The 40,547-nt window shown below is 71.4% G+C and carries 31 protein-coding genes; 17 read left to right on the top strand and 14 right to left on the bottom strand.

Annotated elements, in window-relative coordinates:
* Positions 1–263: 263 nt before the first annotated feature.
* Positions 264–1,607, bottom strand: a complete 1,344-nt coding sequence (locus ACFULQ_RS34720; protein ID WP_383551672.1) for a UDP-glucose dehydrogenase family protein — start codon at positions 1,605–1,607, stop codon at positions 264–266.
* 189 nt (positions 1,608–1,796) lie between these two features.
* On the opposite strand from ACFULQ_RS34720, the gene ACFULQ_RS34715 reads away from it, so the two are divergent.
* The 3 genes from ACFULQ_RS34715 (at position 1,797) to ACFULQ_RS34705 (ending at position 4,398) form a co-directional block, all read left to right on the top strand.
* Entirely contained in the window at positions 1,797–2,954 is a 1,158-nt protein-coding gene (locus tag ACFULQ_RS34715) for an acyl-CoA dehydrogenase (RefSeq protein WP_383551670.1), read from the top strand.
* A 183-nt stretch (positions 2,955–3,137) separates the two neighbouring features.
* Positions 3,138–3,500, top strand: coding sequence for a four-helix bundle copper-binding protein (locus tag ACFULQ_RS34710; protein ID WP_383551668.1), 363 nt, complete (start codon positions 3,138–3,140; stop codon positions 3,498–3,500).
* An 82-nt stretch (positions 3,501–3,582) separates the two neighbouring features.
* Positions 3,583–4,398 (top strand): class I SAM-dependent methyltransferase, encoded by an 816-nt coding sequence (locus ACFULQ_RS34705; RefSeq protein ID WP_383551666.1) that lies wholly within the window; start codon positions 3,583–3,585, stop codon positions 4,396–4,398.
* Between the two features lie 3 nt (positions 4,399–4,401).
* On the opposite strand, the gene ACFULQ_RS34700 is transcribed toward ACFULQ_RS34705, so the two are convergent.
* Positions 4,402–5,676, bottom strand: coding sequence for an LCP family protein (locus ACFULQ_RS34700; RefSeq protein WP_383551664.1), 1,275 nt, complete (start codon positions 5,674–5,676; stop codon positions 4,402–4,404).
* Between the two features lie 117 nt (positions 5,677–5,793).
* On the opposite strand from ACFULQ_RS34700, the gene ACFULQ_RS34695 reads away from it, so the two are divergent.
* Positions 5,794–6,354 (top strand): acyl-CoA thioesterase, encoded by a 561-nt coding sequence (locus ACFULQ_RS34695; RefSeq protein ID WP_383551662.1) that lies wholly within the window; start codon positions 5,794–5,796, stop codon positions 6,352–6,354.
* A 74-nt stretch (positions 6,355–6,428) separates the two neighbouring features.
* Here ACFULQ_RS34695 and ACFULQ_RS34690 read toward each other — a convergent pair whose 3' ends face one another.
* Complete coding sequence (locus tag ACFULQ_RS34690; protein ID WP_383551660.1) at positions 6,429–7,889, bottom strand: LCP family protein; 1,461 nt, start codon at positions 7,887–7,889, stop codon at positions 6,429–6,431.
* A 131-nt stretch (positions 7,890–8,020) separates the two neighbouring features.
* Between ACFULQ_RS34690 and ACFULQ_RS34685 the strand changes: the two genes are divergently transcribed.
* Positions 8,021–9,049 carry a glycosyltransferase family 2 protein gene (locus tag ACFULQ_RS34685; protein ID WP_383551658.1) on the top strand — a complete coding sequence of 343 codons (1,029 nt, stop codon included), beginning with the start codon at positions 8,021–8,023 and terminating at the stop codon, positions 9,047–9,049.
* Positions 9,050–9,055: 6 nt separating this feature from the next.
* On the opposite strand, the gene ACFULQ_RS34680 is transcribed toward ACFULQ_RS34685, so the two are convergent.
* The 6 genes from ACFULQ_RS34680 to ACFULQ_RS34655 all read right to left on the bottom strand — a co-directional run bounded on the left by ACFULQ_RS34680 (position 9,056) and on the right by ACFULQ_RS34655 (position 18,577).
* Positions 9,056–10,597, bottom strand: coding sequence for an LCP family protein (locus ACFULQ_RS34680; RefSeq protein ID WP_383551676.1), 1,542 nt, complete (start codon positions 10,595–10,597; stop codon positions 9,056–9,058).
* A gap of 143 nt (positions 10,598–10,740) precedes the next feature.
* Positions 10,741–12,471 carry an LCP family protein gene (locus ACFULQ_RS34675; protein ID WP_383551656.1) on the bottom strand — a complete coding sequence of 577 codons (1,731 nt, stop codon included), beginning with the start codon at positions 12,469–12,471 and terminating at the stop codon, positions 10,741–10,743.
* A 276-nt stretch (positions 12,472–12,747) separates the two neighbouring features.
* The gene (locus ACFULQ_RS34670) at positions 12,748–14,349 is read right to left on the bottom strand and encodes an LCP family protein (RefSeq protein WP_383551654.1); all 1,602 of its coding nucleotides are present in this window, start codon (positions 14,347–14,349) and stop codon (positions 12,748–12,750) included.
* A 132-nt stretch (positions 14,350–14,481) separates the two neighbouring features.
* Positions 14,482–16,245, bottom strand: coding sequence for an LCP family protein (locus tag ACFULQ_RS34665; protein WP_383551652.1), 1,764 nt, complete (start codon positions 16,243–16,245; stop codon positions 14,482–14,484).
* A gap of 153 nt (positions 16,246–16,398) precedes the next feature.
* Positions 16,399–17,583: an LCP family protein gene (locus tag ACFULQ_RS34660; protein ID WP_383551650.1), complete on the bottom strand. Its 1,185-nt coding sequence runs from the start codon at positions 17,581–17,583 to the stop codon at positions 16,399–16,401.
* 259 nt (positions 17,584–17,842) lie between these two features.
* Positions 17,843–18,577, bottom strand: coding sequence for a TIGR03089 family protein (locus ACFULQ_RS34655; protein ID WP_383551648.1), 735 nt, complete (start codon positions 18,575–18,577; stop codon positions 17,843–17,845).
* 129 nt (positions 18,578–18,706) lie between these two features.
* On the opposite strand from ACFULQ_RS34655, the gene ACFULQ_RS34650 reads away from it, so the two are divergent.
* Together ACFULQ_RS34650 and ACFULQ_RS34645 are read left to right on the top strand one after the other, a co-directional pair.
* The gene (locus tag ACFULQ_RS34650) at positions 18,707–20,218 is read left to right on the top strand and encodes a peptidoglycan recognition protein (protein ID WP_383551646.1); all 1,512 of its coding nucleotides are present in this window, start codon (positions 18,707–18,709) and stop codon (positions 20,216–20,218) included.
* A gap of 140 nt (positions 20,219–20,358) precedes the next feature.
* Positions 20,359–21,441 carry a sugar phosphate nucleotidyltransferase gene (locus ACFULQ_RS34645; protein WP_383551644.1) on the top strand — a complete coding sequence of 361 codons (1,083 nt, stop codon included), beginning with the start codon at positions 20,359–20,361 and terminating at the stop codon, positions 21,439–21,441.
* A 215-nt stretch (positions 21,442–21,656) separates the two neighbouring features.
* Here the strand turns inward: ACFULQ_RS34645 and ACFULQ_RS34640 are convergent, their stop codons facing one another.
* From ACFULQ_RS34640 to ACFULQ_RS34625, 4 genes are all read right to left on the bottom strand, one after another.
* Positions 21,657–22,664 carry a DNA-3-methyladenine glycosylase family protein gene (locus tag ACFULQ_RS34640; protein WP_383551642.1) on the bottom strand — a complete coding sequence of 336 codons (1,008 nt, stop codon included), beginning with the start codon at positions 22,662–22,664 and terminating at the stop codon, positions 21,657–21,659.
* Between the two features lie 61 nt (positions 22,665–22,725).
* Positions 22,726–24,042 carry a coenzyme F420-0:L-glutamate ligase gene (locus ACFULQ_RS34635; RefSeq protein WP_383551640.1) on the bottom strand — a complete coding sequence of 439 codons (1,317 nt, stop codon included), beginning with the start codon at positions 24,040–24,042 and terminating at the stop codon, positions 22,726–22,728.
* Entirely contained in the window at positions 24,039–24,998 is a 960-nt protein-coding gene (cofD, locus tag ACFULQ_RS34630; RefSeq protein ID WP_383551638.1) for a 2-phospho-L-lactate transferase, read from the bottom strand. Before cofD ends, ACFULQ_RS34635 begins: the two co-directional genes overlap by 4 nt.
* A gap of 34 nt (positions 24,999–25,032) precedes the next feature.
* Complete coding sequence (locus ACFULQ_RS34625) at positions 25,033–25,542, bottom strand: cysteine dioxygenase (RefSeq protein ID WP_383551636.1); 510 nt, start codon at positions 25,540–25,542, stop codon at positions 25,033–25,035.
* A 705-nt stretch (positions 25,543–26,247) separates the two neighbouring features.
* Between ACFULQ_RS34625 and ACFULQ_RS34620 the strand changes: the two genes are divergently transcribed.
* From ACFULQ_RS34620 to ACFULQ_RS34610, 3 genes are all read left to right on the top strand, one after another.
* On the top strand, positions 26,248–26,511 hold the full coding sequence (locus tag ACFULQ_RS34620) for a WhiB family transcriptional regulator (protein WP_020137941.1): 264 nt from the start codon (positions 26,248–26,250) through the stop codon (positions 26,509–26,511).
* A gap of 183 nt (positions 26,512–26,694) precedes the next feature.
* Positions 26,695–30,366 carry a glycosyltransferase family 2 protein gene (locus ACFULQ_RS34615; RefSeq protein ID WP_383551634.1) on the top strand — a complete coding sequence of 1,224 codons (3,672 nt, stop codon included), beginning with the start codon at positions 26,695–26,697 and terminating at the stop codon, positions 30,364–30,366.
* A complete protein-coding gene (locus tag ACFULQ_RS34610) occupies positions 30,363–31,850 on the top strand; it encodes a DUF5719 family protein (protein WP_383551632.1) in 1,488 nt (495 codons plus the stop codon). The genes ACFULQ_RS34615 and ACFULQ_RS34610 overlap by 4 nt, the downstream gene beginning before the upstream one ends.
* Positions 31,851–31,868: 18 nt before the next feature.
* Here the strand turns inward: ACFULQ_RS34610 and ACFULQ_RS34605 are convergent, their stop codons facing one another.
* A complete protein-coding gene (locus tag ACFULQ_RS34605; protein WP_383551674.1) occupies positions 31,869–32,318 on the bottom strand; it encodes a metallopeptidase family protein in 450 nt (149 codons plus the stop codon).
* Between the two features lie 355 nt (positions 32,319–32,673).
* On the opposite strand from ACFULQ_RS34605, the gene ACFULQ_RS34600 reads away from it, so the two are divergent.
* From ACFULQ_RS34600 to ACFULQ_RS34570, 7 genes are all read left to right on the top strand, one after another.
* Positions 32,674–33,048, top strand: a complete 375-nt coding sequence (locus ACFULQ_RS34600; protein WP_020137945.1) for a DUF3499 domain-containing protein — start codon at positions 32,674–32,676, stop codon at positions 33,046–33,048.
* A 167-nt stretch (positions 33,049–33,215) separates the two neighbouring features.
* Entirely contained in the window at positions 33,216–34,838 is a 1,623-nt protein-coding gene (locus ACFULQ_RS34595; RefSeq protein WP_383551630.1) for an L-lactate permease, read from the top strand.
* Positions 34,839–34,965: 127 nt separating this feature from the next.
* Positions 34,966–36,333, top strand: a complete 1,368-nt coding sequence (locus ACFULQ_RS34590; protein WP_383551628.1) for a phosphomannomutase/phosphoglucomutase — start codon at positions 34,966–34,968, stop codon at positions 36,331–36,333.
* Positions 36,334–36,581: 248 nt separating this feature from the next.
* Positions 36,582–36,752 carry a Trm112 family protein gene (locus ACFULQ_RS34585; protein WP_123761150.1) on the top strand — a complete coding sequence of 57 codons (171 nt, stop codon included), beginning with the start codon at positions 36,582–36,584 and terminating at the stop codon, positions 36,750–36,752.
* Positions 36,753–37,000: 248 nt separating this feature from the next.
* Entirely contained in the window at positions 37,001–38,128 is a 1,128-nt protein-coding gene (locus ACFULQ_RS34580) for an SIS domain-containing protein (RefSeq protein ID WP_383551625.1), read from the top strand.
* Between the two features lie 127 nt (positions 38,129–38,255).
* Entirely contained in the window at positions 38,256–39,407 is a 1,152-nt protein-coding gene (manA, locus tag ACFULQ_RS34575; protein ID WP_383551623.1) for a mannose-6-phosphate isomerase, class I, read from the top strand.
* Between the two features lie 131 nt (positions 39,408–39,538).
* Entirely contained in the window at positions 39,539–40,522 is a 984-nt protein-coding gene (locus ACFULQ_RS34570; protein ID WP_383551621.1) for a cation diffusion facilitator family transporter, read from the top strand.
* Positions 40,523–40,547 lie beyond the last annotated feature (25 nt).

The following is a 40,547-nucleotide window of genomic DNA, read 5'->3' as shown; positions in this document are numbered from 1 at the left end:
GCGTTCACCCATGGGTCAACAGCTCGCGGTGAGGAAGTCCGCGGTGGGCATGAGCATGTGCCAAACCCGTGAACGGCCGGGTGCGGGCCCACCGGGAGACGGCGGGCCACGAGAACCTCACGGAACCTCACCGGAGGACCTCCCGGCCCCCGTCGGGGCCGCGCACGGGCCAATTCCCGGCGCACCCAGGGCCGTTGATTCCGGCCGCGCCGTGTGCACCTGTACGGAAGTCCCGTCGTGGGCGGAGCCGCCCCCAGCCCCGCTCAGGCCGTAGGTCGCCCCATCGCCCGGTACGTCCACCCCGCCTTGCGCCACAGCGTCGGGTCCAGGGCGTTGCGGCCGTCCAGGATGGTCTTCGAGGCCGCCACCTCGCCGAGGGCCGCCGGGTCCAGGTCGCGGAACTCCCGCCACTCCGTGAGGTGCAGCACGACGTCGGCGCCGCGGACCGCGTCCACGGCCGTGTCGGCGTAGCCGAGGGTCGGGAAGAGGCGGCGGGCGTTGGCCATGCCCTTCGGGTCGTACACCGTGACCTGGCCGCCCTGGAGGTGGATCTGACCGGCCACGTTCAGCGCGGGGGAGTCGCGCACGTCGTCCGAGTCGGGCTTGAAGGTGGCGCCGAGCACCGCGACCCGCTTGCCGAGGAACGGCCCGCCACCCAGTATCTGCCGGGCCAGCTCCACCATCTGCCCGCGCTGGCGCATGTTGATCGAGTCGATCTCGCGCAGGAAGGTCAGCGCCTGGTCGGCACCGAGCTCACCCGCACGGGCCATGAAGGCCCGGATGTCCTTCGGCAGACAGCCGCCGCCGAAGCCGATCCCGGCCCGCAGGAACTTCCGGCCGATCCGGTCGTCGTACCCGATCGCCTCCGCGAGCCGTGCGACATCGCCGCCGGAGGCCTCGCACATCTCCGCCATCGCGTTGATGAAGGAGATCTTCGTGGCGAGGAAGGAGTTCGCGGAGGTCTTCACCAGCTCGGCGGTCGGGAAGTCGGTCACCACGAACGGCGTGCTCTCCGCCAGCGGCGTGGCATACACCTCGCGCAGCAGCTTCTCCGCGCGCTCGCTGCGCACGCCGACCACGATCCGGTCCGGGTGCAGCGTGTCGTTCACCGCGAAGCCCTCGCGCAGGAACTCCGGGTTCCAGGCCAGCTCCGCGTCCGCGCCCGCGGGGGAGTGGTCGGCCAGGTAGCGGGCGAGGCGGTCGGCGGAACCGACCGGCACCGTCGACTTGCCGACCACGAGGGCCGGCCGGGTCAGGTGCGGGGCGAGGGAGGCGATCGCGGAGTCGACGTACGACATGTCGCAGGCGTACTCGCCGTGCCGCTGAGGCGTGTTCACACAGACGAAGTGCACGTCACCGAAGGCGCCGACCTCCTCCCAGGACATGGTGAAGCGGAGCCGGCCCGTGGAGCCCTCGATCCCGGCGGCATGCTTGCGCAGCAGGTCCTCCAGACCGGGCTCGAACATCGGGACCTCGCCCCGCTGGAGCATCTCGATCTTCTCGGGCACCACGTCGAGCCCCAGCACCTCGAACCCGAGTTCGGCCATGGCCGCGGCGTGCGTCGCGCCGAGGTAGCCGGTGCCGATCACGGTGATCTTGAGGCTCATGGGGTCTCCAGAGGGGGTCTGCGGTCGTGCGGTGCCCGAGCATAGTCGGGGCGGGTGCCGGGCAGTTTCCCCCGGTCCTTCCCCCTGTCGCCAAGCTCACGTATCACTCCCGCGGGCAGGCCCCTAAAATTTGAGTTACTTAACGGTAATTAGCACAGGCATCGCAGCGTCCTTGGAGCGTGAGAGACCTTGGCCGGATCGGCTGACTTCGACCTGTACCGCCCGTCCGAGGAGCACGACATGCTCCGGGACGCCATCCGCTCGCTGGCGGAGGCGAAGATCGCGCCCCACGCCGCCGCGGTCGACGAGGAGGCCCGCTTCCCGCGCGAGGCCCTGGAAGCCCTGGTCGCCAATGACCTCCACGCCGTGCACGTCCCCGAGGAGTACGGCGGCGCCGGCGCCGACGCGCTGGCCACCGTCATCGTGATCGAGGAGGTCGCCCGCGTCTGCGTGAGCTCCTCCCTGATCCCCGCGGTGAACAAGCTGGGCTCGCTCCCGGTGATCCTCTCCGGCTCGGACGAGCTGAAGAAGAAGTACATGACCCCGCTCGCCAAGGGCGAGGCGATGTTCTCCTACGCCCTCTCCGAGCCCGACGCCGGCTCCGACGCGGCCGGCATGAAGACCAAGGCCGTCCGCGACGGCGACCACTGGATCCTCAACGGCGTCAAGCGCTGGATCACCAACGCGGGCGAGTCCGAGTACTACACCGTGATGGCCGTGACCGACCCCACCAAGCGCTCCAAGGGAATCTCGGCGTTCGTCGTCGAGAAGGCCGACGAGGGCGTCTCCTTCGGCGCCCCGGAGAAGAAGCTCGGCATCAAGGGCTCGCCCACCCGCGAGGTCTATCTGGACAACGTCCGCATCCCTGCCGACCGCATGATCGGCGAGGAGGGCACCGGCTTCTCGACCGCGATGAAGACCCTGGACCACACCCGCATCACCATCGCCGCCCAGGCCCTCGGCGTCGCCCAGGGCGCCCTCGACTACGCCAAGGGCTACGTCCAGGAGCGCAAGCAGTTCGGCAAGGCCATCGCCGACTTCCAGGGCATCCAGTTCATGCTCGCCGACATGGCCATGAAGATCGAGGCCGCCCGCGCCCTGACCTACCAGGCCGCGGCCGCCTCCGAGCGCGGCGACAAGAACCTCACTTTCCAGGGCGCCGCGGCGAAGTGCTTCGCCTCCGACGTGGCCATGGAGGTCACCACGGACGCGGTCCAGCTGCTGGGCGGGTACGGCTACACGCGGGACTACCCGGTGGAGCGAATGATGCGCGACGCCAAAATCACACAGATCTACGAGGGCACGAACCAGGTCCAGCGGATCGTGATGGCGCGCAACCTGCCGTAGCCGACCGCCCGTTGCGGCGACGACTGAGCCCCCGGGAGGTGTTCCGGGGGCTTTTGTCATGTCGCGGGTGGGGCGTTTCGGGGCGGATTGGTGGTGTCCGCCCGATGGCGCCCGGACTGAGAGGGGCGTAGGACGGAAGGACATGGAGCCCGACCCGGGCTTCCACGTCCCCCAGGAGGAGCCATGACCCAGGCCGAGAGCATGTCCGCGATGAGCAAGGAGATGCAGGACTGCGTGGCGGCGTGCATGGAGTGCCACAGCGTGTGCGAGGAGACCATGAGCTCCTGCATGCAGATGGGCGGCCAGGCGCAGATGCAGATCATGCGTGCGCTCATGGACTGCGCCGACATGACCCGCATGTGCGCGGACATGATGATGCGCCGCTCGCCCATGTCGGCCGAGATGTGCGCGATGTGTGCCAAGGCGTGCGAGATGTGCGCCGAGGCGTGTATGTCCATGCCGGACGATCCCCAGCTGATGCGGTGCGCCGAGGCGTGTCGCCGCTGCGTGGAGACCTGTCGGGCGATGGCGGGCATGGCGATGTGACACCCGCGGGCCGACACCCGTCGGCCGCCGTCGAGGGCGCCCTGCCGGGTGCCCTCGACCGTGTCTGCGGCAGGCTGGCGCCATGACGAGTGCGACCGAGGCCTTCGACGAGGCCGAGCGGACGATGTGGGCGGGGCGCAGCGAGGCGTACGCGGGCAGCTTCGCGCGGCTGTGCGCGCATCCGGTGCGGGCGCTGCTGGACGCGGCCGGGATCGAGCAGGGCACGCGCGTCCTGGACGTCGGCACCGGCACCGGTACGGCGGCCCTGGCCGCGGCGGCCCGCGGGGCACGGGTGAGCGCGGTGGACGCCGATCCCGGGATGGTCGCGGCGGCACGGGCGGCCGGGCTCGACGCCCGCATCGGCGTGCTGCCCGAACTCCCTTACCCGGACGCCGAGTTCGATGCCGTGGTCGGCAACTTCGTCCTCAACCACGTGGGCCGCCCCCGCACCGCGCTGGCGGAGCTGCGCAGGGTGCTGCGGCCGGGCGGCACGGCGGCCCTGACCGTGTGGGCCGCCGGCCGCCAGAGCGGGATGGAACTGCTGGGCCGGGCCTGCGAGGCCGCGGGAGCGGTACCGCCGGACCACCTGCCCCGCCTCGACCCCGACGAGGACTTCGGCCGTACGACGGAGGGGTTCGCGGCGCTGCTCGCACAGGCCGGCCTCGTGGACGTCCGGTGCGCGGAGGTGGCCTGGGAGCACCGCCCCACCGCCGAGGAGTGGTGGAGCGGGGCCGCCGCCGGCATCGGCACCATCGGCCTGGTCGTCACCTCGCAGAGCCCCGGGACGGTCGTACGGATCAGGCGGGAGTACGACCGTCTCGCGGGCGAATTCGCCGACGGGGCAGGGCGGTTGGTGCTGCCGTGCACCGCCCTGCTCGCCTCGGCCCGGCGGGCGTAGGGCTCAGTTGCCGGTGACCGTGACCTTCTCGTCGTTGTTCAGCTCCTGCACCAGCTGCTTCACCTTCGCCTTGTCCCAGACGAGGTTGCCTCCGGTGGACCCGGAGATCGGCATGTTCAGCGAGGTGCCGTCGCCGCCGTTGACGCCCTTCATCGCGAAGAACATGGAGCCCAGGTCGTACAGGCCCATGTCCTTGTCGACGATGAGCGAGTCCAGGCCCGCGCCGAGCGTCGGGTAGAGCTTGAAGGGGTTCAGGACCGTGCCCGGGGTGGCCACCTGGTGGGCGAGGGCCGCTAGGAACTTCTGCTGGTTCTTGGTGCGCTGGAGGTCGGACGCGGCGAAGGCGTGCCGGGTGCGGACGAAGGCGAGCGCCTGGTCGCCGTTCAGCGTCTGCTTGCCCGCCTTGAAGTCGGCGCCGGAGTACTTGTCCTTGAAGCCCTTGTCGATGTCGATCTCGACGCCGCCGACCGCGTCCACGATGCTCGCGAAGCCGGCGAAGCCGATCTCGACGTAGTGGTCGATGCGCAGCCCGGTGTTGAACTCGACCGTGCGCACCAGCAGCTCGGGCCCGTCCTCGGCGTACGCGGCGTTCAGCTTCACGTGCCGCCCGGTGCCCTTGTACGTCTTGCCGGACTCGGAGCCCACGAAGGTCGGGATCTCCACGTCCGAGTCACGCGGCAGCGAGATCAGGGTGTCGCCGTTGCTGCCGGTGTGCAGGATCATCATCGAGTCGGTGCGCTTGCCCTCGGCGGAGCCGGTGTGCAGCTGCTTCTTCTGCTCGGAGGAGAGCCCGGCGCGGCTGTCGGAGCCGACGATCAGGTAGTTGGTGCCGTCGCCCTGTTCCGGCCGGTCGATGACCTTGGACAGGTCGACCTCGCGGTTGAGCTTGGAGTCGGCCCAGAAGTAGGTGCCGACGGTCGTCACGACCAGCCCGGTGATCACCACGATCGCGGTCCACTTGATCCGCTTGCGCCAGTTCGGCGCGGGCCGCGGACCCCGGCCGCCGCCCGTGTCGCCGGGGCCGTCGTAGCCACCGCCGCCGGGGCTGCCGTAGACCTGGCCGGTGTTGTAGCCGCTGTCGTACCCGTCGTAGTCACCGCCATGGCCCTGGCCGTTGACGTACCCCTGCTGCGGGGGCACGCCGGCGCTGTACGGCGGCGCCTGACCGCGGCGGACCTGCCGCATCACGCGGGCGCTCTCGGGCTGTGCGCTCGCGCTGCCGCGTCCGTACCGGTCGCCGCGGTTGTCGCCGGACCATCCCTCGGGCCAATCGTTCATGGGCCCCAGTGTGCAGGTACCCGCTGTGCCCTTCACAAGGGTCGTCGGAAAATCAGGGCAGCGCTGTTGCCAAGCTGACACAAATTCCCGGATTGTCACACAGCATAGGGTGGGGCCATGACTGACCAGGCCACCGCCGCCGCCGAACCGGGTACTCCGGAGATCCCGGGAAAGCCCACCTCGGCGTCCCGCACCACGCTGAGCCACATCATGACCCAGGCCGACACCAACCTCCTCGGTACGGTGCACGGCGGCGTGATCATGAAACTGGTGGACGACGCGGCGGGAGCGGTGGCGGGCCGGCACAGCGGCGGGCCCGCGGTCACCGCCTCCATGGACGAGATGGCGTTCCTGGAGCCGGTCAGGGTCGGTGACCTCGTCCATGTGAAGGCTCAGGTCAACTGGACCGGCCGGACCTCGATGGAGGTCGGCGTACGGGTCCTGGCCGAACGCTGGAACGAGTCGACCCCGGCCACCCAGGTCGGCTCGGCCTACCTGGTCTTCGCGGCCGTGGACGCCGACGGCAGGCCCCGCCGCGTCCCCCCGGTGCTCCCGGAGACGGAACGCGACGAGCGCCGCTACCAGGAGGCCCAGATCCGCCGCACCCACCGCCTCGCGCGGCGCCGGGCGATCAAGGAACTGCGGGAGAAGCGGGCGGCGGAGGGCTTCGACGACTGAGACGACTGAGGGGGCGAGCGGAGACGCGTGATGTGACGTCGGCCACGAGGCGCGACCGTGTCACCCGCCTCCGCCTACACGCACCCCACCTCGTCCCCCGTGACCACCCCGAACTCCCCCTGCAACTCGTCCTCGGCCCGTACCTTCCGTACGTGCTCGAAGTCCGTGCCCGCGACGACCTTCAGGACGGCGCCCTGGCCCTTGACCGCTCGTAGTTCGCTGCCGGGGAGGGCCGCGGCCAGGGAGCGGGCCGAGCGGTCCCAGCGGGGGTCGTAGGTGATGACCGTGCGCTTGGTCGCGGGGGTGGGCGAGTTCGTGGGGGTGCCCGTCGTGCGGAAGCCCGTCGACGCCAGCTCCGCGTCGACGCGTTTGCCGAGTCCCGCCGTCGCCGTGCCGTTCTCGACCTGGACGCGGATCTGCTGCGGGGACACGGGCACGAGGAGCGCCTTGCTGCGCGGCTTGTGCGCGGCGAGGGGCTGGTCCTCGCGCAGGGCCCTGAAGAGCTGCGCCGACTTCGCGGGGTCCCACTTCAGGGTCGAGCCGACGCCCTGGACGACATATCCCATCTGCCCGATCGGCACGGTGGTGAACTCGGAGGAGGAGGGGGAGAAGTTCCGCATCGCCCGGCCCAGGTCGAGGAGTTCGTCGGTGCCGAAGCCCTTGTCGGCGCGCACCGAGCCGAGGACGGCCCGGGTGACGTCACGGAACCTCATCGGGTTCAGCAGGATCCCGGAGGACGTGGCCCGGTCGATCAGCGCGGCGAGGAAACGCTGCTGGCGCTTCATCCGGCCGAGGTCGGAGGAGCCGTCGGCGTGCCGGGAGCGGACGTACTGGAGCGCCTGTCCGCCCATCAGCCGGTGCCGGCCCGCCGCCAGGTCGAGGCCGGTGTACGCGTCCTTCAGCGGGTCGGCGTTGCAGATCTCGACGCCGCCGAGCACGTCGACCGTCTTCATGAAGCTGGTGAAGTCGACCTCCAGGTAGTGGTCGATCTTCACGTGGGTCATGGACTCCACGGTCCGGACCGTCAGTTGCGGACCGCCCTCCGCGTACGCCGCGTTGATCTTGAGGGGATGTCCCTGATGGCGTTCCCCGGTGGTCGCGTCGACGTGCGGGGGTGTCACCGCGTAGGAGTCGCGCGGCAGGCTCACCACGCTCGCGCGCTCCCGGTCCTCCGAGATGTGCACGATCATGATGGTGTCGGTGCAGTGACAGGGCGCGCCGCCCAGCCGGTACTTCTGCCGCTCCGCCTCGGTGATCTTGTCGCGGCCGTCGGTGCCGACGAGCAGCACGTTCATGCCGTGTCCGGCGCGCGGCCGGTTCTTCATGTCCTTGAAGGGGTCCACGCGCGCGATGTCCGCGTCGAGGCTGGTCATCACCGCGTGCCCGATCCCGGCGGAGGCGAGCACGACGACGGACAGCGTGGTCGCCGCCCGCAGGGCCCAGCGCGGCCGCCTGCGTCGTGCGGGGGGCCGGACGGGGCGGCGCTGCCGGGGGCGAGGGCGGGCGGCGGAGGGGCGGGGCGGCGTGGCGGGCATGGGGGAACACCTCCGCGAGGGCAGCCGAACGAGGGATCGTGAGCACCGTAGGCAGATACGATCTGCGACGACCGGCACCGCCCCGGGCGGGGCGCGTCCGTGTCCCCCGTTCGCGGTAACGTGAGCCCCCTATGAACGCCAAGCCCGACGTGCGGCTCCCCGCCGTTTCTGTGATCATGCCCGTCCTCGACGAGGAGCGGCATCTGCGCGGAGCCGTCCAAGCGATCCTCGCGCAGGAGTACGCCGGCGAGATGGAGGTCGTGCTCGCCCTCGGTCCGTCCACGGACCGCACGGACGAGATCGCCGCCGAGCTCGTCGCCGAAGACGCGCGCGTGCACACCGTCCCCAACCCCGCCGGCCGCACTCCCGCCGCCCTCAACGCCGCGATCAAGGCTTCCCGGCACCCGATCGTCGTCCGCGTCGACGGGCACGGCATGCTCTCGCCGAACTACATCGCGACCGCCGTACGGCTCCTGGAGGAGACCGGCGCGCAGAACGTCGGCGGCATCATGCACGCCGAGGGCGAGAACGACTGGGAGCACGCGGTCGCCGCCGCGATGACCTCGAAGATCGGTGTCGGCAACGCCGCCTTCCACACGGGCGGCGAGGCACAGGCCGCCGAGACCGTGTACCTCGGTGTCTTCCGGCGCGAGGCGCTGGAGCAACAGGGCGGCTACAACGAGGAGTTCATCCGCGCCCAGGACTGGGAGCTCAACTTCCGGATCCGTGAGGCGGGCGGGCTGATCTGGTTCTCGCCCGAGCTGAAGGTGTCGTACCGCCCGCGGCCGAGCGTCAAGGCCCTCGCCAAGCAGTACAAGGACTACGGCCGTTGGCGGCACGTCGTCGCCCGCTACCACGAGGGCTCCATCAACCTGCGCTACCTCGCCCCGCCGACCGCGGTGTGCGCGATCGCGGCCGGGATCGTGGTCGGCGCCGCGCTGACCCCGCTCGGCTTCCTGGTCCCCGGCGGCTACCTCGCGGCGATCGTCCTCGGCTCGCTGCCCGCGGGCAGGGGGCTGCCGCTGAAGGCCCGGCTCCAGATCCCCGTGGCCCTCGCCACCATGCACATGAGCTGGGGGTACGGCTTCCTGACCAGCCCGCGCTCGCTCGCCAGGCGGGTCATCGCCTCGCGACGACCCGCCGTGCTGAACGAGGTGTGAGTCACCTCACCAGGTGAACCCCGGGTTCACGTGCATGCAGGCCGACTCGTCCGCCCCGTTGAGGGCCTCGGCCGTCTTCGGGGTGGTGTTGTCCTGCTTGGCCGCCTTGTACGTCGTACCCTCGCGCCAGTCCGCGCCCACCACGAGCGTGACCCCGGAGACGTCGGTGGACTTCTTCACCGAACTCATGGGAATGCCGAGGGACTTGGCGACGGCCCGGGCGTCGCCCTCCAGCTCGGCGCTCGGGTAGCGCAGCAGCGTCTTCGCCTCGCTCAGTGACCCCGACCGGTCGGCGACCGCCTTGGTGTAGCCCTTCTCGGTCAGCAGCCCGGCCACCGTGCTCGCGCGGCCGCTCGCCGCGGCCAGGGTGTCGGTGCGGGTGCCGTTCTGGACCAGGATCCCGATCTCGTCCTTCGCGGCGGCCGGATCGTCGGAGGCCTCCTCGGACTTCTCGGCGGTCGCCTTCTTCGCGTCCTTGCCGTCCAGCGCGATGTCCTCGCGCACCAGCCGGAAGAGCTGCTCGGCGTCCTCGGTGGGCTCCACGCGCGCGCCGACGTACCGGTTCGGCATGGTCGTCATGGTGATGCGCGCCGGCTCCACCTTCCGCAGCTCGTTGCTGAGGTCGTAGAGCGCCTTGACGCTGCCCAGGTCCGGGTCGACGGTGATCGCGTCGGTGGCCTTCTCGGCGAGCTTGCGCAGCTTGTTGGGGCTGCTCAGGGTCGCGTTCTCGCGCAGCTCGCGGACCATCGAGTTCATGTACATGTGCTGGGCCTTGGCGCGCGCGAGGTCGCTGCCGTCCTCGAAGCCGTAGCGGGTGCGCAGCCACTGGAGCGCCTGCACGCCCTTGATGGAGTGGGTGCCCTCCGCCAGCTTCAGTCCGGAGCCGTGGCCCGCGCTGTCCCGGGAGAGGATGTTGGCGTCCACGCAGACCGGGACGCCGCCGATGGCGTCCGCCATGGACACCACGCCCGCGAAGTCGACCATCATGAAGTGGTCGATGTGGATGCCGGTGAGCTCCTGCCAGGTGGCCACCGTGCAGCCGGGGCCGCCGTGGCCGAGGCTCTGGTTGGTCATCGCCCGGCCGTCCGTCGCCGCGTACACCTTGCCGTCGTCCGGGTCGGTGCACTTGGGGATCTTCACCAGGGTGTCGCGGGGCATGCTGACGACCGACATGTTGCTGCGGTCGGCCGACAGGTGCAGCAGCATCTGCACATCGGCGAGCGGCGTGGCCCCGAAGGTCTCCTTGGCGCCGCCGAGCTTCTGGTTCTCCTCGTTGTCCCGCGCGTCGGAGCCGATGATGAGGATGTTCAGCGGGGTCTGGCCGGCCGCGTTCGGCGTCGGCTCGGCGACCTTGTTGTCCCCGAGGTTCAGGTCGTCCTGCTCGATGTTGGCGTTCAGGTGCCGGTAGTAGGCGTAACCGGTCCCGGCCACCGCGAGTATCAGCACCGCGAGCGTGGTCGCGGACCATCTGAGCAGCCGGTGCTTGCGCGGTGCCCCCCGACTGCCCCGCCCACCCTCGGCCTCAGTGGCCGGTGCCGCTTCCTGCACGCTGTATTGCGTTGTCAACGTTCCTGTCCTCCCACCCACCCCACCGGACCCGCCGTCACACCGCGGGCCCGCCGCACGTCTTAGACATACGACGGGCCCGTGAGGTTGCCCTACGAACCTGTGCGGGACCTGGTAACCAGCCCTCAGCTCGCGCACTGCACCTTGTCGGCGGTGGCCGCCCCGGCCGCCGGTGCGGCCGTGGCGGAGTTCAGCTTCACCCCGGCGCCCTTGAAGTCCTTGCCCAGGGTGAGGGTCATGGCCGGCAGCCCCTGGGCGTTGGTGACGCTCTTGCCGGGCTTCAGCGCCGAGCCGGACAGGCCCATGATGTCCGCGAGCCGGCGGGCCTGGTCGGCCTGGTCGGGGTCGTACTCCAGGGTCGTCCTCGCGAGGGTCGCCTCGGCGTTGCCCGCGTTGTCGGACTTGGTCACGCCCGCCTCGGTCTGGAGGTAGGCGAGCTGCTGCTGCGCGCTTCCGGCCGGCGCACCGCCGTTGAGGATGCTGACCCGTACGTCCGAGGCGGCCGACCTGGTGCCCTTGAGCCGGGCGGCGACCTCCGCCTTCTCCTTCTTCTTCTGCGCCTTCACCTCGGTGAACGACACGTCGTTCTTGATCGCGTCGAAGATCTGGGGGGCCTGCGACTCGTCGACGACGACCGTCGCCTTGACCGTCTCGGCGGGGTTGTCCTTCACCGGGATCGTCATGAAGCTGATGTTCTTCGTCGGCACCTTCTTCAGCTCCAGGGCGATGTCCTTGAGCGTGCCGACCTTGCCGATCGCCTTGTCCACGGTGAGCGCCTCGGTCGCCGCCTCCGCGAGCTTCAGCAGCTTGGTCGGGCTGGTGAGGGTGTCGCCGGAGGTCATCTTCCGCATCAGCGAGCCGAGGAACTGCTGCTGCACCTTGATCCGGTCCAGGTCGCCCTGGTTGCCGAAGGCGTGCCGGGTGCGCACGAAGGCGAGGGCCTGCTCGCCCTCCACCTTGGACGTGCCCGCGGGGAGCTTGAGCTTGGACTGCTTGTCGTCGACGGCCTTCTCCACACAGACCTCGACCCCGTCCACCGCCGAGGTCAGCGTCTTCACCGCGTTGAAGTCGGCCATCACGAAGTGCTCGGGCTTGATGCCGGTGGCCGCCTCGACCGTGCGCATCGTGCAGCCCGCGTCCCGGCCGCGCTCACCGAGGCTCCGGTTGAAGCGGACGCCGTCCTGCCCCGGGACGACCGCGTCGGTGCCGTCCTGCTGCTTGGTCTGGCAGTCCGGGATGTCGACGATCAGGTCGCGCGGGATGCTGAGCGCGGTCGCGTTCGAACGGTCCTTGGCGACGTGCAGCAGGATGTTGGTGTCGGCGTGGCCGACGCTGCCCTTGTCGCCGTAGCCCTCGTTGCCCTCACCGGTGCGCTTGTCGGTGCCGATGATGAGGATGTCGAAGGCCTCGTCCTTGCTGAAGCTGCTGGCGGCCGCGTCGCCGACGTCCGTCGTGCCGACGTTGCCCTCGAGGTGCTTCAGATAGAACCAGCCCGTGGTGGCACCGGCGACCAGGACGAACGCCATGGTGCCGCCGGTCCACAGCAGGGCCTTCTTCGCGTTCGCCTTCTTCTTGACCGGCCGGCGCCCGCGCCGCCCCGGCAGCGGCTCCTCGGGGGTGTCCCGCCGTCTGCGCGGCGGCGGGACACCGCGGCCGGGGGCCACGGGTGCGGTCGTACGGCCGCCGGGGGCGCCGGGGGCGCCGCTTCTCGCGGGGGCTGCCCTACGGGGTCCGGGCACGGCCGGCTGCGGTGCGGAAGGAGCCAGCCGCAGCTCGTATTCGCCGGTGTGCGGATTGAGTACCCACTGGTCTGCGGGATCGACGTCGTTCGCCCGCCCATGGCCTTGCGCGTCCACGTTGGTCCGAATCCTCCGTCAGGGCCACACGCCACCTTCCCCCCGGAAGGCGCACGGTTCGGTCGACACAGTGCTCGATCCCAGGACAGGTCTCATGGCCGGGGATCACTGGATCGCTCACACTAGCCGCCCGGTCGGGCGTCGAGCGAAGCAGTGACCGAACCCAGGGGCCTGCAACCGGTCAATCCACCCCATTTCCCTGGAAGCGAGTCCACCGTCCTGGTGTACGAGTTGTTCCTTCCGCAGGAGTACGTACGGACGGCCCGCGCCGTTCGACTACCACTGGTAGACCGGGTACACGGGCATGCACTGCTTGGTGTCCGAGCCGTTGATGGCGTCCGAGTTGGCCGGCAGGTCACCGGCCTTGGGCGCGGACTGCTTCGGATAGGCGGTCCCGGTACGCCAGTCGGCACCCACCACGACGGTGACCCCGGAGACGTCGGTCGACTTCTTGACCGAACTCAGCGGAATACCTAGGGACTTGGCGACCCGCTGTGCGTCGCCCTCCAGGTCGGCGCTCGGGTAGCGCACGACCGTCCGGTCCTCGGAAAGTCCCGCCGTCGCGTCCTTGGACGCCTGCGTGAAACCTTTCTCCACGAGTTCCTGGGCGAGCACGCCCGCGCGTCCGCTCACCGGGGCGAGCGTGGCGGTGGCCGTCGCGTTCTGCACGAGGACACCGATCCTGTCGTCCGATGTCGAAGGGGCCTTGGTGGCCTGGCTCTTGGAGGTCTTCTTCGCGTCGGACGCCTTGCCCTTGTCGTCGAGCGGCACGTCGTCGCGGAGCATCTCCCAGAGCTTGTCGGCGTTCTTGGCGTCGGGGACGACGTGGTTCTTGTCCTCCGGGTCCTCCAGGTTCGGCATCGTCACGGAGGTGATGCGGTCCGGCGGCACCGACTTGAGCTGGGTGCCCAGGTCGTAGAGCTTCTTCACGGTGCCGATCTCCTCGGACACCTTCAGGGACTTCGTCGCGGCCTCGGCCAGGTCCATCAGGCGCGGGGTGTCGGTGAAGACGTTCTGCTTCGTCAGCGTCCGCATCATCGAGTTCAGGTACATGTGCTGGGCCCTGGCCCGCATCAGGTCACTGCCCCAGGCGTGCCGGGTGCGCAGCCACTGGAGCGCCTCCTTGCCCTCGACCTTGTGGGTGCCGGCCCGCATCTTCAGGCCGGAACCGCCGGGCACCGAAGCCGTCGGGTGGTCCCACACGTTCTGCCGGACGCACACGTTGACACCGCCGATGGCGTCCGCCATCCGCACCACGCCCGCGAAGTCGATGGTCATCCAGTGGTCGATGTAGACCCCGGTGAGGTTCTGCCAGGTGGCGAGCGTGCAGCCGGCCCCGCCGCGGGCCAGCGAGTTGGTGATGATGGTGTTGGTCGCCGGGAACTTCTCCCCGGTGTCCGGGTCCTGGCACTTGGGGACGGCGACCCGGGTGTCGCGCGGGATGCTCACCATCGCGGCGCTCTTGCGGTCCGCGGACAGGTGGATGAGCATCTGCACATCGCCGCGGGGCGGGGTGCCCCGGTCGTCCCTGCTGCCGCCGAGCTTCACGTTCTCGTCGGAGTTACGGCTGTCCGAGCCGATCAGCAGGATGTTCAGCGGGGTCTGACCGGCCGCGTTCGCCCCGGCCTTCCGTGCCTTGGAGTCGCCGCTGCTGCGCTCGCCCTTGCGGATGTTGCCGTTGAGATGCTGGTAGTAGAGGTAACCGGCGCCGCCGGTGCCGAGTATCAGGACCGCGAGCGTGGCCGCCGACCAGCGCAGCACCCGGTGCTTGCGTCTGCCGCGCCGCCGACCGTGCCGCGCCGGTCTCTCCGGACCCGGCGCCTGGACCGGCCGGACCTCGGGACGGGTCCCCTCCCCCTGAACACTGCTGTGCGCCATCCCCTGTCTCCCCACCCTCACACACACCGAACGAACGAAAAGACCTGCCGTACGAAACGAAAGGCCTGCCGTACGAAACGAAAAGACCTGCCGTACGCCTCGTAAGACGCACAACAGGCCCTTCAGGTCACCTCACTTGGCGCATTCGACCTTGTCGGCCGTGGACTGCTGCACCCCCTCGGGGGCCTTGGTCGCCGTCGTGAAGGACACCCCCGCACCCTTGAAGTCCTTGCCCAGGGTCAGGGTCATGGTCGGCAGACCCTGGGAGTTGGTGACGCTCTTGCCGGGCTTGAGCTGCGCCCCGGACAGGCCCAGGATGTCCGCGAGCCGGCGCGCCTGGTCGGCCTGGTCGGGGGCGTACTCCAGGGTCGTCTTCGCCAGCGCCGCCTCCGCGTTGCCCGCGTTCTCCGACTTCAGCACGCCCTCCTCGTTCTGGAGGTACTCCAGCTCGGCCTGCGCGCTGCCCGCCGCCGCACCGCCGTTGAGGATCCGCACCCGCACCTCGGACGCGGCCGACTTGGTGCCCTTGAGCCGGGCCGCCTCCTCGGCCGCCTCGGCGCTCTTGGACGCGCTCGCCTTCTTCTTGACCTCCGTGAACGACACGTCGTTCTTGATCATGTCGAAGACCGTGGGAGCCGTCGAGTCGTTGAGGACGACCGTCGCCTTGACCTTCTCCGTCGGGTTGTCGACGACCGGCACGGTCGTGAAGGTCAGGTTCTTCACATTGAGCTTGCCCAGCTCCAGACCGAGGTCCTTCAGCTTTCCGATGCTGTCGAGCTGCGAGTCGACGGTCAGCGCCTTGGTGCCCGCCTCGGCCAGCTTCAGCATCTTGGTCGGGCTGGTGAGCGTGTCGTTGGACTTCAGCTTGCGCATCAGCGCGCTCAGGAACTGCTGCTGGAGCCCGATCCGGCTCAGGTCGCCGCCGAAGCCGACCGAGTGCCGGGTGCGCACGAACGCGAGGGCGTCCTCACCGGAGATCGTGTGCTTGCCCTTGGACAGCTTGAGCTTGGAGTCCTTGTCGTCGATGTCCTTGGCGAGACAGATCTCGACGCCGCCGACCGCCGTGGTCAGCGTCTTGACCGCGTTGAAGTCGGCCACCATGAAGTTGTCGGCCTGGATCCCGGTGAGCTCGGTCACGGTCCGCACCGTGCAGCTGGGCGTACGGCCGCCCTGTCCGAGGCTGGTGTTGAAGCGGACGCTGTCGGTGCCCGGGATGACCTTGCTGGAACCGTCCTCCTGCGTGGTCGGACAGTCCGGCACGTTCACGATCAGGTCGCGCGGGATGCTGAGCGCGGTCGCGTTCGTACGGTCCTTGGAGACGTGCAGCAGGATCGTGGTGTCCGCGTGCCCGACGCTGTTCTTGTCGCCGTAGCTCTCGTTGCCCGCGCCGGTGCGCTTGTCGGTGCCGATCAGCAGGATGTTGATGGCCTTGTCGGTCTGGAAGCCACCGGTGGACGCCCCGTCGTCGGAGACGGAGGTGATGTTGCCGTTCAGGTGCCGGATGTAGAGGTAGCCGCCGCCGGCCGCCGCGATCAGGACGAACGCCATGATGCCGCCGGTCCACAGCAGCGCCTTCTTCGCGTTCGACTTCTTCTTGACCGGCCGGCGTCCGCGCCGACCCGGCAGCGGTTCCTCGGGCGGCGCGCCCCGCCGTCTGCGCGGCGGCGGCACATCGCGGCCCGGGGCCACGGGAGCGGCCGTACGGCCGACGGGGGCCGTACGCCCGGCGGGGGCGCCCGTCCTGTTCGGGGCGGGCGCGGATGCGCGGGGTCCGGGAACTCCCGACTGCGGTGCGGAAGGGGTCAGTCGCAGTTCGTATTCACCGGTGTGCGGGTTGAGTACCCACTGGTCTGCGGGGTCGATGTCGCCCGCCCGCCCACGGCCTTGTGCGTCCACGGTTGCTGAATCCTCCGTCGGCCGGATGCACCGGAGCGCTCACACTAGCCGTCCGATTCGCCGACAGGTTACGGCCGTGAGAAATTCCACGTCCCTACAACCGGGCATTCCGCCCATTTGCTCGGACACCGCTTCGCCGCCTTGGGAAATGCTTTACCCGCAACCGTCCTGGGCGGCCGTGTTGCCGCGGAAGGCGGGTACCCCGCCGACGTTCTCAGATTCTTCATAGGGTTCTTGGTCATGGGAATGTTCTGAAACCTTCGGGGCTTTCTCCGTCACCTTCACCGGCGCATCCTTGCGCAACCGTTCGAAAAGGCGCCGGGCCTCGGGTTCGGCGAGTTGATCGCGATTGGCGTCGTGGACGTACGGCTCCCTCGGCACGGTGAGGAATTGCACCCGCCCCGTGGGGATGTCCCGGAGCCCGCGCACGAGTTGGTACAGCCCGCGCAGGCTCGCGAGGCCGGGGTCGGTGGTGAGCGAGGAGGTCGCCGCGTCCAGCACGGGATAGAGCTTGACCGGATTCAGCAGTACGTCATTGCTCTGCACCTTGTGGACCAGCGCCCCGAGAAAGCGCTGCTGCCGGTCCATCCGCTCGGTGTCGCTGCCGTCGCCGAGGGACTTGCGGGCCCGCACATAGCCGAGCGCCTCCTCGCCGTTCAGCGTCACCCGTCCCGCCGGAAGCCGCAGCTTGGCGGCCTTGTCGTCGATCGGTTCGTCGAGACAGACGGTCACCCCGTCGACGGCGTCGACCATGTCCTTGAACCCGTGGAAGTCGACGACCATGTGATGATCCACGCGAATGTTCGTGAGTTTCTCGACGGTACGGATCGTGCAGGCCGAACCACCCCTCTGGAAGGCGTGGTTGAACATCGCGAACACGGGCCGGCTGCGGGTCCCGTCCGGTCCCCGGCAGGCCGGTATCTCCACCATCAGGTCCCGCGGCAGCGAGACCGCGGTCGCGGTGCGCCGCCCGGCGTCCAGATGCAACAGGATCGTGGTGTCCGACCGCTCGGTCCCCGAGTCCCGCCCGTAGCGCGCGTTCCCGTCCCCCGACCGCGAGTCCGACCCGATCAGCAGGATGTTCTGCGCGCCCTTCACGAGGGAGGTCGGCCGCTCCTTCTCGTACCGGGCGAGCTCGGCGGCGGCCGCCTCGTCGGGCGTGATGTTCCCGTCGAGCTTGGCGTACAGGGCCCACCCGACACCCCCGGCGACGAGCACGACCGCCCCGACCCCACCCCCGGCCCCCCGCAGCCACCGCCGCCGACGCCGCCGCACGAGCCCTTCCCCATGAGCCGAAGCACCGAGACCGGGCCCGAGGGCACGAGCAGTGTCGGTCACGAGTCGGCCCACCCCTCATGGCGTAGGGATCTGTCCCTACGACCATGGCGTGAACGGGGTGCGGGGGCGGCCCGGTACTAATCCATCCGGGTGACTGCTCCCCCCAGGGGCGCGGGGCTGTATCGATATGCGGCTCCGCCGCGCGGGCGCGACCGGGGTCGTCCGGCACTGCTCCACTCCGGTGACTGCTCCTCCCCAGGGGCGCGGGGAACTGCGCGACCAGCCCCATACGACGCGCACCCGGCATCGAACCGCCGGCTCACCGGCGAGTGGCCGTCACCCGCTCATCCTCGATCCGCTTGGCGAGAGCCTCCTCACCCAACCGCTCCAGATGCCGGCACAACACCACGGACCCCCCGTTGGCGAGCGGCCCGTACAACCCCGCACACACCCCGTCCCACGTGTCGTACGACAACCCCGACAGCACGCGATCCCCCGCCCCCTCGGCCCGAGCCCGCTCGACAACCTCCGCCCCACTGAACTCCCGCCCGGCCACCACCAGCGCCGCCTCATCAGGATCCACCGGAGCGAACGGCACGAACCGGTCCCCCTGCCCCGGCACCTCCACGGCGTAGTCCACGAACCCGTCCGGCGCCTGCGGGAACCGCCCGCCCAACGGCCGCAGCGCGAGCGCGACCCGCTCCCCGGAACAGGCCCGCGCCGCCTCCAGGGAATCCGGCCCGCTCACCACGACGTCGGCCGATGCGGGATCCCCGCCGACGTCCGCGACCACCCCCACCGACGCACACGCCAGCAACCACACCGCCGTCTGCCAGTGCGCGGGCAGCAGCAGCACCACCCGGTCACCGGGCGCCGCGGCGAGGTCCCCCTGAAGGAGGTTCGAGGTCTTGGCCACCCAATTGGCGAAGGTGGCCACGGACAATTCGACACGTTCACCCGTGGCGTCGTCGTAGAAGGTCACCAGGGGGCGTCCGGGATCCGCGGCGAGCGCGGAACGCAGCAGGTCGGCAGGGGTGCGATCAGTGGCGTTCACCCGCGAAAGCGTACGCGGGCGCACGGTCCGACGCCCTCGCGCGGGGCCACCGGTTCGGCGCAACAGCACCCGACGGTCCGTCAGTTCCCGGATGGACAGATTTATATGACTATGTCCAGGATCGGGAGCATGCGCGGACTTCTTGCTTCCTCGATCGGCGTCACCTGTGCGGCCGCCCTCGCCCTGCCCCTCACCTCACCCATCGCCGCGGCGAGACCGGCGTCCCCCGCAACCGCGAGGCAGGCACCGGCCGCGGAAGCGAAAGGCGCCGCAGCGCTCGACGGTGTGAATGCGCGGCGAGCTGCCGGACCGCTCGGCGCTGCGAAGGCCCAAGGCGCAGCCGAACCGCTCGGCAGCACCCAGTCCCTCCCCCTCGCCCCCCTCACCTCCCGCGACCGCACCCTCGCCCCCGCCGCCGAACAGGGCCTGCCCCGCCGGGACGTACGGCACTTCTCCCTCGTCGGCGTCATCTGGGACGACCCGGACACCGCACTGCACGGCAGCGTCCAGGTCCGCACCCGTGCTGTCGGTGCCGACACCTGGTCCGGCTGGCAGGACCTGGAGACCCACAACGACGACGCCGCCGACCCCGGCACCGCCGAGCGCACCTCCGGCCGCGTCCACGGCGCCACCGCCCCGCTGTGGGTGGGCGACTCGGACGGCGTGGAGGTGCGCGTCCGCGCCGAGTCCGACCGCAGGACCGAGGACACGGCCCGCGGCTCCCGTACGGCGACGACGAGCGCCCCCCTCCCGGCGGGCCTGCGGCTGGAACTCGTGGACCCGGGGGAGAGCGCGCCGGCGCCCGGCACCCGGGAAGCCGCGCCCGCCGAAGCCCAGCGGGCCGCCACCGCACTCCGCTCCGCCCCCACCGCCGAACCGGCCCCCGACCCCGACGCGGTGGACGCGGCCGCCGCCAACGCCCCTCTGGCCGGCCCCGGCGCCGCCGAGATCCCCGCGCTGAACCGCACCCGGACCGAGCAGGAGCTGTTCGCCCTGCGCGCGGGGGAGTTGACGAAGCAGCAGCGGGTGAAGCCGTACATCGGACCGCGCCCCCGCATCGTCACCCGGAGCGGCTGGGGCGCCGACGAGAAGCTGCGCGAGCGGAAGTTCGTCTACACGAAGAAGGTCAAGGCGGCCTTCGTGCACCACACGGCGTCCGGCAACGGGTACCGCTGTGCGCAGGCACCCTCGCTCATTCGCGGTATCTACCGCTACCACGTCAAGAGCATGGGCTGGCGCGACATCGGCTACAACTTCCTCGTCGACAAGTGCGGAAACATCTACGAGGGCCGGGCCGGTGGCGTGGCGAAGCCGGTCCTCGGCGCCCACACCCTCGGTTTCAACAGCAACAGCGTGGGGATCGCCGTCCTCGGCAGCTACGGCTCGACCAAGCCGCCCGCCGCCGTGGTCAAGGCCGTCGCACGGCTGACGGCGTGGAAGCTCGGTCTGTACGGCGCGAACCCGAAGGGCAAAACCTCCCTGAAATCGGGCGGTGGCAACCTCTACCCGAAGGGTAAGAAGGTACGACTGAACGTGATCTCCGGGCACCGGGACGGCTTCGCCACGGAATGCCCCGGCCGGCAGCTCTACGGCAAGCTCGGCTCCACCCGCACGACCGCGGCGCGTCTCCAGGGCCGTTGACGATCGCACCACCGTTTCACCGCCGTCGGGGGCAGGCGCACACCACCGCACAGCCGCCGAAGGCACCGCACATCGGTCTGCATACACTTGCCGGTCGAATGACAGTTCGGGCCGGTCCCGGCAGGAAGCGGAGACAACAGGTGACAGAAGCGATCCTCCTGGTCGGCGGCAAGGGCACGAGGCTGCGGCCCCTCACGGTCCACACGCCCAAGCCCATGGTCCGGGCGGCCGGGGTCCCCTTCCTCACGCACCAGCTGGCGAGAGCGAAGGCGGCGGGCGTCGACCACATCGTCCTCGCCACCAGTTACCTGGCGGAGGTCTTCGAACCCCACTTCGGCGACGGCTCGTCCCTGGGCCTGCACCTCGAGTACGTCACCGAGGAGGAGCCCCTCGGCACCGGCGGCGCGATCCGCAACGTGGCCTCACGGCTGCACTCCGCCCCCGACGACCCGGTCCTGGTCTTCAACGGCGACATCCTGACGGGCCTGGACATCAGGGCGCTGGTCCGCACCCACGAGACCACGGGCGCCGACGTCTCCCTCCACCTCACCAAGGTCACGGACCCCCGCGCCTACGGTCTGGTCCCCACCGACGACACCGGCCGGGTCCTCGCCTTCCTGGAGAAGCCCCAGACCCCCGAGGAGATCGTCACCGACCAGATCAACGCGGGGGCGTACGTCTTCCGCCGCTCCCTCATCGACACGATCCCGCAGGGCCGCCCGGTCTCCGTCGAACGCGAGACCTTCCCCGAACTCCTGTCGGCCGGCGCCCATCTCCAGGGCATGGTCGACTCGACGTACTGGCTGGACCTCGGCACCCCCGCGGCCTTCGTGCGCGGCTCGGCCGACCTGGTCCTCGGCCGCGCCCCGTCCCCCGCGATCCCGGGCCGCTGCGGCGACCGCCTGATCCTCCCCACGGCCAGGGTCGCCCCCGACGCGAAGCTGACGGGCGGCACGGTGGTGGGCGAGGGCGCCTACGTCGCGGAAGGCGCCCGAGTCTTCGGCTCGACGATCCTCCCCGGCGCGGTCATCGAACCGGGCGCCGTCATCACCGACTCCCTGATCGGCACGAGGGCCCGCGTGGGCGAACGCTCGGTCCTCACCGGCACGTTCATAGGGGACGGCGCGGTCATCGGCCCCGACAACGAGCTGCGGGACGGCATGAGGATCTGGTGCGACGCGAGAATCCCGGCGGGCGCGGTCCGCTTCTCGTCGGACCAGTAAGCGCGAGCCTGAAGTCAGCGAGTCCGTGTAATTAAGCCCCTCCGACGTTCGCACCGATCCCGCCCCTCCGGCTGAAATCCAGCCCCTCCGGCGTTTGAGGAGCGGGGGTCCGGGGGCGGAGCCCCTGGAGGCGGGGTCGAAGGGGCAGCCGCCCCTGGGGGATGGGACGGGTAGGGGCGGCGGGGGCGAAAAACTCCCCCCGGCACCCCCGCCCGTCACAACCGCCCGATATCCCCCCGAGTCATCCGAGGCGCCCGCCGCCCCGGCGTACGCCCACTCAACAAGATCAACCGAGCAGCCCGATGCCGCTGCCCCGCATACGGCTCCAACAACGACAACATCACGGAGTCATCCGCATCCCGATCCCCCGCGAGCGCAAACCCCACGATCCCCGGCAGATGCAGATCCCCCACGGTCACCGCATCCGCCGCCCCATGACTGCGCTGCACCACCTCCGAGGAAGTCCAGGGCCCCACCCCCGGCACCACCTCCAGCCGAGCCTGCGCAGCGGCAGGCGACATCGAAACCGCCTCCTCCAGCCGCGCGGCCACCCGCACGCACCGCAGAATCGTCGACGCCCGCTTGTTGTCGACCCCGGCCCGATGCCACTCCCACGACGGAATCAACGCCCAGGTCCGAGGCGCCGGCATCACCCACAGCCGCCCACCCGCCGCGGGCCCCGGCGCCGGCTCCCCGAACTTCCGCACCAGCAGCCGCCACGCCCGATACGCCTCGTCGGTCGTGACCTTCTGCTCCAGCACGGACGGAATCAACGACTCCAGCACCAGCCCGGTCCGCGTCAGCCGCAACCCCGGCCGCCGATGCCACGCGTGCGCCACGACCCGGTGCCGGGGCACGAACGCGGAAGGGTCGTCCGCGGCCCCGAGCAGCTCCGGCAGGTGCGAGAGCAGCCACTCACCCCCGGGCCCCCACGCCTCGCCGCGCACCTCACCGCCGTACGCACGAACCCGCAGCGTCCCCGGCCCGACCGGCGTGCGGCTGGCCCGCCACACCGACCCGTCCGGCATCGCCCGGAAGGTGGGATCCCCGGGCCCGCGCCGCAGCGCCCCGAGCACCAGCCCGAGATCGACCGGCCACCCCGGCACCCAGTTCCGCACCAGCGGGGCCTCGACCGGTGCCGCCTCCCGCCGCGCGGCGGGTACGACGACCTCACCACCGCGCACGGTCGTACGCGTGGGCTTGGGAGCGAAACGTCCTGCCACGAGTGATGTCCTGAGGTACGAGAGGGAGGAACTGGCGAAGCCCTATGAGACTAGACGCACCTCAGCGCACCTCGATGAAACTCCCCGCGTCCCGCTCCGGCCGCGGCCGCGGCTCCTCGGCCGGATGCCCCACCGCCACGGCCCCCATCGGATCCCACTCCCCGGGCAGCCCCAGCACCTCCCGCACGACGTCCCGGCAGAACATCGTGGACGACACCCACGCCGACCCCAGCCGCTCCCCGGCCAGCGCGACGAGGAAGTTCTGCACCCCGGCGCCCGCGGCGACGACGAACATCTCCCGCTCGGCTCCGTCCCGCCGCCCGTCGCCGTAGGTGTGCGACCCGTCCATCACCAGACACGGCACGACGAGATAGGGAGCGTTCCGCAGGACGTCCCCTCTGCGCACCCGCTTCGCGATGGACTCCTCCGACTTCCCGTCCCGCCGCAGATCGGCGATCCAGGCGTCCCGCATGGCGTCGAGGAGGCGGGTCCGGGACTCGGCGGACTCCAGGAGCACGAACCGCCACGGCGTGGTGTGGTGCGGCGCGGGCGCGGTGACCGCGAGCGCCACCGCCCGCCGCACGGCCCCGGGGTCGACGGGCTCGTCGGTGAAGGCCCGTACGGTACGCCGCTGGGCCACCGCCTCCCGCACCGCCTCGGAGGTCCCCAGCCGGAACATGTCGTCGCGCGCGTGGCGCACCATGGCCCGCGCCCCCTCACCGTGCTCCCCGGCCACCACGTGCCCCAGCCCGCGCACCACGGCGACGGGCAGCCCGGCGGCCTTGCCCTTGACGAGATCACCGGCGGCGGCCAGTTCGTCGGCCGTCGCCACGACGGTCGCGCTCAGCGGATTGCCGTACGCGTCCGTCCCGCCCCGCAGATCGTCCAGCACCCGCACCCCGGCCGCCCCGATGGCGACATCGGTGAGCCCGGCGCGCCAGGGCCGCCCGAAGGTGTCGGTGACGACGACGCCGACCTCGATCCCGAGGGTGTCCCGCAGCCCGTCCCGGATCGCCCGCGCGGACGCGTCCGGGTCCTCGGGCAGCAACAGCACAGTCCCCGAAGGGGTGTTGGAGGCGTCCACCCCGGCGGCCGCCATCACCAGCCCCTGCCGGTTCTCCACGATCCTGAGCGCCCCGCGCCGGGCCACGACCCGCACGGTCTCGGCGTCGATCGCGGCCTCCCGGTCCCCGGCCTCGACGACCCGCCCCTCCGCCTTGGACACGATCTTCGAGGTGACGAGGAGGACGTCCCCGTCGACCAGGCCGGGCTCGGCGGCGGCGATCATCTTGGCCAGGTCGTCCCCCCGCTGCACCTCGGGGAGACCGGTGACGGCCCAGACCCGGTAGCCGTCGGCCTCGGCAGACGTCCCGCTCAAGCTCCGCGCACCTCCTCCGCCAGCTCCAGCGCCTCCCGGGCCATCCGCGCGGTCGCGTCGAGGTCCGTCATCATCAGCGGTACGGCACGGCAGCGGATGCCGGCCGACTCGATCCGCTCGACCGCGCCGGCGTCGACGGTGTCGACGAGCCAGCCGTCAAGGAGTCCCGAGCCGTAGTGCTCGGCGACCGCCGCGGCCGTGGACTCGACGCCGACCGCCGCGAGGACCTTGTCGGCCATGCCCCGCACGGGCGCGTCCCCGACGATGGGGGACAGGCCCACCACCGGCACCCCGGCCTCGGCGATCGCCTCGCGGATGCCGGGCACGGCCAGGATGGTGCCGACGGACACCACCGGGTTGGACGGCGGGAACAGCACCACGTCCGCCTCCGCGATCGCCTCCAGCACCCCCGGCGCCGGCTTGGCCTGCTCCGCGCCCACCGGCACCACCGCGTGGGCCGGCACCGACGCCCGCAGCCGCACCCAGTACTCCTGGAAGTGCACGGCCTTGCGCTCGCCGTCGATCTCGACGGCCACATGGGTCTCGACCCGGTCGTCGGTCATCGGGATCAGCCGCACCCCCGGCTTCCACCGGTCGCACAGCGCCTCGGTCACCGCGCTCAGCGGATACCCGGCGCCGATCATCTGGGTGCGCACGATGTGCGTGGCGAAGTCCCGGTCCCCGAGCCCGAACCACTCGGGTCCGACGCCGTACGCCGCGAGCTCCTCCTTGAGGTGGAAGGTCTCCTCGGCCCGGCCCCAGCCCTGCTCCTCGTTGATGCCGCCGCCGAGCGTGTACATCACGGTGTCGAGGTCCGGGCAGACCTTGAGCCCGAAGAGGTGGATGTCGTCCCCGGTGTTGCCGATGACCGTGATGTCCGCGTCCGGCGCGGCCTGCTTCAGACCACGCAGGAAACGGGCACCGCCGATGCCGCCTGCCAGAACCACGATTCGCATGGAAGCCAGTCTCGCAGGCGGGTACGACAACGCGTCACGCGGTCACGACGTCCACCTCGTCGTGGGTCCGGCGGGCGGTGCAGGCCGTGTACATGGGCATCTCGGTCAGGCCCGGGTAGTAGACGTGCAGGCTCACTGCCGGTTCCAGCGCGTCGTTGACGACCTCGTGCACGTACCCCGGCGCGAACACCCGCTGCGCCCCCGCGCCCAGCGCGCGCGTGCCCCGCTCGGTGCGCTCGGTCAGCACACCCTCCAGCACAGTGAGGACACCGGAGGACGGGCCGTGGTCGTGCAGTCCGCTGCCCTGTCCGGGCACCCAGGACAGCAGCCACACCTCGTAGCCGGGGCCGGTGCGCAGCCGGTGGTACCAGCGGCTGGTGGCGTCGTACTGGACGAGGTGGGCCCACTGGGAGCGGTCCTCGGCGACGGCGCGGGCCAGGCCGGCGAACTCGGCGACGGTGGCCGGGTGCTCGCGCGGGGCCTGGAGCAGATGCGGGACTTCGAGGAGGTCGCCGGCGATCTGGAGGTCGTTGTCGCTGTTCATGGGGTGCGGTGGTTCCTCGGCGGAAGAAGTGGGGGGCTGGCTGGGTGTCGCGTACCGTCCCGCCCGGATCACGGGGAGACAGGAATGCCCTGGTGCGGGCGGGGCACTAGCAGCCGAGTCACGGTGGACTCAGTAGCAACCGGAGCGCGTTGGGCTCAACAGCTGGAACAGCAACAACAGCTACAGCGAGCGCGGGCAGCACCGAGGGACCCGGCGGAGCGGGTCGAGGTGAGTGCCGAGTTCGCGAGCATGCCCACAAGGACAGCGGCTCACACCTCCACTGTCAACTCGGCACCCGGTATGTGGGACATGTTTCACCTCATCCGGTCCATCTTCATGGTGAAAGGTTTGTTCATGCGTCTACCGGGACACATGGCGCACAACCGGGCGCGCGGGCCGTGATCTCCCCGAGACTTCCACGCGCGCGTACGGAACGGGATCGAACTGATGGGCGTCCTTCCCCGTGCAGGCCCGAAAGGCCTGGCGAGGCTCGGCAGCCCTCCCGGGTCTCAGCTGCGTGTCAAGGTTTATGCCGATTTGAACACTTTCCGCAAGGCCTTGGTTCCGCAGAGTGAATAAGGGGCCCAATAGCAGATCTCGGCTTGACTCGCCCGGAGCAGCACACTTGTAATTTCACTCGTGTCGTTCAGCCGATATCGGTAACGGCCGTCACACGGGGACGCGAAAGACAGACGAGGGGCGCACATGACCGAGACGGTGCAGCAACTGCTGGTCGACGACGCGGACGAGGAACTCGGCTGGCAGGAGCGCGCGCTGTGCGCCCAGACCGACCCCGAGTCCTTCTTCCCGGAGAAGGGCGGCTCCACCCGCGAGGCCAAGAAGGTCTGCCTCTCCTGCGAGGTCCGCTCCGAGTGCCTCGAGTACGCCCTCGCCAACGACGAGCGCTTCGGCATCTGGGGCGGCCTCTCCGAACGCGAACGCCGCAGGCTCAAGAAGGCCGCCGTCTGACCCGAGACCGGCCTCGCAGGACTTTTCGTACGCAACCGAACGGCCCGTCGCACGTGGGTTATCCACAGGCGGCGGGCCGCCGTCTTGCCCAGCCGATAGTGTGGGCGCTCGTCCGAGACGCCTCCCCGCCCCCAGCGGGCACAGGCGTCCACCGCAGTCCACCGAACCGGGGCCCGTACCTCGATGTCCGTGCACAGCCACACGGCAGCCCAAGAGCACGCTGCCACTCCTGAGTTCCCGCGTCATGTGGTGACCGCGGTGCTCGTCTCCCACGACGGCGCCCGCTGGCTGCCCGACGCGCTCGCCGGGCTGCTCGGCCAGGAGCGCCCCGTGCAGTTCGCCCTGGCCGCCGACACCGGCAGCGCGGACGACTCCGCCCAGCTGGTCACCGACGCCCTCGGCGCCGACCGGGTCCTGCACCTCGCCCGGCGCACCGGTTTCGGCCAGGCCGTCGAGGAGGCGAACCGCACCGCGCCGGTCCTGACCCCCGACGAGCTGCCGTACCTGAAGCGGCCCAGCGGCTGGGACCCGGTCACGCGCACGTGGCGCGACGACGCCTACGACATGCCGGAACTGCCGTACGGCGAACCGGTCCAGTGGCTGTGGCTGCTGCACGACGACTGCGCCCCCGAACCCGACGCCCTGGCCCAGCTGCTGCGCGTCGTGGAGAACGAACTGGAGCTCGGCCGGGACGACGTGGCCGTCGTGGGCCCCAAGCTCCGCGGCTGGTACGACAAGCGCCAGCTCCTGGAGGTCGGCGTCTCCATCGCCCACTCCGGCCGCCGCTGGACGGGCCTGGACCGCCGCGAACAGGACCAGGGACAGCACGACCACGTCCGGTCCGTGCTGTCGGTGTCCACCGCCGGCATGCTCATCCGCCGCGACCTCTACGAACAGCTCGGCGGCTTCGACCGGCATCTGCCCCTCATGCGGGACGACGTCGACCTGTGCTGGCGCGCCCAGGCCGCCGGCCACCGCGTCCTCATCGCCCCCGAGGCCGTCGTACGCCATGCCGAGGCGGCCTCCCGCGAGCGCCGCACCGTCGACTGCGCGGGCCGCACCACCGCCTCCCCGCACAAGGTCGACAAGGCGGGCGCCGTCTACACCCTGCTCGTCAACACCCGTACGGCCGCTTTGCCCTGGGTGCTGGTGCGCCTGGTCCTGGGCACCCTGCTGCGGACCGTCGCCTACCTCGTCGGCAAGGTCCCCGGACAGGCCGTCGACGAGATCCGGGGCCTGCTCGGCACCCTGCTGCGGCCCGAGCGGATCATCGCCGGGCGCGGCAGGCGCGGCAAGCCGGCCGTCGACAAGGACGAGCTCAGGCAGCTGTTCCCGCCGCCCGGCGCGACCGTGCGGGCCACCGTGGAACAGGTCGCGGGCAACTTCTTCGGCGGCTCCGACGCCGATACCGCCACGGCCGGCCGGCACGGCGGCGGCATCGAGTCCGGGCCCGGTGGCGACGACGCGGACTTCCTGGAGATCGAGCAGTTCGCCCGCCTCAAGCGCGTCGCCCGCAATCCCGGCCCGATGCTCTTCCTGGGGCTGCTGCTGGTCGCCCTGGTCGCCTGCCGCAACCTCCTGGGCGGCGGCGCGCTCGCGGGCGGCGCCCTGCTGCCCGCCCCGGCCGACGCGAGCGAGCTGTGGGCGCGCTACACGGACGCGTGGCACGCGGTCGGCGCCGGCGGCACCCCGTCCGCGCCCCCGTACCTGGCGATCATCGCCGCGCTGTCCTCCGTCCTGTTCGGCTCGACCGGCCTCGCGCTGACGGTCCTGCTGGTCTGCTCGGTGCCGCTGGCCGGTTTCACGGCGTACTTCGCCTCCCGCCCGCTCGTCGAGTCCCGCCTCCTGCGCGCGTGGGCGGCCGTCGTCTACGCCTTCCTGCCCGCCGCCACCGGCGCCCTCGCCGGCGGCCGCGTCGGCACCTCCGTCCTCGCCGTGCTGCTGCCGCTCCTCGCGCGCGCGGGCGTCGCGGCCGCCGGCCTGACGAACAGCACGGGCGCCCGCGGCAGTTGGCGCGCCACCTGGGCGTTCGCGCTGCTGCTCACCATCACCACCGCGTTCACCCCGATCATCTGGCCGATCGCGCTGATCCTCGGCCTCGGCCTGCTGGCCGTGCGCCGCGCCGACATCACCGCCTACGGCCTGCGCTTCCTCGCCCAGTTCGGCGTGCCCCTGCTGGTCCTCGCGCCCTGGTCGCTGACGCTGCTCCCGTTCGGCTTCTTCCAGCAGGCGGGCCTGGAGTACGGCTCCTCGGCCGCCTCCGCCCTCGACCTGCTCGGCGCGAGCCCCGGCGGCCCCGGCACCGTCGACGGGCTGATGCTCATCGGCATCGTCCTGGCCGCGCTCGCCGCCCTGCTGCGCTCCGAGCGGCAGTTCGGCATCTGGACCGCCTGGGCGGTGGCCCTGGTCGGCCTGGTCTTCGCGGTCCTGTCCAACGACTCGACCTGGGCCGGCCCCGCCACCCTCGTCTACGGCCTCGCCCTGCTGGCCGCCGCCGTGCTCGGCGCGGACGGGGCACGCTCGCGCGTGGCCGAGCAGAGCTTCGGCTGGCGCCAGCCGGTCGCCGCCCTGATCGCCTTCGCCTCCGCCGCCGGCCCGCTGCTGGTCGCCGCCGGCTGGATGATCGGCGGCGCCGACGGACCTCTGGAGCGCCGCGACCCCACCCAGGTGCCCGCGTTCGTCGCCGAGGAGAGCGGCACCCGCGACCAGGCCCGCACCCTCGTCCTCGACAGCGACTCCACCGCCCACGTCGGCTACATGCTGGTGCGCGGCTCCGGCGCCCGGCTCGGCGACGGCGAACTCGCCGCGGCCGACGGCGAGAACAGCGTGCTGGACAAGGTCGTCGCCAACCTCGTCGCAGGCTCCGGCGCCGACCAGGCGAACCAGCTCGGCGGCTTCGCCGTGCGCTACGTCCTCGTCCACAAGGGCGCGCCCCGCGAGGTCACGCGCGTGCTGGACGCCACACCGGGCCTGACCCGGCTCAGCCAGCAGGACGGCAGCGGTCTGTGGCGGGTCGACCAGGAGGTCGCGCGCGCGACCCTGGTCACCAAGTCCGGCTCGGGCACCGCGCTGCCGGTGGCCGCGGGCCCGGTCGACATCCACACCACGATCCCGTCCGGCGCCGACGGCCGGATCCTGCGCCTCGCCGACACCGCCGCCGAGGGCTGGACGGCCACCCTGGACGGCAAGCCGCTCACCCCGACCACCGTCGACGGCTGGGCCCAGGGCTTCGAACTCCCCGCCTCCGGCGGCACGCTGGACGTCACCTTCGACGATCCCTTCACCCACACCCTGTGGCTGTGGATCCAGGGCGCGCTCGCCGTCGTCCTCGTGGTGATGGCCCTGCCCGGCCGCCGCCGCGACGTCGACGACGACCTCCCCGAGGAGCCGTCGGTCCCGGCCCAGGCCGTGGCCGGCGAGGGCCGCCGCGCCCGCCGCCTGCGCGCCCAGGCCGAGGCCGAGGCCGAGGAGACCCCGGGGACCGAGGACTTCCCGCCGCCCCCGCAGGAGGCCCCGGCCGCCGTCCCCCAGCAGCAGTCCTACGGCGACTGGGACGCCCAGACCTACGCGAACGCCGAGTACGGCGGCTACCCCGCCGACCAGTACCAGGGCGCCGCCCAGCAGTACCCGGCGGGCGGCTACGACCAGCAGCCGTACCAGGCGGACCCGTACCAGGGCGGCCAGTACGACCCGTACGCCTACGGCGGGCAGCCCCAGCAGACGTCGTACGACCAGACCTACGGCGGCCAGTACGACCAGCAGCAGTACGAGCAGGGCTACGACCCCGCGTACGACCCGGCTCAGCAGCACCCGGGTGCCCATGGCAGTGAGCGCCCCGACGGGAGTCAGCAGTGAACCGCACCACCCTGTCCCTCCTCGCCGGCACCGTCGCGCTCGCCGCCGTCACCGGGTTCGCCACGCTCAGCTCACCGGAGGCCGCCAGTACCGCCAGGACGGCCGCCGAGCTGCCCGTGGAGCGCACCAGCCTGCTCTGCCCGGCGCCCAGCACCTCTGAGGTCGCGGAGACGGCGTACACGTCGTTCACGCCCGTCACCAAGGACACGGGAAGCGGCGGCAAGGCCGAACTCAAGGCGGCCACCGAGGAGTCGGACGGCAAGAGCAAGAGCAAGGGCAGGAAGAAGGCCGCCAAGCCGGTCCTCACGCCCGCGGAGCCCGGCAAGCCCGCCACCGGGGACGCCTCCGGCGGTGACGCGTCCGCCCTGGTCGGCACCGCCGAGGGGAAGTTCGCGCCCGGCTGGACCGTCCAGGAGACCACCGAGGTCGCCGCGGGCGCCGGACGCGGACTCCAGGGCGTCAACTGCTCCGCCCCCGACACCGAGTTCTGGTTCCCGGGCGTCAGCACGGCCGCCGACCGCACCGACTACGTGCACCTGACCAACCCCGACGACTCCGCCGCCGTCGTCGACATCGAGCTCTACGGCAAGGACGGCGCCCTGGACTCCACGCTGGGGGAGGGCATCACGGTCGCCCCGCACTCCAGCGACCCGATCCTGCTGTCCACGCTCACCGAGGAGAAGCAGGAGAACCTCACCGTCCATGTGAACGTCCGCAGCGGGCGCGTGGGCGCGGCCGTGCAGGCCCTGGACGACAAGCTCGGCGGCGACTGGCTGGCCGCTTCCACCGACCCGTCCGGCAGCCTCGTGCTGCCCGGCATCCCGAAGGACGCCACCGCGGTGCGCCTGGTCGCCTTCACCCCGAGCGACTCCGACGCTGACCTGAAGGTGCAGCTCGCCTCGCCGTCCGGCCTGATCACCCCGGCCGGCCACGAGACGCTGCACGTGAAGGGGGGCATGACGACGGCCGTCGATCTCGGTGACGTCACGCGCGGTGAGGCCGGTTCGCTGGTCCTGACCCCGACCGACGCCTCCGTGCCGGTGGTCGCCGCCGTGCGGGTCGTCCGCGGCAAGGGCGGCGACCAGGAGACGGCGTTCATCCCGGCCACGCGCCCGGTCGGCACGCGCGCGACGGTTGCCGACAACAGCGCCAAGGGCAGCACCCTCTCCCTGACCGCCCCCACCCGGACCGCCACGGTCAAGGTCACGGCCTCGGCGGGCAGCGGGGGCGGCGAGGCCGTCTCGAAGACGTTCACGATCAAGGCGGGCACCACGCAGAACGTCGAGGCCCCCAGCCCGACCGGCCTCAAGGGCACCTACGCCCTCACGGTGGAGCACGTCTCGGGAGGCCTGGTCTACGGCGCCCGCACCCTGGCGGCGACGGAGGACGGAGTCCCGGGCTTCACGATCCAGACCCTCCCGGACGACCGGGGCATGGTGGCCGTGCCGGAGGCGGACGAGGACCTGTCGGTGCTCCAGAAGTGATCCGCCGCGGGGCGCGGGTCAGTCCTCGCCGTAGCGCGGATCCACCGTCTCCGGAGTGAGTCCGAGCAGCTCGGCCACCTGCTCCACGACCACCTCGTGGACCAGCGCCGCCCGCTCGTCGCGCCCCTTGGTGCGGATCTCCACCGGCCGCCGGTAGACGACCACGCGCGCGGGGCGCCCCTCGCGCGCGGGAATCGTCCCGCCCAGCGGCACCGCCTCGTCGTTCCAGGCCTGCCCGGGCCCCTCCAGCCGGGGCACCTCCAGGACCAGGAAGTCGATGTCGGCGAGCTGCGGCCAGCGCCGCTCCAGGCGCTCCACGGAGTCCTGCACCAGGTCCGCGAACGCCTCGGCGCGACTGGCGGCGAGCGGCACCTGCGGCGGGGCGATCGGGCCGCGCATGCCGCGTCCGTGGCGATCACGGCGGCGGGGCCCGGGGCCGGTGGCGCGGGGCGGTACGGGGTTGTCCATCACTGGTGAAGGGTAATCCTCGCCGCACTCCGGCGCCCGGCCCCCACGCGGCACCCGGACACTGTCCGAAACGACGTACGGACCTCTCGTACGGCCTGTCGGCAGTTGACCATTCCAGCCAAGGTTGGGCTCGATTCCATATCTCTCCGAGACCGTCGAACTCAAGGCAATTGACATGATTTGTGCCAACTCGTGACCGGGGAAAGGGGTGTTCGGGACCTCGAAAACGGATGTCCGCGCAGGTCAACGCGGTGTGAGCGGAGTGACGTGTGGGGCGTTTCACAGCACGACACGGTGGAGTGACCTGGGGGAGAGTCGTCGCGGCCCGCTCAAGAGTGCGGTACCGTCCAACGTCGTGAGCCCTGTACGTCGCTGTTCGCGCACCGCTTGCGGCCGTCCCGCCGTCGCGACGCTGACGTACGTCTACGCCGACTCGACCGCGGTCCTCGGCCCGCTCGCCACCTACGCCGAACCCCACTGCTACGACCTGTGCGCCGAGCACTCCGAGCGCCTCACCGCCCCGCGCGGCTGGGAGGTCGTCCGGCTCCTCGACGGCTCGGCCCCGGCCCGGCCCAGCGGGGACGACCTGGAAGCGCTTGCCAACGCCGTGCGTGAGGCGGCCCGTCCGCAGGAGCGCGCCGCCGAGGCCGGCGGCGGGGCCCGCCGGGCCGACCCGATGGAGGTCGCTCGCCGCGGCCATCTGCGGATCCTGCGCTCGCCGGACAACTGACCTTTCCCTTGGGCGTGATCGGCTCCCTTTGTGTGCGATCGGTGCGCGTCCGGTGTGCGTTCCGCTCGGTGCCGCACGCCCATTGACGTCTCCTTGGCGCGGACACGACCATTCCGTAAGCCGGAGTGAGAAATCGCTTTCCGCATGACGGAATCGGGGAGGCGCCCGTGTACGTCCAGGAACTCGAACCCGTCGCCGACTCACTGGGCCTGTCCGCCCTGGTCGCGGCCCTGCCCCTGGTGATCGTCCTCGTCCTGCTCGGCGGCGTCCGCATGAAGGCGCACCTGGCGGGCCTCACCGGCCTCCTGGCGGCCGTACTGGTCGCCTGGCTCGCCTACGGCATGCCCCTCGGCCAGACCGCCTCCAGCGCCGCCCAGGGAGCCGCCTTCGGCCTCTTCCCCATCCTGTGGATCGTGGTCAACGCCCTGTGGGTGTACCGGATGACCGTCCGCACCCGGCACTTCGACATCCTGCGCCGCTCCTTCGGGCGGCTCTCCGACGACCCGCGCATCCAGGCCCTCGTCGTCGCCTTCTGCTTCGGCGCGCTCCTGGAGGCCCTCGCCGGGTTCGGCGCCCCGGTCGCGATCTGCTCGGTCATGCTCGTCGCCCTCGGCTTCGACCTGGTGCGCGCGGCCGTCGTCGCCCTGGTCGCCAACACCGCCCCGGTCGCCTTCGGCGCCATGGGCACACCGGTCGTGACGCTCGCTCAGGTCACCGGGCTGCCGCTGGACTCCGTGGCCTCCGTGGTGGGCCGTCAAACGCCCCTGCTGGCCCTGGTGGTGCCCCTCGTGCTGGTCTTCCTGGTCGACGGCCGACGGGGCCTGCGCGAGACCTGGGTGCCGGCGCTGGTCTGCGGAGTCGCCTTCGCCGTGGCCCAGTTCGCGGCCTCCAACTACGTCTCCGCGCAACTCGCCGACATCGGTGCCGCCTTGGCCGGGGCGGGCGCCCTGGTCGCCGTACCGCACGCGCGCGTGCCGGCCGAGGAGTCCGTACGCGCCTCCGTGCTCACCGGCACCCGCAGCGAGGACCTCGACCTCGACGGGAGCGACCCGCGCGGTGAAGTCCTGCGCGCCTACTCGCCGTACGCCCTCATCGTCGTGATCTTCTCCGTCGCGCAGATCCCGGCGGTCAAGGACTGGCTGGCGAAGGCGACGCGGACGTACGACTGGCCCTTCCTCAACGTCGTGGATCCCCAAGGGGATCCGGTCGGCGGCAACGTCTTCACGTGGCCGGTCGTCTCCACCGGCGGCACCCTCGTGCTGCTCGCGGGCATCCTCACGGCGGTCGTGCTCGGCGTGCACGCGCGCGTGGCTCTTCGCGAATGGGCGGCGACCGTCCGCGAGTTGCGGTTCGCGATCCTGACCGTGACGTCCGTGCTGGCCCTCGCCTACGTCATGAACCTCTCCGGACAGGCGGCGACCATAGGGCACTTCGTGGCGGCGGCGGGCGCGGGGCTGGCCTTCCTCTCGCCGGTCCTGGGCTGGTTCGGCGTGGCCGTCTCCGGCTCCGACACCTCGGCCAACGCGCTGTTCGGGGCGTTGCAGGTGACGGCCGCGCGGGAGTCCGGACTCTCTCCCGAGCTGCTGGCCGCCGCCAACAGCTCGGGTGGGGTCCTCGGCAAGATGATCTCCCCGCAGAACCTGACCATCGCGTGCGCGGCCGTCGGGCTCGCGGGCCGCGAGGGGGACCTGCTGCGCAAGGTGCTGCCCTGGAGCATCGGCCTGCTGCTGGTGATGTGCCTGATCGTGGTCGGGCAGAGTTCGCCGGTGCTGGGCTGGATGCTGCCGTGAGCTCTTCGCCGGGGCCCGCTCGGCAGTCCTGTCCGGTGGTCCTGTGCGGTGGTCCTGTCCGGTCCCGCAGGGCCCGGTGTCAGTGGCTACGGGTAGTTTGTGGTGACCGACAGGACTTTCAGAAGGGTTGGCCGTGGCTGATCTGTCACAGCTCGTGAAGGCGTACGACGTGCGCGGAGTCGTCCCGGACCAGTGGGACGAGACGCTGGCCGAGCTCTTCGGTGCCGCCTTCGTCCAGGTGACGGGCGCGAGCGCCATCGTGACCGGCCACGACATGCGGCCCTCCTCCCCGGGCCTGTCGCGTGCCTTCGCCCGCGGAGCGGCCGCTCGGGGCGTGGACGTCACCGAGATCGGCCTGTGCTCGACCGACCAGCTGTACTACGCCTCCGGCGCGCTGGGCCTGCCGGGCGCCATGTTCACGGCCTCCCACAACCCCGCGCAGTACAACGGCATCAAGATGTGCCGCGCGGGCGCGGCCCCGGTCGGCCAGGACACCGGCCTCGCCGAGATCCGCTCCCTTGTCGAGGAGTGGAGCGAGACGGGCGCCCCGGAAGCGACCGGGCCGACGGGCACGATCACCCGGCGCGACACGCTGGAGGACTACGCGGCCCACCTCCTCTCCCTGGTCGACCTGACCTCGATCCGCCCCCTGAAGGTCGTCGTGGACGCGGGCAACGGCATGGGCGGCCACACCGTCCCCACGGTCTTCGCGGGCCTGCCCCTGACCGTCGTCCCGATGTACTTCGAACTGGACGGCACCTTCCCGAACCACGAGGCCAACCCCCTCGACCCCGCCAACATCGTCGACCTCCAGCAGCGGGTCCGCGAGGAGGGCGCCGACCTCGGCATCGCCTTCGACGGCGACGCCGACCGCTGCTTCGTCGTCGACGAGCACGGCGACCCGGTCTCCCCGTCCGCCATCACCGCCCTGGTGGCCGCGCGCGAGCTGGCCAGGAACGGCGGCAAGGGCGTGATCATCCACAACCTGATCACCTCCTGGTCGGTCCCCGAGGTCGTCGAGGAGAACGGCGGCACGCCGGTACGCACGCGCGTGGGCCACTCCTTCATCAAGGCCGAGATGGCGAGGTCCGGCGCGATCTTCGGCGGCGAGCACTCCGCCCACTACTACTTCAAGGACTTCTGGAACGCCGACACCGGCATGCTGGCGGCCCTGCACGTCCTCGCGGCGCTGGGCGGCCAGGAGGGTCCCCTGTCGTCTCTGGTCGCCCAGTACGACCGCTACGTCGGCTCCGGCGAGATCAACTCCACGGTCGCCGACCAGGCCGACCGCCTGGCGGCCATCAGGGCGGCCTACGAGAGCCGGCAGGGCGTACAGCTCGACGAACTCGACGGCCTCACGATCACCACCGCCGACTGGTGGTTCAACGTCCGCCCCTCCAACACGGAACCCCTTCTCCGTCTGAACGCGGAGGCGAGGGACGAGGAGACGATGGCGAAGGTGCGGGACGAGGTTTTGGCGATCATCAGAGCGTGAGGGGCGCTGTGAAACTCAGCCCCTCCGGCGTTCGAGGAGCGGGGGTCCAGGGGGCGGAGCCCTCTGGGGACGGGGTCGAAGGGGCAGCGCCCCTGGAGATGGGACGGGCAGGGGCGGCGGGGGCGAGAAAATCCCCCGGGCACCCCCCGCACCGACCTCGCCCCAACCCCGGCACCCCCCTCCCCCCGGCGGTACCCTGACCAGGCACATCCGCACAAGCAGCCGTACCGCCCCCGAAGGGAACCCCCATGCCGCTCGAAGCCGGCCTCCTGGAGATCCTCGCCTGCCCGGCCTGCCACGCCCCCCTCAAGGAGCAGGACACCGAGCTGCTCTGCACCGGCCAGGACTGCGGCCTCGCGTACCCGGTCCGCGACGGCATCCCGGTCCTCCTCGTCGACGAGGCCCGCCGCCCCGCGTAAACGCGGCCCCGACCACCGAGGACGGTCCGGCGACCAGGCCGCCGTAGCGGACACGGCACACCCGCAGCCGTAGGCGATACGGTCCCCGAACCGCCGTAGGACACACGGCACACCCACCGCCGTAGCGACAAGCGACAACGACACAGCGACCCCGGCGTCCCGGACCCGCGACCGCCCCGGCGTCCCGAGGACCCGGCGAATCGACAACCCGGCGTCCCGGAGACCCGGCGATCGGAGGCTGCCGCCCCATGCTCGACGAATCGCTGCTAGACACCCCCGAGGCACTCTCGGAGGCCGACCGCCGAGGCCTGCTCCGCGGCGCCGCCGAGGCAGGCGCCCGCGTCCGCACCGCCGCCCGGCACGCCGCCGAGGCCGGGGTCAACGATCTCAAACCCGACGGCCGCCCGCGCGCGGTCCTCATCGCGGGCCCCGGCGCCGCCGCCACCCACGTGGCCGACCTCCTCGGCACCCTCGCCGGCGCCGGCAGCCCCGTCACCCGCCTCACCCCGACCGGCGTCGCCCCCGCCGCGGGCGCCCTGCGCTGGGAACTCCCCGGCTGGGCCGGCTCGGTCGACCTGCTCCTGATCGCCACCCCCGACGGCACCGAGCCGGGCCTGTCGCTCCTCGCCGACCAGGCCTACCGGCGCGGCTGCACGGTCGTCGCCGTGGCCCCCGCCCGCACCCCGCTCACCGAGGCGGTGGAGGGCGCCCACGGCCTCTTCGTGCCCATGGCGACGGCCCCCTACGAGCAGGACACGCCCCTCGCTGCCTCCGCCCCCGGCGTCCTGTGGGCCCTGCTCACCCCGCTCCTCGCGATCCTCGACCGCACCGGACTGCTCACCGCCCCGCCCGACGCGCTCGCGAAGATCGCCGACCGTCTGGACCACATCGCCGAGCGCTGCGGCCCCGCCATCGCGACCTACAGCAACCCGGCCAAGACGCTTGCCGCCGAACTCGCCGACGCCCTCCCGGTGATCTGGACGGAAGGGACCTCCGCGGGCCCCGCGGGCCGCCGTTTCGCCGCCGCCCTCGCCGAACTCGCCGGCCGCCCGGCCCTCGTCTCCGAACTGCCGGAGGCCCTCGCCGCGCACAGCACGCTGCTCGCCGGACCGCTGGCCGCCAGCGCCGACCCCGACGACTTCTTCCGCGACCGCGTCGAGGAGCCTCCCGCGCTGCACGCGCGCGTAGTGCTCCTGCGTGACCGGCCGATCGGAGGCCTCAGCGCCGCCCCGTCCGCCCGCGACCTGGCCCTGAGCCACGACACGCCCATCAGCGAGCTGGAACCGGAGCCCGGCGGCGAGATCGAGACCCTCGCGGAACTGATCGCCGTCACTGATTTCGCCGCCGTTTACCTGGCGCTCGCCTCGGGGGCCTGATGTTGCCCAGGACGCCCTGACCGCCGCCCGTCGGGCACGGGCTGTCCTGGACCACCCGTCGAACACCAGGCCGCCCTGACCGCCGTACCCACGACGTATCGCCGGCCGTACGCACAGAGAGAACCCGATGGACCGCCTCGACAACACCATCCGCCCCTACGCCTGGGGTTCCACCACCGCCATCCCCGAACTGCTCGGTCTCGCGCCGACCGGTGAACCGCAGGCGGAGATGTGGATGGGCGCCCACCCCGGCGCCCCCTCGCGCACCGACCGGGGCACGCTCGTCGAGGTCATCGACGCGGACCCCGCGCGCGAGCTGGGCGAGGCGGCCGTCGCCAAGTTCGGCCCCCGCCTGCCCTTCCTCCTCAAGATCCTCGCCGCGGGCGCCCCGCTCTCGCTCCAGGTGCACCCCGACCTGGCCCAGGCGAAAGAGGGTTACGACGACGAGGAGCGCCGGGGCATCCCCGTGGACGCGGGCCACCGCAACTACAAGGACGCCAACCACAAGCCCGAACTGATCTGCGCGCTCACCGAGTTCGACGGCCTGTGCGGTTTCCGCGACCCCGCGCACGCGGCCGAGCTCCTGGACGCGCTCGGTGTCGACTCCCTGAAGCCCTACGTCGACCTCCTGCACGCCCACCCCGAGGAGGCGGCCCTCCGCGAGGTCCTGACCGCCATCCTCACCGCCGACCGCGAGGAGATGGCCCACACGGTCACCGAGGCCGCGGCCGCCTGCGCCCGCCTCGGCGGCGACCACGCCCCCTACGCCGCCATCGCCCACCACTACCCGGGCGACCCGGGCGTCATCGCCGCGATGCTCCTCAACCACGTCCGGCTCCAGCCCGGCGAGGCCCTGTTCCTCGGCGCCGGCATCCCGCACGCCTACCTGAGCGGCCTCGGCGTCGAGATCATGGCCAACTCCGACAACGTCCTGCGCTGCGGCCTGACCCCCAAGCACGTCGACGTCCCCGAACTCCTGCGCATCGTCCGCTTCGAGGCCGCCGACCCGGGCGTGCTGCGCCCCGAGGCGTCCCCCGACGGCGAGGAGGTCTACGAGACCCCCATCGACGAGTTCCGGTTGTCCCGGTACGTCCTGCCCGAGGGCGCCGCCACCCACGACCTCACCCGCGCGACCCCACAGATCCTGCTCTGCACGGCAGGTTCCGTGCGAGCCGGGGAACACGAACTGAGCCCTGGTCGGTCGGTCTTCGTCCCGGCGGGCGAGAAGGCCGAGGTGTCCGGCACCGGCACGGTCTTCCGCGCCACTGTGATCGTGTGACGGTATGACTGGGGCTGTGGACACCTGAGACGTCCGGGCCGGGCGAGGCTGCAAGAATGGCCCACCGGCAAAGGACGGGCAAAGGCCTGGACGGCGTAGCGGCACTTGAGGCGAAGGGACAACGCGAGCAGATGAGCGCGTCAGGCGGAACCAGGGCGATCGTGGCGGCACTCGGCGCCAACCTCGCGATCGCGGCATCGAAGTTCGTGGCGTTCGCGTTCAGCGGCTCGTCCTCGATGCTCGCCGAGGGCGTGCACTCGCTCGCGGACTCCGGCAACCAGTTCCTGCTGCTCCTCGGCGGCAAGAAGGCCCAGCGCGAGGCCACCCCGCAGCACCCCTTCGGCTACGGCCGCGAGCGCTACATCTACGCCTTCCTGGTCTCCATCGTCCTCTTCTCCGTCGGCGGCATGTTCGCCATCTACGAGGGCTACGAGAAGATCAAGCACCCGCACGAGATCGAGCACTGGTACTGGCCGGTGGGCGTCCTCGTCTTCGCGATCATCGCCGAGGGCTTCTCCTTCCGTACGGCCATCAAGGAGTCCAACCCGCTGCGCGGCGACCTCTCCTGGCAGGAGTTCGTCCGCCGCGCCAAGGCGCCCGAGCTCCCGGTCGTCCTCCTGGAGGACTTCGGCGCGCTCGTCGGTCTCGTCCTCGCACTCGGCGGAGTGGGCCTCGCCCTGCTCACCGGCGACGGCGTCTGGGACGGCATCGGCACCCTGTGCATCGGCATCCTGCTCATCCTGATCGCCCTCGTCCTCGCCGCCGAGACCAAGTCCCTGCTGCTCGGCGAGTCCGCGGGCATCGACGCGGTCCGGAAGATCGAGGCCGCGATCGTCGACGGCGACACCGTCACCGGCATCATCCACATGCGCACGCTCCACCTCGGCCCCGAGGAGCTGCTCATCGCCGCGAAGATCGCCGTCCAGCACGACGACACGGCCGCCGAGGTCGCCTCCGCGATCAACGCCGCCGAGGCCCGCATCCGCGAGGCCGTCCCGATCGCCCGCGTCATCTACCTCGAACCGGACATCTACAGCGAGACCGAGGCCGCCAAGGGCCCCGACCGCGAGGCAACCCCGGGAGGCCCGGCACAGCAGCCCACACCGGGCCACTGACTTCTCCTGTGCGGCTTCTCGCCGT

The organism is Streptomyces sp. NPDC057253, assembly GCF_042669125.1.
GTDB lineage: Bacteria > Actinomycetota > Actinomycetes > Streptomycetales > Streptomycetaceae > Streptomyces.
This window is presented reverse-complemented; position numbering and strand designations above follow the sequence as displayed.

Excerpts from the sequence above, each read along its gene's own strand:
- ACFULQ_RS34650 (WP_383551646.1), top strand. The coding sequence starts at position 18,707 with ATGCGCGGACTTCTTGCTTCCTCGATCGGCGTCACCTGTGCGGCCGCC.
- ACFULQ_RS34570 (WP_383551621.1), top strand. The coding sequence starts at position 39,539 with ATGAGCGCGTCAGGCGGAACCAGGGCGATCGTGGCGGCACTCGGCGCC.
- ACFULQ_RS34625 (WP_383551636.1), bottom strand. The coding sequence starts at position 25,542 with ATGAACAGCGACAACGACCTCCAGATCGCCGGCGACCTCCTCGAAGTC.
- ACFULQ_RS34700 (WP_383551664.1), bottom strand. The coding sequence starts at position 5,676 with ATGAACGATTGGCCCGAGGGATGGTCCGGCGACAACCGCGGCGACCGG.
- ACFULQ_RS34585 (WP_123761150.1), top strand. The coding sequence starts at position 36,582 with ATGCCGCTCGAAGCCGGCCTCCTGGAGATCCTCGCCTGCCCGGCCTGC.
- ACFULQ_RS34690 (WP_383551660.1), bottom strand. The coding sequence starts at position 7,889 with ATGCCCGCCACGCCGCCCCGCCCCTCCGCCGCCCGCCCTCGCCCCCGG.
- ACFULQ_RS34605 (WP_383551674.1), bottom strand. The coding sequence starts at position 32,318 with ATGGACAACCCCGTACCGCCCCGCGCCACCGGCCCCGGGCCCCGCCGC.
- manA (WP_383551623.1), top strand. The coding sequence starts at position 38,256 with ATGGACCGCCTCGACAACACCATCCGCCCCTACGCCTGGGGTTCCACC.
- ACFULQ_RS34620 (WP_020137941.1), top strand. The coding sequence starts at position 26,248 with ATGACCGAGACGGTGCAGCAACTGCTGGTCGACGACGCGGACGAGGAA.
- ACFULQ_RS34615 (WP_383551634.1), top strand. The coding sequence starts at position 26,695 with ATGTCCGTGCACAGCCACACGGCAGCCCAAGAGCACGCTGCCACTCCT.
- ACFULQ_RS34720 (WP_383551672.1), bottom strand. The coding sequence starts at position 1,607 with ATGAGCCTCAAGATCACCGTGATCGGCACCGGCTACCTCGGCGCGACG.
- ACFULQ_RS34705 (WP_383551666.1), top strand. The coding sequence starts at position 3,583 with ATGACGAGTGCGACCGAGGCCTTCGACGAGGCCGAGCGGACGATGTGG.
- ACFULQ_RS34710 (WP_383551668.1), top strand. The coding sequence starts at position 3,138 with ATGACCCAGGCCGAGAGCATGTCCGCGATGAGCAAGGAGATGCAGGAC.
- cofD (WP_383551638.1), bottom strand. The coding sequence starts at position 24,998 with ATGCGAATCGTGGTTCTGGCAGGCGGCATCGGCGGTGCCCGTTTCCTG.
- ACFULQ_RS34685 (WP_383551658.1), top strand. The coding sequence starts at position 8,021 with ATGAACGCCAAGCCCGACGTGCGGCTCCCCGCCGTTTCTGTGATCATG.
- ACFULQ_RS34695 (WP_383551662.1), top strand. The coding sequence starts at position 5,794 with ATGACTGACCAGGCCACCGCCGCCGCCGAACCGGGTACTCCGGAGATC.
- ACFULQ_RS34670 (WP_383551654.1), bottom strand. The coding sequence starts at position 14,349 with ATGGCGCACAGCAGTGTTCAGGGGGAGGGGACCCGTCCCGAGGTCCGG.
- ACFULQ_RS34580 (WP_383551625.1), top strand. The coding sequence starts at position 37,001 with ATGCTCGACGAATCGCTGCTAGACACCCCCGAGGCACTCTCGGAGGCC.